Source organism: Pseudoalteromonas sp. ABE4_541, assembly GCF_056312285.1.
In genome coordinates this window covers 57672-114756 of the sequence record NZ_JBSVEM010000007.1, presented here as the reverse complement: position 1 = coordinate 114756, position 57085 = coordinate 57672, and the positions used below count along the sequence as shown (strand labels likewise).

The window sequence follows — 57085 nt, the reverse complement described above, 5'->3', positions numbered from 1 at the left end:
TCACACTGTTGTTAATAAATTCAGCTTTGATTTCTAATGCTTGTAACTGGGCGACTTGATCTTGCATCAGTGAAATAAGCGGCGAAATGACAATGGTTATGCCTGGCAGCGTAAGTGCAGGAATTTGATAGCATAACGACTTACCACCACCTGTAGGCAGCAAAACGAGCGCATCCTGACCATTCAGTGATGCTTCAATTACCGCTTGTTGACCATCACGAAATTCACTGTAGCCAAAAATATCTTTTAGCACAGTGTGAGCGGCTGTATGTTGAGAAGAGAGTGCAAGATTTTCCATCGCTGCGCATTTTAGAGCTTTTTTATCCGCTTGTCTGTAACTTTTAATGCTTGCTAAAAGGCGCGTTCCGGCTTAAATTTTACTGGTCAGATGAGCTTTGAGGCGGTTATGGATAGAACACGATTAATGGATCAGGTTGGGAATATATTTGTCGAAAAAATGCCGTTTAATCGATTTTTAGGGATTTCGATAGAATCCTTAGATAAAGAACATGCGCGCATTCAATTACCTTGGAAAGATGAACTAATAGGCAACCCAAGCCAAAAGATATTGCATGGTGGTGTGATCTCTGCGGTTTTAGATAACGTCGGTGGTTTGCTTGCTGCGGCGTCCATTATTGACAAGTTGGACGATGAGGAATTACACAGTGTACCGAACAAACTAGCCACGCTGGGCACAATTGATATTCGCACTGACTTTCTACGACCAGGTAGAGGCGAGTATTTTATCGCCAGTGCCACGTTGATCCGCTCGGGAAATAAAGTCTGTGTTTGTCGTATGGAGTTGCATAATGAGCAAGGTACTCAAATCGCATTTGGTACTGGCACCTATTTAGTAGGCTAATTATCAACAACAATTAATATAAAAATGGGTATAATGCCGCCTCTTTCAAAAATGAGGTGGTGTGGTGGACACAGCAAACGTAAAACAAGGCTATTTATTCGCAGCCTTTGCCTTCTTTATGTGGGGCTTGGCGCCCATTTATTTCAAATTAATTGATACCGTTCCTGCACTAGAGATTTTAGTACATCGCGTTATTTGGTCAGCATTATTTATTGCCCTCATTATTGCCATTCTAAAACAATGGCATAAGGTGCAGCATGTCATAAAAAAGCCTAAGTTAATGGCATTATTATGCCTAAGCTCTGCGCTATTGGGATTCAACTGGGGGTTATTCATTTGGGCGGTCAATAATAACCACATGCTTGATGCGAGTCTGGGTTATTATATCAACCCGTTGCTCAATGTATTACTGGGCATGGTCTTTCTTGCTGAAAGGCTAAGACGTTGGCAAAAAGTCGCCGTTCTATTGGCTTTTATTGGTGTGGCTATACAGGTAGTTAGCTTTGGTTCATTCCCCGTGATAGCTTTTTCATTGGCGAGTTCCTTTGCCGTATATGGACTTATCAGGAAGAAAATTCCGGTTGAGTCATTACCTGGTTTACTCCTCGAAGCGCTAATATTAACGCCTTTCGCGCTGATATATTGGTATTTATGCGCACCTAGCGCTTCGTCGGATTTAACGGCAAACAATGCAATGATTAATATCTTGCTGATAAGCGCTGGTGTAGTTACAACATTACCTTTGTTGTGTTTTACCGCAGCCGCAAAACGTATCCCTTACTCTACGCTTGGCTTGTTCCAGTACATAGGCCCTAGTTTAATGTTTATTCTGGCGGTGATGTTTTATGGTGAGACTTTCTCTGCTGAACGAATTGTGACCTTTGCTTGCATTTGGGGCGCGCTTGCAATGTTCACTTGGGACTCATTACGAGCTTCTAAACAACGCTCAAAAATGTGTGTAGAGCGTTAGTGCTCCACACAATTTCGACCATTATCTTTCGCTAGATATAGCTTGTCGTCTGCTAATTTAAGTAATGTGTCGATCTTTGGTTCACTTTGAGATACAAAACCGATGGAAATGGTAAAAGGAATTTCGTGTTTTGTAAAAGAGGGGCTATTACTTGCGATATAGTCCCTAAAACGTTCAAGTCCTTCGAGGTTTTGCTCAACAGCGTCATTATTAAAAAAGATCACAAATTCCTCTCCACCAAAGCGGGCTATGAGATCGTCCGAAAAAAACTTTGCAATTGCTTGTGCTAATGCGTGAATGACCTCATCGCCAGCGTCATGGCCATGGTTGTCGTTAATGCGTTTAAAATGGTCTATGTCGACCATGGCAACTTGGCTGGTTTGATGCTTTACTTGGCGAATCTTTTGCATGCGCTGTGCTTGTTCAAAAAAGTATCGACGATTGGGCAGTTTGGTTAAATAGTCGGTATTAGCTTGCAGTTTGATAGTGGCAATCTGATCAAGCATATCGACATTCAGGCTGAGCCGACAATGAAACTCTTCAGAATTAAAAGGCTTACGCAGGTAATCATTCGCACCGCTTTTTAAAAATCGTGCAGATAAGTGTGGCGCATTAGATCCTGAAATACCGATGATCACTTTATCTTCATTTGAGTAGCGTCGACGGATCTCGGTACATAACTCATCACCATTCATGCGCGGCATTTCGTTATCGGCAATGATGACAGAGATGTCGGGGTTGTTCATTAAGACGTCCAAACCTTCGACACCATCGGCTGCTTCTAGCGTTTGATATTTATGCCTGGTCAGTAGACTGTTGACATACATACGTGCATGGCGAGAATCATCGACTATCAGTACTTTTATATTCTCGTTTCGAGGGAGGCGTTGTAATTGTTTTTTTAGATACTGATAAGCTTGGCTATTTTCTTTAGTGATGTAATCAATAATTGGGTATTTTTCAACAGTTTCTCTAGTATGTTGGTCAAGATTTCCCGTCATTACAATCGTTGGAATGTCTGCTTCAACAGTATAGGGGATTGCCTCGCCTTGGGCCGCATCAGGCAAAATAAAGTCAACGATAGCACAAAAGTAAGTATTAGCTTGGATCAACGCTTTTGCTTTAGCGAGTGAGGGAGCGATATCAACCTCATAATCACACGATTCAGCGATGTGTTTTTGAACCTTGGCGGTGGCCGGTGTATCTTCAATGATTAAAATACGGCGAGTCAACGTGGTTTGCCTTAACAAAGTTGTATCTCTAAATAGTTGTAAACCGTTCTTGGTTAAAAAGCAATTTGAATAGGTAGATAAGTCACATTAATATTTATGAAATATATAGTTAGACCCCAGCAAACGTCGAAGAAAATAGGATAAGAGAGGTGCACAGAGGAATGCACCTTCAATATTTAAAGTTCGTCGTCAGCAGTATTGTATTGTTGCTGGGAAGCATCAGGGGCAATACGGGAACGCCCGAACAGTGTGTGAAATTTGCTTTTGCAAGTTGTCAGCTTTAGGTATTTGGTCCACGCACGCTCAATGATATTGCTCGGTGGGAGTTGTCCTTCCATGACATGGACAAATTGTACTTGAAAACTATTTTGTGGTTCGCAATCTTTATTGTATAAGCTTTTTAATAATACACCGTGTTGCTCAAGAGCTTGAGCTTCAGCGAGCGTAAAGTGACCGCTGCGGCTAAAGCCTCTTGGAAAGTTGGCATCATCATAAAAAGCGCGCGGGCTAGCAAAAGCATTGCGTAAGTTCGCTAGGTTCTGATCCATAACTCAATCCTCACTTTAATATTGGGTGGAGTATGGATCAGGATTTGGATTTTTTTAAACAAGTTTTTTTTATCGTAAGGAACAAAAGTGGATATAGATCTATTAAAAACTTTTGTCGAAGTAGTTAAGACCCGCCATTTTGGCCGAGCTGCTGAAAATTTGTATATAACTCAATCGGCTGTAAGCTTTAGGATCCGCCAGTTAGAACAAAGTTTGGGTGTGAATTTATTTATTCGTCAGCGCAATAATATTCAGCTAACCGCTCCGGGTGAGCGTTTGCTTCCACATGCGACGATGATTTTAACTGGGATGCAACGCGCTAAAGTTGATGTAGCCTTAGCAAATAATATGCATAAACAACTTTCCTTATCAGGTACACCCAATATTTGGGATGCATTTCTACAGTTTGGTATCAATAATATCGTCGGGGCTATGCCAGGGGTGTCGCTGGTTGCCGAAGTGAAAGCACAGCAAGAAAGTACTCGGCTCTTATTGGAGCGCACTCTTGATTTGGCTGTGTTGTTCGATCCGCCTAAAGTGGATGAATTGGTGGTACAGTCAATTCGAGATCTGCCTATTATTCCTGTAAGTACTTTTGAATGTGAAGATGCATTGGCATTTTTTAATAACCAATATGTTTATGTTGATTGGGGCACGGTATTTTCGCTTTGGCATGCAAAGCAATTCTCAGGCAGTACGTCACCTTATTTTAGAACCAGCACAGGACGTATTGCGCTTGATCTTATTATGCAATGTGGTGGCAGTGCATTTATTCCACAAGCTTTGGCAAATGATATGATAGAGCAAGGGAAGTTGTTTCATATCGATTGTGTCGATCAGGTTTCGCGAGAAATATTTATTGCTTATCACAAGGATAATGAGCAAAAAGAGCAAATAGAAACCATTACAAATTTACTGACATCTCTTGGTTAGTTTCATTTTTATGAACAAATTATGACGTGTTTTTGTTTTGGGTATTTACTTTAGGTGTTTGATTATGGGTTGTTTTTTCAATTGGCGTCAGATTTCTTTCAAAAATAAGTCAGTTTTTTTACTGTAATTGTATCTGTGTAATATTTCTGTCACTTATCACTGTCACACTGCGCGTGTTTTGAATACTACGTGTTGCGATATTGAGGAAATACACATGAAACTGACTAAATCTGCTCTTTTGTTATCAATATTGAGTGCATTATCACTAAACGCTTATGCTGACGTGTCAGTGTACGGCAAAGCAAATGTCTCACTTCAGTCAAGTGACGAAGGTGAAGGCTCTGCAACTGAAATCAAGAGCAATGCATCTCGATTTGGTTTTAAAGGCGGTGAAAAGCTAAATGACGGCTTGGAAGTGATTTATAAACTAGAGTTTCAAGTGGATTTATCGGATGCTGACTCTAAAGGTGATAAAGATAATATCACGGCACGTAACCAGTATGTTGGTTTGAAAGGCAGTTTTGGTGAGGTCGTTATTGGCCGCAATGATACTGCGTTCAAACAATCACAGGGTAAATTAGACCTATTCAATGACCTTGAAGGTGATATTAAAAATCTATTTAAAGGCGAAAACCGTCTTGGCGACTCAATTTCTTATAAGTCAGCAAGCTTTAATGGCTTTAAGTTCTTAGGGACTTTTATTGCTGAAGATAGCAAAGAAGGTGAAAACGGCTACTCAACTGCATTAACATATGGTGATAGCAAGCTGAAGAAAACAGCTCTATATGCCTCAGTTGCTATTGATAGTGAAGTAAAAGGCCGTGACGCAGTGCGTTTCGCAGTGCAAGGTAAAGTGGCTGACTTTAAACTAGGTGCAATGTATCAAACACAAGAAAAGGTTGATGGCTCAGAAGAAGCTGATGGTTATATGCTGAATGCAGCATACAGCTTTGGTGCAAACACTCTAAAAGCACAATACCAAGTACTTGACTTTGACCAAGGTGAAAAGCTTGACGGCGTTTCTGTTGGGATTGATCACAAGCTAAACAAAGCAACTAAGTTATACGCATTCTATTCAACGTTTGACGGTGATACCCAAGAAGAGCGTGACTATTTTGGTATTGGTATGGAATATAAGTTCTAATCAATACGTCCGAATATAAAAAAGGCTCAACGTCAGTTGAACCTTTTTACGTTTTATACTTGCCCTGTTAAACGTAAGTATTTTTCAGCTAAGGTATCTAAGTCTTCTTTGTGATTGGGATCTGGCTTGATGCAATCTATTGGACACACGCTGACACACGTCGGCGTATCATAATGGCCAACACACTCGGTGCATTTATCCGGGTCAATTTCGTAAATCTTCTCACCAAAATAAATAGCCTGATTTGGGCACTCCGGATCGCACATGTCACAGTTGATACACTTGCTGTTGATCATCAAAGCCATGGCTAAGCCTTTTTGAATGGATTACGCGTATCTTGATTATTATCTAAGTTACGCATTAATATCGCGTGGTCAAGATTGATATCTTCAGGCAGTGGAATTTTCACAATGTGGCCAGAGCCTTTTGCATCATCAATACGCTCACCTTTTTTGTTTTCCATATGTTCAAGGTTGAAGGCGATATTGCCTTGCGGTGTCATCAACTCCAAGCTGTGACCCGTGCAGAACTTGTTTTTAACATCAATTTCTACAAGGCCATTGTCATGACGCCCTAACACTTCACCAACAAACTGCTGCTTGTCTGACACTGAATGTCCGTACTCGTAGTTTTGATAGTCTTGGTGCGCGTGGCGTTTCAAGAAACCTTCGGTATAACCGCGATGTGCCAAATTTTCAAGAGTATGCATTAGGTTAGGATCGAATGGCTTGCCTGCTACCGCGTCATCAATCGCTTTACGGTATACTTGTGCTGTGCGTGCTACATAATAGAAAGACTTGGTACGACCTTCAATTTTTAGGCTATGTACGCCCATTTTAGTGAGTTGATCAACGTACTGTACCGCGCGCAAATCTTTAGAGTTCATGATATACGTGCCATGTTCGTCTTCAAACGCTGGCATATATTCCCCTGGGCGGCCTTGCTCTTCTAGCATAAATACATCAGAGGTTGGCTGACCTTCACCTAGCGTTGGGATCACCGATTTAGGATCGATTTTATGTACTACGTCGCCAGTTTCGGTTTCTTTGCCAGGTTTGACATCGTATTCCCAGCGGCAAGCGTTGGTGCAAGTGCCTTGGTTCGGATCTCGTTTATTGATATAGCCCGATAGCAAACAGCGGCCAGAATAAGCCATGCACAATGCGCCATGAACAAATACTTCTAACTCTGTTTGTGGGCAAAGTTCACGAATTTCAGCAATTTCTTCCAATGATAACTCACGAGATAAAATCACCCGTTCAATGCCCTGTTTTGCCCAGAACTGCACGCTGGCATAGTTCACCGCGTTCGCTTGAACCGATAAATGAATAGGCATGTCTGGCCATTTGTCACGTACCAGCATGATTAAACCAGGGTCTGACATGATCAGAGCATCCGGCTTCATGGCAATCACAGGCTCAATATCACGTAAGTAAGTTTTCACTTTGCTGTTGTGTGGTGCGATATTAGATACCACGTAAAGCTTCTTATTTTGCTGGTGAGCTTCATTGATACCGAGCGCTAAGTTATCTAAATCAAACTCGTTATTACGTACACGTAAGCTGTAGCGTGGTTGACCGGCATAAACAGCATCAGCGCCGTACGCAAAAGCGTAACGCATATTCTTTAGACTACCCGCAGGTGAAAGGAGTTCTGGCACAAACATGATAAAAACCTCATACATTGAACTGGGTGCAAGCCAGCTGTTGGGGTCAAAATTGACTCGAAATAAAAAAGTGGCGCAGTATAAATGGCCGCTGAGCTATCTGTTTTGATTTAGATCATGATTTGTTTTTCTAAGAATGATATTTACTCGCGTATAAACCGAGTCACATAACAGGTAAATGTAGTAGGTTTTTGCGTCTAAAACGCGTATAATTCGCGCCCGTTAATAATCACAACTATTTTGGAGCAAAAAAGATGGCTTTAGAGCGTACTTTTTCAATCATCAAGCCTGATGCGGTAGCTAAAAACCACATCGGTGCAATCTACAACCGTTTCGAATCAGCTGGTCTTAAGATCGTTGCTTCTAAAATGGTTCACCTTTCTCAAGAGAAAGCTGAAGGTTTCTACGCAGAGCACAAAGAGCGTCCTTTCTTTGGTGCACTAGTTTCTTTCATGACTTCTGGCCCAGTAATGGTTCAAGTTCTTGAAGGTGAAGATGCAGTTCGTAAGAACCGTGAAATTATGGGTGCTACTAACCCTGCTGAAGCACTAGCTGGTACTTTACGTGCTGACTACGCAGACAGCATCGACGAAAACGCGGTACATGGTTCAGACGCACCTGAGTCAGCTGCTCGCGAAATCGCTTACTTCTTCGCAGAAGAAGAACTTTGCCCACGTACTCGTTAATTTCGAGTTTCTGAGCAAATGAAAGAAGGGCTTTCGAGCCCTTTTTTCGTCCCAGTTGCTTTTATAACAAGGCAAGTGCTTTGCTAAATACTCATTGTTTTGAGCATTTAGCAAAGCAATTCGCTAAGATTGTTATTGTTGTGTGTTTTTTGTACAATGTGCGGCTGCTTCATTAATTTTATACCGTCACTTGAATTGAGGTTGTTTCATGGCCACTACTGAAAAAAAGATTAACTTACTTGATTTAAACCGCGAGGGCATGCGAGAGCTATTTGCATCTTTTGGTGAAAAGCCATTTCGTGCCGATCAAGTAATGAAATGGATCTACCATTTTGGTGTGGATGACTTTGAACAGATGAGCAACATCAATAAAAAGTTGAAGGCTAAACTGACGGCTGAGTGTGAGATCAGAGCGCCTGAAATTTCAGTTAAACAAGTCGCAAGTGACGGCACAATCAAATACGCCTTGTTGCTTGACGGTGGCCAAGAAGTAGAAACCGTTTGGATCCCAGAAAAAGACAGAGCTACATTGTGCGTGTCTTCTCAGGTTGGCTGTGCGCTAGAATGTACTTTCTGCTCAACGGCTCAGCAGGGTTTTAACCGTAATTTAAAAGTGTCAGAGATTATTGGTCAAGTTTGGCGTGTAGCAAAAGACATTGGTCTTCATGATGGTGATAGCACTAAGCGCCCGATCACGAATGTGGTAATGATGGGGATGGGTGAGCCATTGTTGAATATTAATAATGTGGTACCTGCTATGGAATTAATGATGGACGATTGGGCGTTTGGCTTGTCGAAGCGCCGCGTTACATTGAGTACATCTGGGGTTGTGCCTGCTCTTGATATTCTTAAAGAAAAGATTGATGTTGCTTTGGCTATTTCTTTGCATGCGCCAAATAACGAGTTGCGTGATGTGTTGGTGCCAATCAACAAAAAGTACCCAATTGAAGAGTTTTTAGCAGCATGTCGTCGTTATATCGATGGCTCTAAAGCTAACAAAGACGTCACCATTGAGTACGTGATGCTACAAGGTGTCAACGACAGTACAGATCATGCTCACGAGCTGGTGAAAGTACTAAAAGGCACACCGTCTAAAATTAACTTGATCCCTTTTAACCCGTTCCCGGGCAATGAATATGGTCGCTCAAGTAACAGTCGTATTGACCGTTTTTCTAAAGTGTTACAAGCCGCTGGCTTGACGTGTATCGTACGTCGTACGCGTGGTGATGATATTGACGCAGCATGTGGTCAATTAGTGGGTGACGTCGTGGATAGAACGAAGCGTTTAGCTAAAAAACAGCAGCGTGACGACAACGCGATTGCTGTTAATGTACAAGCAAGCTAACGCATCCGTTAAAAAACAGTCCTTACAATAAAAAAGAGATGAATTGTAAGGACTTTTAGGTAGTATAAGAGCTCAGCGTAATTACAGGATAGGTGGTGCATGCGTTCTTGGTTGAGTGTACTTTTGGGATTAAGCCTGCTTTCAGGTTGTGTGACGCAAACGAGTTCTGTCACTCGTAACAAGCCGAGTGTACGAAGCGAAGTCAATAATCAAGAAGCGGCAAAAACCCGAATTACGCTTGCTTTGCAGTACCTTAGAGCTGGCAATAATAGCCAAGCTAAGTTTAATCTTGAAAAAGCCTTACAACTTGCACCCGACCTACCGCAAGGGCACTATTCATTGGCTTATTATTATGAGCAAGTTGGAGAAACGCAACGGGCCGATAAAGCCTATCAAAAAGCGCTCGACTTAGAACCCAATGATCCGAATACACTCAATAACTACGGTGCGTTTTTATGTCGCATTGGTCAGTATGATTCTGCAAGCGAGCAGTTTTTCAAAGCGATTAATGTGCCAAGTTATCTGCGTGTTTCAAGTAGCTATGAAAACTTGGCGCTATGTGCCATTAAGCAAGATAACTTTAGCCAAGCGCAAGATTATCTTAATAGTGCAATTGCACACGATGGGCGCAGTCAATCAGCGCTGATTAGCTTGGCCGCATTGTTCTACGCCAAAAGTGATTTGCACCAAGCATTAAGAGTGCTGAAAAATTACGCAGATAAAGGTTTTATTTCATCGCGTAGTTTACTGTTAGAACATTTGCTGCATGCCAGTATGGGGCACCTACAAAAGTCACAAGAATTAGCTGATTTACTGATCCAAACATACCCAGATTCGTACCAAGCGCAAGTGCTGCTAGCAAATACGCTCGAAAAAAGTGAGTTTGTGCGTTTAAAAGAACAGTACCGAGTTGCCCAACTCAAAAGAATCACACAGAAGTCTCCTGCACGTATGAGCATGCAGCCGCAAATTAAAATCAAACGCAAAGTGCCGAGTGAGGAGACACAACCAAGCGGAATAGATAAACGTGATAGCAGCAAAAGTGTTTCTTTAAAGCCCCAAACTCAATTCACAGCGGATTCAGGTCAAGCGACTAATATAGTGCAGCAAAGAGTTACTACAGCATCACAGGATAAACCTGCTGAAATAGCTCTGAAATCTAAGCCATCCGGACAGGTCCGCTTTTATGAACCTGATCCTAGCGAAGTACGCTTTAAACCAAACTCAGGCATATTAGTTCAACAGCTGCAAGTACAGCGCAATGTATCATTACATTCTTTACCCCTTTTGAATGAGGATGTGCGTGCGCCAAAAGTGCCTTTTCATGTGCTTGAATTTGGTGAAAACTTATTTAGTTTGTCGGTAAAATACAGCATAAAACTCGTTAAATTGCTGCAATGGAATAATTTAAAGGAATCCGATAAAGTGGTTGCAGGACAAAAGATTTACTTGAATAATCCTGCCATCACCCATGCGATACAAGCTGGCGATACTTTACTCAAAATTGCGACTCAGCATGGACTGTTGATCGATGACTTAATGCGATGGAATAAGTTAACGCCCGACGTGGCCTTACGAGAAGGTCATGGCATATTGATAGTGGACCCTGATAGTTACGTCTTATGAAACCAGAAAATATAGAAATGGAAGAACAGGCTCTCAGCCTCGGACAATCATTACATGCTGCAAGAAGTGCGGCCGGACTGAGCATTGAGGATATTTCTGCGCGATTAAAATTAACAGAGTCTCAGATAGTTAAACTAGAACAAGATGATTATCTTGATCTTGGCCCCATAACATTTGTACGTGGCTATGTCAGAGCGTATAGTCAGCTATTGGATCTAGATGTTGAACAGACGCTGTCTTTGGTGTCGTCGCCAAGTTCGGCTGAGTCAACCAAGAAGATGCAAAGCTTTTCAAGGCGAACAGAAAAAGAAGCCAGTGATAATCGTCTTATGATCATCAGCTATTTGATTTTAGCTGTGGTAATAGGCTCATCCGGTTTGTGGTGGTGGCAGACAAGCACTGAGGCAGTGGTTCAACCACAATCGATACAACCCAAAACTGCTTTAAAGAGCAGTACAGCTCAACCTATAGAAAGTTTTGGTCAGATTGAGTCAAAAAATGCGAATGAGGCGCCAGCCGAACAAACATCAGAACCTGAACAGGCAGATGGTGCTGTTTCAGTAGACAGTGTCAGTGAGGCAGAATCTAGCGTGACAGTAGAGCAAACGCCAGAGACTCCAGCGCTTGAGATTCAGCAAGCCGAACCCGTTGTGTCACCTCAGACTATTGAGCAGTCAAATGAGTCAGTGGCGGCGTCTACAAGCCAGGAAAATAGTGACTTAAACACTGTGGTCATGCGTTTTAGTGATGATAGTTGGGTTGAAATTTTTGACGCGACTGAAGAGCGCATTGCCTTTGGCATAAAAAAAGCGGGTTATACAATGACCGTGCAAGGTCAGGCGCCTTTCTCAGTGGTGCTAGGCAAACATCAAGTGGTAGAGGTGGAGCTTGATGGCCAGTTGATAGATTTATCAGCACTACCTCGTAATCGTTTAGCAAAATTTAAATTACCGTTAGCAGAGTAACCGTCTATGTTTTCAGAATCACCCATTAAGCGCAGAAAATCAACACGCATATACGTGGGCAATGTGCCTATTGGTGATGGTGCGCCTATCGCTGTGCAGTCTATGACGAATACCAATACCATGGATGTGGATGCCACCGTTGCGCAGATAAGAGCCATTCAAGATGCTGGTGCTGACATTGTACGTGTATCAGTACCAACCATGGATGCCGCTGAAGCGTTCAAAAGCATCAAAGAGCAGGTGGATATTCCGCTTGTTACCGATATTCATTTTGATTACCGTATCGCGCTGAAAGTGGCTGAATACGGGGCCGATTGTTTACGCATCAATCCAGGTAATATTGGCTCTGAAGATCGTATTCGTGCGGTGGTTGATGCCGCGGCTGAGCGTAATATTCCAATTCGTATTGGTGTAAATGGCGGTTCTTTGGAGCGCGATCTGCAGGAAAAGTACGGTGAACCAACCCCAGAAGCCTTGTTAGAGTCTGCGATGCGCCATGTGGAAATATTGCAGCGCTTGAACTTCGACCAGTTCAAAGTGTCGGTAAAGGCGTCGGATGTATTCTTAGCGGTGGGGGCTTATCGCTTATTGGCCAAAGAAATTGACCAGCCTTTACATTTAGGGATAACTGAAGCCGGTGGTTTTCGAGCAGGTTCGGTTAAATCTGCAGTTGGCCTTGGTATGTTATTAGCAGAAGGGATCGGTGATACGTTACGTGTGTCATTAGCGGCTGATCCAGTTCAAGAAATTAAAGTTGGCTTTGATATTTTAAAGTCACTGAGAATACGTTCTCGTGGTATTAACTTTATCGCCTGTCCAAGTTGTTCTCGTCAAGAATTTGATGTGGTGAATACAATGAACCAGCTTGAAGAGCGTTTAGAAGATATAACGACGCCAATTTCTGTATCAGTGATTGGTTGCGTTGTTAACGGCCCAGGAGAAGCCTTGGTGAGCGATATCGGTTTAGCTGGGGCGAACCGTCGTTCAGGTCTTTATATTAATGGTGAACGCCAAAAATTGAGAATTGATAACGACAACATTGTTGAACAGTTAGAAGAACAGGTGCGTGACTTTGTGGCTAAAAAAGAGCAACAGGGTGAAATTGATATCAAGACAATAGAGTAATCCAAAACTTATATTTTTAGAACGTTGGTGCATATTGCCATGTTGGCCACTAGGTCGCATTTTTAGCCGGTTTGGGTATAATGAGCGATTAACTTTTAGGTTAGTCGGGCTCATTGCGGCGATTGCATTGATAATAAACAGATTTATTTAGGAATTTCAGTGGCAAAACAAATTCAAGCAGTTCGTGGTATGAACGACTGTCTGCCGGGTACAACACAAATTTGGCAGAAAGTAGAAGACATTTTAAGAAAAACGGTTGCATCTTACGGCTACCAAGAGATCCGCTTTCCTATCGTAGAGTCAACAGACTTATTCAAGCGCTCGATTGGCGAAGTGACCGATATCGTAGAAAAAGAAATGTATACCTTTGAGGATCGCAGTGGCGATAGCTTAACACTGCGTCCAGAAGGGACGGCGGTGTGTGTGCGCGCAGGTAATCAGGCCGGTTTGCTGTATAACCAAGAGCAACGCTTATGGTACATGGGCCCTATGTTTCGCCACGAGCGTCCTCAAAAAGGTCGCTATCGTCAATTCCATCAGTTTGGTGTTGAAACTTATGGTATGGCAAGTGCCGATATTGATGCCGAAGTGATACTCATGACAGCTCGCTTATGGAAAGAGTTTGGCATTAGCCAGTATGTGAAGTTAGAGCTGAACTCTTTAGGCTCAAATGAAGCTAGAGCCACTTACCGAGATGCGTTGATCGCATTTTTGGAGCAACATGTAGACCGTCTTGATGAAGACAGCAAGCGCCGCATGCACAGTAACCCGCTGCGTGTACTTGATAGTAAAAATGCTGAAGTGCAGGCATTATTAGTTGACGCGCCAAAGTTATCTGAATACTTAGATGAAGAGTCTCAGGCACATTTTAAAAATTTATGTGAACGTTTGGATGCAGCAGGCGTCGAATACCAAGTTAATGAAAAGCTGGTTCGCGGCTTGGATTACTACAATCGCACTGTATTTGAGTGGGTGACTGATAGCCTTGGCGCCCAAGGAACCGTGTGTGCAGGTGGTCGCTACGATGGACTCGTTGAGCAATTAGGTGGTAAAGCAACCCCTGCTGTGGGCTTTGCTATGGGCCTAGAGCGTTTAGTGCTTATGCTTCAGGAACTCGAGTGTGTTGGTGACATTCGTCGTAATGCGGATGTGTATGTTGCTGCAATGGGGGATAAAGCGAGTATTCAAGCACCTGTGATTGCAGAACAGCTACGCAATGATGTGATTGGGCTACGCGTGATGGTTCACGCCGGTGGCGGTAATTTTAAGAAACAACTAAAGCGTGCAGATAAAAGCGATGCCTTGGTGGCGTTGATCTTAGGTGAAGATGAGCTAGCCGAAGGCAAAGTAACCGTGAAATATCTGCGAGAACAAAAAGAACAGATTACAGTGTCGTTGGATGAGATTAAAACTCTATTACAAGCGCTGATAGCATAAGAGGTTAGAATGGAAATTTACTCAACAGAAGAACAACAAGCCGAAGCAATAAAACGATTTTTTCGTGAAAATGGCGTCTCTTTAGCGTTGGGCATCGTGATTGGTCTTGGTGGCCTATACGGCTGGAAAGCTTATAACCAGCATCAAATCGACACAGCAGAAGCTGCATCAGAGGCTTATAACAAGTTTGTTGAAAGTGATGATGTTGTTGCCGCGAGCGACAGCTTTGTAAAAGAAAATGCAGATTCTAACTATGCGGTCTTGGCTGCATTTGTTGCGGCGAAAGAAGCGGCTGATAAGCAACAGCTTGATGTTGCAGCACAAAAATTACAGTGGGCTGCAGATAACGTTAAAAGTGATGAGTTAAAAGCCACTGCTTTAATTCGCCTTGCTCGTGTTCAACTTGCTCAAGCGCAATTTGATGCGGCTGTTGCAACGCTAAACAAACCAATGCCAGAGAGTTTTAAAGCACAAGTTGCCGAAATCAAAGGTGACGTGTTCTTAGCGCAAGGTGATAAAGCACAAGCGAAAGCACAGTACCAAGCTGCTTTAGATGCGTCAAAAGATGCCGCTAACAACCTGCTAAAGATTAAGTTGGACGATTTAGCTACAGCGCAACCTGCTGCCTAGGAGTCGTCATGAGAAAGCTTAGTATGGCCACCTTGGCGCTATGTATGGCGTCGTTGTTGGGATGTTCATCGAGTGATGAAGAAGAGTTGGTATTACCTGAAGTTAATAACCAATTCGAAACTCAGGTTGTTTGGCAAGAGTCGGTCGGCAGTGGTGTTGAGCACTACTTTTCTCGTCTGAGTCCAACAGTATACAAAGATACCGTTTTTGTTGCAGAGCGATATGGTGCCGTTAAAGCGCTGAACTTGGAAACAGGTAAAACGCTTTGGGAGACAGATACACGTAAAGACCCTGCTTTTTGGCCTTGGGAAGATAACGACAGTGCTAAGCTTTCGGGCGGTATCTTACAGGCTTACGGTAATGTTTATATCGGTTCTGAACATGGCGAAGTAATTGCCTTAAATAGGGACTCGGGTGAAATAGTTTGGCGTAAAAATGTACCGGGTGAAGCGCTATCGTCACCAGCTGCTGGCGACGGTTTAGTGTATGTGAACTTAGGCTCTGGTAAACTGCTGGCATTGCACCCTGATACAGGTGAAGAGCGCTGGCGCCACGAGCAGGAAGTGCCAGCTCTGACTCTTCGCGGATTAAGTTCACCGACAGCCGGCAATGGCGGGGTGTTATTTGGTGAAGAAAGTGGCAAGCTTTCGGTATTAATTGCTGAAAATGGCTACACCGCTTGGAGTGCTGATGTATCAATCGCAGAGGGTGCTTCTGAGTTTGAGCGTTTGGTTGACGTTGATACTCAACCCGTTGTGAGCGGTTCACTCGCTTATGCAATCGGCTATAATGGTAATTTAGTTGCTGTTGATGTGCGTAGTGGTAATGTTGTTTGGAAACGCGAATACAGCAGCTACCGTGATTTAACCATTGAATTGAATGTTATCTATTTGGTCGATAGTGAAGGTGTGATTTATGCACTCGATAAAGACTCAGGTATTGAACGTTGGAGCCAACCTGCGCTTAGAGGGTGGTATTTAACGGCACCAGCAGTTGCAGGTAATTATCTGGCCGTTGGTGATCAAGAAGGTAACTTACATTGGTTGGATAAACAAACGGGTCAACTTGTAGCAAGAGAATCGTTTGATAGCTCAGGCTTTTTTGTTCAACCAATCACGGCTGACGACAAGCTGATTGTATACACCCGTGATGGTGAAGTAAGCGCAGTAAAAATTCCATAACACTTAATGTAAGTTAAGTATGTTAAGGCTTCGCATTGCGAAGCCTTTTGTTGTTTATTAAAGAGGTAGTCTATGCTTCCGGTGATCGCTCTTGTTGGGCGACCTAATGTGGGCAAATCCACACTGTTTAACCGCTTAACGCGTACTCGAGATGCGCTTGTGGCTGATTTTCCAGGTCTGACTCGTGACCGTAAATATGGGCAAGCCAACTATGATGGCTACGAGTTTATTGTGGTTGATACAGGCGGTATCGATGGCTCTGAAGAAGGCATTGAAACCGAAATGGCAGAACAATCGCTATTAGCGATTGAAGAAGCGGATATCGTCCTGTTTTTAGTCGATGCGAGAGCCGGTATGAATGCTGCTGACCAAGCGATTGCCCAGCACTTGCGTAAGCAGCAAAAAAAGTGTTTTGTCGTTGCCAATAAAACAGATGGTATAGACGCTGATTCCAATTGTGCTGAGTTTTATCAATTAGCACTGGGCGAGGTACATCAAATTGCAGCAGCACATGGCCGTGGTGTTACTCAGTTACTTGATTTAACGCTACAACCTGTGATTGCCGAGCTGGCAGAGCAAGATGATGATATTGAACACGATGATAGCGAGATAGCAGAGCTTTATCTTGAAGGTGAAGGCGCTGAAGACGGTAAAACGGGCTTTGAAGATAAGCCAATTAAGCTTGCCATCATTGGTCGCCCAAATGTAGGTAAATCTACACTTACTAACCGTATTTTAGGTGAAGAGCGTGTGATTGTGTACGATATGCCGGGTACCACACGTGATTCAATCTACATTCCAATGACTCGTAATGAGCGTGAGTATGTGCTCATTGATACAGCAGGTGTACGCAAGCGTAAAAAGGTTAGCGATGTCGTTGAAAAGTTTTCAGTGATCAAAACGCTTAAAGCGATTGAAGATGCCAACGTGGTATTATTGGTTGTAGACGCAAGAGAAGGCATTTCTGATCAAGATTTAAGCCTACTTGGCTTTGCCTTAAACTCTGGACGTTCGTTAGTGATAGCGGTGAATAAATGGGATGGGCTTGACGATTACGTAAAAGAGCGTATTAAGTCAGAACTTGACCGTCGTCTTGGCTTTATTGATTTCGCTCGTTTGCATTTTATTTCTGCACTTCACGGCACGGGTGTTGGTCACCTGTTTGAATCGGTTGACGAAGCTTATGAGTCGGCAACTAAGCGTATTAGTACGGCAATGCTGCGCAGAATTATGGATATGGCACAAGCGGATCACCAGCCACCATTGGTCCGAGGTCGCCGTGTTAAGCTTAAATATGCGCATGCGGGTGGTTACAACCCGCCTAGAATCGTTATTCATGGTAACCAAGTACATGATTTGCCAGACAGCTATAAGCGCTATTTGATGAATTATTATCGTAAAGCCCTGAACATCATGGGGACGCCTATCAAGATTGAATTCCGTGAAGGGGACAACCCTTATGCTGGGCGTAGCAATAAGATGACCTTATCACAAAAGCGTAAATTAAGAGCGTTTACTAAAGAAAATCGCAACAAATCGTAGCGATGAGCTTTTATGCAGATTGATAACAGCGGCACCTAATGGTGCCGTTTTTTATGCTGTTCTATCTAGTACATACCTTTTTACAAACTGTTTTACGGCTATTTTTGTAGCCTAGGTTGTATTTTGCTCACTTTTGACTTTATGCTTAGTAAGCAGCAAACATTGAAGTATGTTGCTTTTTCTTATCTGGGTGAGTTATGACACGGTTTGCAAAAACAATTATCTACGTTGATAACGTTGAAGAAGTCCTCGATTTTTATTATCAAGCATTTGGCTTGAGTGCGTTATCGGTAAATGAAAATGCCAGTTATGGCGAGCTAGATACAGGTGAAGTGATCTTAGCATTTGCCAATCATCCATTGGCTCAGGCGCAGTTCAAACAAAGTTATATTCGTGCCCAACCTAAACAGCCTGCATTGGGGTTTGAACTTACCTTATGTTGTCAAAATGTCAGTGAGAGTTACGATAAAGCAGTGATTGCGGGTGCAGAGCCATTAATGCCACCCAACGCAAAAGGTGAGCACGCACAAGCTTATGTGCGTGCAATAGAAGGTACTCTAGTGGCGTTAGTCAATGAGCGCACGAGCTAAGCCAACGGGCTCTATCTCCAAGCAAACGTTGTCATCATTCCAGTTTAAGCCGAATAAGGCTTGGTCTTCATTCAAATCTTCGACCCATTCATCCAAAAACTCATCCAAAGAAATCTCAATGGGCGTGTAGTCCTGCCATTCTTCTTTACATTGTGCCTTCGCTTTTTGTTCGCTGTCCCACACGAGCAGCACATCGGTCTCTTCAAATTGATTCGACTCAACAACTACCACGCCACCATCGTCCGCGCCAAGTGCCCAAATTTGTGCATTCAAACGAACTTGTTCTACGAAGGTGACTAATTCAGATTCTATTTCGATGTCGCTCATTGCGTTTACCTTAAAAAGTTGGGTATTTAATTCCTAGGATTGGAAGAAGAGCTACCTGCAAGGCTGTGATGCTCATTCAGGAACTTCACTAACTCGCTATGGTGACTAAAGTCGCTTAAACTTCTAAACTCAATCCAATCTAGCAAGCAGTATAAACTGATCTTAAGATAGTCGCAGTCTAAAAACGCGCTTTTTGTGCATTGTGTATTAAGTTCTGTTAGTACCGCATCGATACGTTCACGCTGTAAATTGAAAAATAAACTATCACTTTGTATGTCAAAGTCCGAGCGACTACATAGTAGCAATTCTATGAGCGAGTCATTACATGCGTTTATTTGTACTAACTGATTTTCTTGCCAATAGGATAATTTCTCTAAAGAAAACTTGTCACTCAGATAACGATGGATCAAGTTTGAATCGCAAATTTTATGCTCACCGTCAATTAGGAAAGGAATTTTTCTCGCTGGGTTGTTAGCGATTAATGTTGCCCTGTCTTGCTCGTTAAATATGTCTAAGTGCTGATAGCTAATGTTTAGATTGTGATGTGCGATCAGCATTCTAATGCGTCGAGCGTATGGAGATGTGTTGGAACCAAACAGTTGCATAAAAAATCCTTGTAATTATAAATATAAAAAAAGCCGCATGCAGCGGCTTCCCTGAATTAATGCTAAATCAATCTGAGCGGCTTGTCACTTCCAATAGGTGAAAACCAAATTGTGTTTGCACGGGGCCTTGTACTTCGTTAACGGGCGCTGAAAAAACGACTTTATCAAATTCTGGCACCATCATACCAGGGCCAAATTCTCCAAGTGCCCCACCATCTTGGCCTGATGGGCAACTTGAGTACTGTTTCGCTAGTTCCCCGAAGTCTTCGCCTGCAGCAATGCGTGCCTTCAAATCTAAGCATTCTGCTTCACTTTCGACCAAGATATGTCTTGCGCTTGCAACTGTCATACACTCTCCAATATTCGCCTGTTATTTTTATTGCGTATTTTTTATTCTAATACAAGAGTGTCAAAATCACACTATTTCGTGTTCAATGCTTTCTCAATTGCAGTCGTAAGTTCTTCCGATAATGGTTTAGTACGGCTATTAAACCGGCTTATCGTTTTACGGTCAGCCGACACAAGATATTTGTAAAAATTCCAGTTTGGTGAACTCGTTTGCTCGTTTAAGTGTTTAAAAATTGGGTTAGCATCACTGCCTCTTACTTCTGAGGTCGCCAGCATAGTAAAAGTAACGCCATAATTTACAAAGCACACTTTTGCCGTCTCTTTCTCGTCATTTTCTTCTTGAAAAAAGTCATCTGATGGAAAGCCCAAAATGACTAAACCTTGCTCTTTATATTTTTGATTGAGTGCTTCGAGATCTTTAAACTGGTCGGTAAAGCCACAGTTGCTCGCTGTGTTTACAATGAGTAAAGGTTTGTTCTTAAACTCGCATAGGTTGATCGTCTGTTCTGAACGAAGCTTGCGCAATTCGACATTAGTAAAATCGTTACATTCATTTGCAGATAAACTGCCACTAGAGATCAAAGCGCTTAATAACAACGACAGGCTTAATGATTTTTTAAACATCTGCTTTCCTTAAAATATTAACTTCACTTATCATACGCCATTATTCAGTGTGGCGATCAGGTTTTATGGTGATATGACAATTAGACGAGCCAAATTAAGCGATCTTAAGTGTATTGTTGAGATTTATAATGAAACGATTGCCAGTAGAATGGTCACTGCCGATACTGAACCCTCGAGCGTTGAAGATAAGTTGGCTTGGTTTGATACACACCACGATGAGCGCCCCTTGTTCGTTTTTGAACGCGAAGCGCAGGTACTTGCTTGGCTGAGTTTTAAATCATTTTATGGACGCCCTGCTTACGATGGCACCTGTGAAATCAGTATTTATATCACTCAAAGTGCAAGAGGTCAGGGGCTGGGGAGTAAATTGCTAGAGTTCGCAGAGTCCCATGCTCCGAGTATCCAGATTTCAAATATCCTCGGCTTTATTTTTAGTCACAATAAACCGAGTATTCGACTATTTGAGCGTCATAACTATGCTAAGTGGGGAGAATTACCAAATATCGCCTGCATGGACAACAATCATTTCAGCTTAACGATCATGGGAAAGTCTTTGCTAGAAAATTGTAAAGGCTCATAATTTGAAATCTCGTCTACACTAGGTAAAGGCAAGAATAACACCATGTAGGCTAATGACTAACAAAGTATTGATCATCGACAGCAACAGTGTTCTGGCTATGCGACTAAAGGTTTTATTTGAACTTTTAGGCGGAGATGTTGAGCACATTCATTATCGAATGCTCAGTCAACTAACTGATTTTGAACAATATGACGCAATCACCATTGCCAATGGGATACCCAATCGATATTTGGATTTGCTGTCAGAATTACGTCAACATGAAAAATTGATCCTACTTGCCCCCAAGCCTGATAACGCAGAGCAACTTGCGCTGTTTAGTCAATTCAATAGAGTACTGCCTAACGGGATTGTTGTTTACCCCTTTTTTTCGAACAAAGAAATCACCAATTTATTAGAGCGGGTTTTTGAAATTGGCGGCGAGCACGGCATAACGCTGCCATCGGTGCTTATTGCCGATGACTCTTTGGATCGACTTGGTCAACTGGCGACCAGTTTGTCGGGGGCTCAGTTGCAGGTGTATACCGCTAGTACATCTACAGAAGCTCTGGCGCAAGCACAAGAGCAAAGCATTGATGTACTCATTAGTGTGTTTCACTCCCATGACAAATCGGCAATTAGTCTGTTCAAAGAGCTCAAGTTACTCAACCCCAATTGTCGTTGTTTGTTGTTCACAGATAAAGCAGATCAGGTAGATATGCTACAGGCTATTCGCCAAGGCGTAGATGATGTTTTGATAAGTCCGTTCGACGATGGCGATATGCTGAAATCACTTCATAAGCTTTGGCAAACTGAGCTACTGAAAAGGCATAATCAAGAACTGGTTGGGCGCTTGCAAGACACGGTAGATGCGCTAATCGAACGAGACAGCTTATTAAGAGTGATATACAAACATACGCCAGATCCCATCATGTTATTTACGCGTGATGGCAATATTATTGAGGGGAATGATGCCTGTGTTGAGTTATTTCACTCATCGCAGGAGCAGATACAATCGAGCTCAATATTTGACATTTTTGACCGAGAGTCAGTTGCCAATTTAAAATCACAAATATTTGAATTAAAAGGAGGAAGAAGCTTCGATTGTGAGCTTTTACTTCCTTCGGATGAAATGCCGGTTCCTCTTATGGGTACATTTCATGAAATAGACCATCACGGTGAATTGGCATTTTCTGTCATCCTAAAAGACGTATCCTACCTTAAGAAAAAGCAGCAGGTATTAGAAGAAGCAAAAGAAGTGCTAGAGGCTGAGGTACAAGCTAGAACCGCACAGCTTCAAAAAGCAAAAGAAGCGGCGGAAGCAGCTAACATCAGCAAATCAGAATTCTTAGCTAATATGTCTCATGAGCTTCGCACTCCAATGCACTCAATTTTGAGTTTTGCACGATTTGGTATTGAAAAGCTTGAAGCTGGCGAAGTGCCCATAGACAAACTTGAGAAATATCTATCCCGAATAGAAACCAGCGGTGAGCGTTTATTAAGGTTGCTTAATAACTTGTTGGATTTATCCAAGTTAGATGCGGGCCGATTTCCGTTCACACCCGAGTTACATGACTTGGTTGGCATTATTAAAACCGGTATCGATGATGTATCAGGATCAGCATTGGCGAAACATGTAGAGTTTCAACTTGAATGTGCGGAAAGCTCACTAATAGCCTCGTGTGATAAAGAGCAAATCAATCAGGTGATCAGAAACCTATTGGGCAATGCCGTTAAATTTAGCCCTGAGTATGGACATATTGGCATCGAAATCACTCAATTAGAAGGCAAGGTTAAAATTGAGATATGGGATCAAGGGGTTGGTATTCCAGAAGATGAGTTAAGCCAAATATTTTCAAAGTTTGTGCAAAGTAGTAAGACGAATAGCGGTGCAGGTGGAACGGGTTTAGGGTTAGCTATTTGTAAGGAGTTTGTGCTGCTTCACAAAGGGTGCATTTGGGCAACAAACAATGAACCTACGGGGGCCATAATGCATATTGAACTCCCATTGAGTCAACATTAGTTGGTGATAACTCGCACAATGTACAAAGCAAGACTATAACTAATTCAGGTAACCATTTTTTTAGAAGGAGTTTGTGTATGGCACTGCAACGTGTTCTCGCCGTGGATGATGAGCCATTCAACCTCGAAATTATCGAAGAAATCCTTGAAGATTTAGACTTTGACTTAAAAACTGCCAGTAGTGGCCCCGAGTGCTTAGACATGCTTAAAGAGTTTGATCCTCAAGTGGTTTTACTCGATGTTAGCATGCCGAAAATGAACGGTTATGAGGTGTGTCGAGCTATCAAAGCTAACCCTGAAACCAACCATATAGTGGTGATGTTTGTATCTGCCAGAGGCTCTGTTGAGGAAAGGATGGAAGGCTATGCTGTGGGTGCTGAAGACTACATAGTTAAGCCATTTGGGCAAGGTGAGTTGACGACAAAGTTGATAAAGCTAGGTCAAATGTTGTTGGAAAAAGATATCTTAGAGCAACAAGTTGAAGATGCCACAACCACTGCCTTTAGTGCAATGGCCAACAGCAGTGAAATGGGGCAAATAGTAAACTATATTGAACATATTGGTTCAATTGATAATATCCCTAATCTAGCAAGTGCGCTCATAAACTGCTTATCACACTTTGGCTTGAGCTGTAACTTAGAAGTTCGAACAGAGGGTGAGCGGATGCATTATGCCACTTCTGGTATATGTTCACCCATTGTGTTGGAGCTTTTCGAAATACTTAAGTCGAAAGGACGTTTACACGAATTTACTAACCGAATTTTAGTTAACTACGAATATATCAGTGCATTGATATTGAACATGCCAGAAGACGACAATGAAAAACATGGTCGGATCAGGGACCATATTTGTTTTATTGTCAGTGTAACTGAGCAGCAGTTATTGGCCATTATGACACGCAATGAATTACGTGCGCAGCAAACAAACTTGAATGGTGCGATAGCTATGATCAATAGCAAATTCAAAAGTTTGTTACACCTATTGGAAAACAATCGCAAACAGAATGAGCAAGTTTTTAGAAAGTTACAAGAGCAATTTGAGCATCGTATCCCAACCATGGGTTTAGATGAGGATCAGGAGCTTTTCATCTATCGACACGTTGATGACGCAATTCAGAAGTCTGTGGCGAGAGAAGAGTCATTAATGCAAGTGAAGCTGGCATTTAGTGAAATAGAATCCGACTTATCGACATTAAGTAATAAAGTAGACGATACGTAAATACCTAGGCTATATTGACCTTTAAGCATCTCTAGGTAGGCCTTTTTCGATGATCCGTATTAAACGTTTGTGTTTTCGGCTTTGTGCATTTTGTTTTGCTGCTTGTTGATCAATGGCCCAGCGAATGTGTTCAGCGACAAGTTGTGAAGCTGAGTCGAGCTTAGCTTCGAGCGCCTGAACAATCCTAGGGCTAAATGGCGCGTTGCCTAATCCAACAGCTAGGTTTCGCAGCCACCTTTCATGGCCTATGCGTCGAATAGGACTCCCTTCTGTATTTTTTAAAAAGGTGTGTTCATCCCACGCAAATAGCTCGACCAATGCTCGGTCTTTCAAGGCAGTACGTGCCGAAAAGTCTTGCTCTTTAGTCAATTGGCCAAAGCGATTCCAAGGGCAAACGAGCTGGCAGTCATCACAACCGTATACTCTGTTTCCGATAAGAGAACGATATTGCTCGGGGATTGCACCTTGTAGTTCAATAGTAAGATAAGAAATACATTTACGTGCATCCACCACGTAGGGCTCGACAATAGCACCTGTAGGACAAAGTGTTATGCATGCATTGCATTGTCCGCATCCTTCGCTGGTTTGTGGTTCGTCAGTAGGTAGTGGTATATCCACAAACAACTCCCCTAAAAAAAACCAAGAGCCTGCTTTTTTTTGGATGAGTAAACTATTTTTACCACGCCATCCAAGCCCGGCTTTTTCTGCTAGCTGTCTTTCTAAAACAGGGGCAGAATCGACAAAGGGTCTAAATCCCAACTCAGAGACATCATCGGCAATTTTTTTGCCTAAATGTTTAAGGCGATTGCGAATCAGCTTGTGGTAGTCACGGCCTAATGCGTAACGACTAATATAGGCCGTTTCTTTATTTGCCAAGGTTTTGGCAAAACTTGCGTCAGGTGGCAAGTAGTGCATGGTTACGCTGATCACGCGTTGAGTGCCAGGCACTAGTTCAGCAGGGCGAGCACGTTTCATACCGTGCGCAGCCATATAGTCCATTTCTCCGTGATAGCCATTATCTAGCCAATGTTGCAGTTGGGCTTCATGTTTGGAAAGGTCTACATCAGTGATCGCAACATCTGCGAATCCCAGTTCTTTACCCCATTGCTTAATTTTTTTGGCCAGTTCAATATAATTAATACTATCAGTAGTCACGGAACGTTTATCTTGGAAGCTAAATACACTACTAATCTACCACAAGTCGCTTATAGCGCCCAGCAAGTGAAGCAATTTGAAGAAGAAGCGGCACTGCAAGCGGGATATAATTTGTCACAATTAATGCAGTTTGCGGGCGAGGCACTTTTCTCCTTATTTGATCACGAACTGGTGAGCGCTCAGCGTATCTTGCTTTTGGCAGGCAAAGGCAACAATGCAGGAGATGCTTACGTGTTGGCCAAACTACTTTATCAATCGGGTAGAGAGGTGCTTGTTTATAGTATTGAACCTCCTTCTTTGCTGACAGGTGATGCCAAAAGTGCTTATCAGAAGGCACACGAATTGGCGGTACCTATGACTGATAAGGCGCCTGAAATTGAGGATTACTGTGTCATAGTCGATGGTGTATTTGGTACGGGTTTTCGGGGGCAGCTTACCCCAGCACTAAAATCACTTTTTACAGCTTGTAAAAAGAGTAAGGCTACACGCTTGAGCATTGATATCCCAAGCGGTGTGAACGGCACCACAGCCCAAGTAGCAGAGGGGTCATTCGAGGCAAATATTACTATGACGTTTATTGGTCTTAAGCAAGGGTGTTTAACTGGCGCTGCAAAGGCACATAGTGGCACACTTTTATATGCGCCACTTGAAGTAGGTAACAAATTTGCTGAATTAGTTCAAAGCTCAATTTCGTCATTAGACCAAAAAAGTTTATTCGCATTGGCACCAAAAAGAGCACTCACCAGTTATAAAAATCAGTGTGGGCATGTACTTTTGGTTGGTGGTAACAAGGGAATGGCGGGCGCAATTCGTTTAGCAGCAGAAGCTTGCTTACGAAGTGGTGCAGGTTTGGTAAGTGTTGCTACTCACCCTGATAATGTTGCGATGGTTTTACAAGGGCGTTATGAATTAATGGTGCATGGTATTGATTCTGATAGCGATTTAGAACCGCTGATGGCAAAAGCTGATATTTTGGTAGTAGGCCCAGGGATGGGGCAAGATGAATGGGCTCATCGTCTTTTTAACTTTTGCCTAGCATTTCCTAAGCCAGTTGTCTGTGACGCGGATGGTCTCAATATGCTGGCAAAAAGTGAGCAGCGTTTTAACTCTGCGGTGCTTACGCCACATATGGGAGAGGCGAAGCGATTACTTGCAGATACAAGTGATTTTGACGAGCATGCGCGTTTTAATACCGTAACACAGTTGGTCGCGCAATACGCAGCAACGGTGGTATTAAAAGGACCGGGTTCGTTGATTGGAGATAGCCGTGGCATAAATATTAACCGTTCAGGCTGCGCAGCGATGGCAAGTGCTGGGATGGGCGATGTGTTGTCTGGTATAATCGGCGGATTATTAGCGCAGGGTATGCCGATATTTGCTGCAACTAGCTTAGCTGTGTATATTCATGGTTTAGCTGCACAAATTGCCGCCAAAGACGGTGAAAAAGGACTCCTTGCCAGCGATTTATTTATTTATATTCGACGTTTACTGGGGTAAATATGAACAATACTTTCAACCTTCACCTTGCTGACGAGGCGCAAACCGTTGCGATGGGCACGCGTCTAAGTCAATTGATTAAAGAAGGTGCGGTGTTGTTTTTACATGGCGACTTGGGAGCCGGTAAAACCACCCTGACGCGAGGTATTGTGCAAGGCCTTGGCCATACAGGCAAAGTAAAAAGCCCAACCTATACTTTAGTTGAACCCTATGAGTTAGATGATGTCTCAATATATCATTTCGATTTATATCGTTTAGGTGATCCCGAAGAACTAGAATATATGGGTATACGAGACTATTTTAGCCAACAAGCTGTTTGCGTCATTGAGTGGCCAGAGAAAGGTTTTGGATTTATTCCAACACCTGATTTGAATGTGACAATGTCATATCAGGGTGAGCAGCGAGAAATAACAATAAGCGCTGAGACACGGCGAGGACAGAAAGTCATAGATAATTTAGGACATGATGCGTAGTTTCCAAAACATAAAAAATTGGATTTGGTATGCCTTGCTGCTCAGTGTGAGCCACTTAGCATACGCACAGAACAAGATGGAAGGCGTGCGCGTTTGGCCATCTCCTGATAGCACTCGGGTGGTATTTGATTTATCACAAAAGCCCGATTACAGCTACTTTATGCTCAAAAACCCTTTGCGCCTTGTAGTGGATCTAAACGATACCAAAAAAGTCGATTCATTGCCCGAGATCCCAGTGGAACATCGCATCATTAAAAAGCTCCGATATAGCAAAGCAAAGAATTCACACAGTACGCGAGTGGTGTTCGATTTGAGCAGAAGTGCTAAACCTGTTGTTTTAGCGCTTGCGCCTGCTGGGCCATATAAAAATAGGCTGGTCGTTGATTTATATGCACAGCAAACAAGTTTGTATAGCAATGATAAAAACCAGTCGAAAAAGCGCGAACGTTTGACAGATAGAGATATTATTATTGCTATTGATGCAGGGCATGGGGGGGAGGATCCGGGGTCGATAGGCCCATCGGGTATCTATGAGAAAAATGTCACTTTGCCTATCGCAAAGCGTTTAGCTCGCTTGATCGATAAGCAGCCTGGTATGAAGGCGAGGCTGACGCGCACGGGAGACTACTTTTTAAAGCTCAATACGCGTACGGTGAAAGCGCGAGAAAAGCGTGCTGATTTCTTTGTTTCAATTCATGCCGATGCATTTTCCAGTCCTGGACCCAGTGGTTCGTCTGTGTGGGTATTATCGTTGCGTAGAGCAAACTCTGAAGTAGGTAAGTGGCTAGAAGATAAAGAAAAGCATTCTCAGCTATTGGGTGGTGCCGCTGAATTGATAAAAGACACCGAAAATGAAAAGTATTTGGCAAAAGCACTGTTAGATATGTCGATGGACCACTCTATGAAAACGGCGGTCCAAGTGGCACAAGAAGTAGTGGGAGAGTTAAAAAAGGTCACAAAGCTACACAAGAAAAAGCCCCAGTCAGCTAATTTTGGTGTACTTAAATCACCTGATATACCTTCTATATTGGTAGAAACTGGATTTATTTCTAATCCACGAGAGGAACGTTTGTTAACATCCTCAACGCATCAAGAGAAACTGGCTCGCGCTATTTTTAAATCGATTAAAAACTATTACAAACGCTATCCACCTGACGACTCTTTGTTTGCGCGATTAAAAGCGCCTGAACAGCACATTGTAAAAAGTGGCGAGTCGTTAAGTGTATTAGCAAGTCGCTATGGGGTGTCAGTGGCGGCACTAAAGCGGGCTAACCAGCTGAAAAATAATATACTCTATGTAGGCCAAGTGCTTACTATCCCCAAGGCGTAATTCCTATGACAATTGAAGTATTACCCGCTCGCCTTGCTAACCAAATAGCGGCTGGTGAAGTAGTAGAGCGTCCTGCCTCAGTGGTTAAGGAACTGGTTGAAAACAGTATCGATGCTGGGGCGACTAAAATACATATAGATATTGAGCGCGGTGGTCACAAGTTGATCCGAATTCGTGACAACGGCCATGGTATTGCCAAAGATGAATTGACATTGGCATTGTCACGTCATGCAACAAGTAAATTGAAAAGCTTAGATGATTTAGAGTGCATCGCATCGTTAGGATTTAGAGGCGAAGCACTGGCATCGATCAGCTCGGTATCACGTTTGACGTTAAGTTCTAAGCCTGCGGAGCAGGAAACTGCATGGCAAGCTTTTGCCGAAGGGCGAGATATGGCAGTGCAAGTGCAACCCACAGCACATCCAAATGGCACAACGATCGAAGTAAAAGATCTGTTTTTCAATACGCCAGCAAGGCGCAAGTTTTTACGTACAGAAAAAACCGAGTTTAGTCATATTGATGAGCTAGTGAAACGCATTGCATTGAGCCGCTTTGATGTAGCGATCACCTTAACTCATAACCAAAAAGTGGTGCGTCAGTATCGTGCACGGGCTCTTGGAGAAGGCGTAAAACGCGTCGCTCAAGTTTCGGGAAAAGCTTTTGAACAGCAAGCCACTTATATTGAGTCTGGCTCTGAAGGGCTAATGCTTTATGCATGGGTATTACCCGTTGGTAGCAGTAATAGTACCCAGTATACTTATGTGAACGGACGGATGATGCGTGATAAGCTTATTCTTCATGCTATTCGTCAAGCATTTGAGGAAGTGATTGGTGAACAAGAGCTTCCTGGCTTTGTGGTCTATTTAGAAATTGATCCCAGACAAGTCGATGTTAACGTGCATCCAGCAAAACATGAAGTGCGTTTTCATCAAGCGCGATTAGTGCACGACTTTATTGTGCAAGCTATCAAGCAAGCTGTCATACCCGCAGCACAGAGTTTTCAAGATCTAACGGCTACTTCTCACGTAGCTGAGGCTGATCATAGTAGCTACCGTAGTAGTTTACAGCCAAGTCTGGAAAAACATGTCGTATCTGAGACAGAAAATACATCGTCTAACTGGTCTGCAACATTTGATAGAGAAGCCAATCCGGCGAAAACGAATTCAGTGGGTGGGGCTAGCAGAACGGCGAAAAACACGCAAAGTACACACCAGTATAATGTGAACCAACTCTATCAAGGGCTGAGTTATCATCAAGCCAGCGAATTTGATCAACCTGTCGAGAACGATAATACCGCTGCGCTTGCTACACGAGTGACATCACTTTTGCCGATTGAAGAGGGTGGGGTTTTGTTGTCCAAACATGCCCAACTTTACGTTTCACACTGTAAGTATGCTTTGGAACCATATTGGTTGGAACAATTAGAGCAAGATGCGAGTTTACTTAGCAAAGCGTTACTTCTACCTGTACGTGTAAACCTCGACTCTTCAGAAATCGCTTTACTGACAGAGCAGCAGTCTTGGTTAACATTACTAGGCTTTGATATGCAGCTTTTTGACGGTTATGTGATGGTTAAAAAGCTGCCTGTAAGCTTGTATAATGTTGACGTTGGAGTGTTTATTTCAAAGGTGTTAGACGCTTGCTCTTGTCGCCATGATAGCATTGAAAGCTGGTTAAATTGGCTTGCGATTAATACACCAGAAAAGTACTTCTCTTCTGAGCAATTTACCAAAGTTCAGCAATATATGGAAAAAAGTGCTAAATGTTTGGCGCGCATTCAGGAAAAAGCAGTTAAAATAGATCATAAGATGTTTTTACAATTATTACCGCAAGAGTTTTAGAGTTGAGTAAGTTACCTGTTATAACCCTGATGGGACCAACCGCTGCTGGTAAGACAGCGTTAGCAATCGAGTTGTGTCAAAGGTTAAACACCGAAGTCATCAGTGTTGATTCAGCCTTGGTATACAAAGGAATGGATATAGGTACAGCTAAACCAGATGCAGATGAACTTGCGCTTGCACCGCATCACTTAATTGATATTCTCGATCCAAGTGAAAGTTATTCAGTGGCAGATTTTCGCAAAGATGCGTGTCGTCAAATAGATAAGCTGCACCAACAAGGCAAAGTCCCTATTCTAGTCGGCGGGACGATGATGTATTACAAAGGGTTGATAGAAGGCCTTTCACCATTGCCAGAAGCTGACCCGCAAGTGCGCTCTATACTTGAGCAAGAAGCAAACGCGCTTGGTTGGCCTGCATTACATGAACAACTAACACAGATAGACCCTGAAGCGGCAGAAAAAATCAGTGAGAATGATTCTCAGCGCATTAATAGAGCCCTAGAGGTGTATCGTATTACTGGTAAAACGATGACTGAATTGCAACAGCAAAAACAGCCTCCTTTACCTTATGAGTTTTACCAGTTTGCGATCGCGCCAAGTGATCGTAAAGTTCTGCATGAGCGTATCGAAAAAAGATTCCAAATAATGTTGGAGCAAGGGTTTAAAAAAGAAGTTTTGGCCTTATATCAACGAGGTGATTTACATTCTGATCTGCCATCGATTCGCTGTGTCGGATATCGTCAAATGTGGGAGCACTTAGCTGGAGAGTGTAACTACGAAGAAATGGTTTTCAAAGGCGTTGCAGCCACAAGGCAATTAGCAAAAAGGCAACTCACTTGGTTGAGAGGATGGTCTGATGTAACTTGGTTAGAAACCGATGACCAACAAAACTTGCAACGTGTACTAACTTCGCTAAGCTAATATGTAGTTGTTAAATCAAACTACTTAGATTTATTAACGGCGAAACTAATAATAACACCTAGAACGAAGGAAAAGAAAATGGCAAAAGGCCAATCGTTACAAGACCCGTTTTTGAATGTCTTACGTCGTGAGCGCATTCCTGTTTCAATTTTTTTAGTTAACGGCATAAAATTGCAAGGTAAAATTCAATCATTTGATCAGTTTGTTATTTTATTAGAAAACACAGTAAATCAAATGGTGTATAAGCACGCTATCTCAACTGTGGTGCCAGCACGCGCAGTTAATTTCCAAAGTGCAACTGGCACTGATGGTAGTGAGCACAACGAAGATGGTAATTTTTAATATTTTTTAGGAGCGTAATGCTTGTTTGACCGTTATGAAGCCGGCGAACAGGCAGTCTTAGTGCATATCGACTTTCAAAATGAAGGAGATCGAGAAGATCTTCGAGAATTGGAAATGTTGGTATCTTCTGCAGGTGTTAGCAGTTTGGCGGTTGTGCAAGGCAGCCGCCAAGCACCACATGCCAAGCTTTTCGTCGGAACAGGTAAAGCAGAAGAAATCGCTGAGATTGTCAAAACCCACAATGCAGATGTCGTAATTTTCAATCACCAACTGAGTCCTTCTCAAGAAAGAAACCTAGAGCGAGTATGTCAATGCCGAGTCCTCGATAGGACGACTTTGATATTGGATATTTTTGCCCAGCGTGCCCGTACCCATGAAGGTAAGTTGCAAGTTGAACTTGCCCAGTTGCGTCACATTTCTACACGGTTGATCCGTGGCTGGACGCACTTAGAAAGGCAAAAAGGCGGGATTGGTCTGCGGGGCCCAGGTGAAACTCAGCTTGAAACCGATAGACGACTACTTCGAGAACGAATTAAAAGTATTCGTAAACGGCTAGAAAAAGTGGCAACCGTGCGTGAGCAAGGGCGTCGAGCACGTGCCCGTAATGAAGTACCTACGGTATCATTGGTCGGATATACCAATGCTGGTAAGTCAACTTTATTTAATTTAGTGACGAATTCAGATGTGTATGCGGCGGATCAGCTGTTTGCAACACTTGATCCAACTTTGCGTAAGCTCCATATAGATGACATTGGGCCGGTTATTTTTGCCGATACGGTGGGGTTTATTCGTCATTTACCCCATGACCTTGTAGCTGCGTTTAAAGCGACACTGACAGAAACTCGAGAAGCGGATTTACAGCTACACGTGATAGATGTGGCTGATAATCGACGTAAAGAGAATATTGAAGAAGTCCAGTCCGTGCTAAAAGAAATTGAAGCTGACGAAATTCCACAGCTTTTGGTTTATAACAAAATTGATTTGCTCGACGATGTAAAGCCACGGATTGACTACAATGATGAAGGTCAACCAATTCGTGTTTGGTTATCGGCACATAGTGGAGAAGGAACCGAGCTGTTATCAGAGGCAATATCATTATTGCTGGCTAAAAAGATTTTCAACCATACCTTGCGTATCCCGCCAGCTTTTGGGCGTTTAAGAGGTGCGTTATTTAATTTAAATGCAGTCCAGCAGGAGAGGTATGATGAGTCGGGTAACTGGTTAGTGTCTGTGCGCTTGCCTGCTGTGGACTGGGAACGACTCAAAAAAGAGCAAGGTATGGAAATAGAGAAATTTATAGAAATATAGTTTTTATCCAGAAAAATGTAGATTTGTACGCATTTGGGTATGAGAAACGCGACAGATTTGTTAGATTTATCCTAATTAACTTTAATAACAATGGAGTATAGCTATGGCCTGGAATGAACCGGGTAATAATGGCAATGATAACGACCCGTGGAAAAACCGCGGGGGTCGGGATCAAGGCCCACCTGATCTAGACGAGGTATTCCGTAAATTCAGCAACAAGTTTGGTGGTCTATTTGGCGGTAAGTCGGGTGGTAATGGTGGTGGCCTAGGTGGCGCCGGTGTTACTTTTATTTTTCTTATTGCGTTAGTTGTCTGGGCTTTAAGCGGTATTTACACCGTCAAAGAAGCTGAGCGTGGAATTGTTCTTCAATTTGGTCAATTCGACCGTATCGCTGAACCTGGTTTACGCTGGAAGATGACTTTTATAGAGCGAGTTATTCCAATTGATATTGAAGCAGTTCGTTCTTTATCTGCATCGGGTTTTATGCTGACTGAAGATGAAAACGTGGTAAGTGTTGAGTTTGAAGTTCAGTATCGTGTTATGGACCCAAGACTGTACAAATTTAGTGTGACTGATGCTGATCATAGCCTTCAGCAGTCACTAGATAGTGCACTGCGTTATGTTGTTGGCCATTCTCGTATGGACCAAGTGTTAACGACTGGTCGTGAATTAGTGCGTCAAAGAACTTGGGACGAATTAAATAAAATCATTGAGCCTTACAACCTAGGTATTTTAGTTACCGACGTGAACTTTAAAGACTCTCGTCCACCTTCAGAAGTGAAAGATGCGTTTGATGATGCTATTGCTGCGCAAGAAGATGAAGAACGTTTCATTCGTGAAGCAGAAGCTTATGCGAGAGAAATTGAACCAAGAGCACGTGGTCAAGTTACGCGTATGACGCAAGAAGCGGAAGCATATCGCGAGCGTGTAACGCTAGAAGCACGCGGTGAAGTAGAGCGTTTCGAAAAGCTGTTGCCAGAGTACCAAGCGGCAAAAGAGGTAACTAGGCAACGCCTATATATTGATGCTATGGAAGACGTGTTAGGTCGAAGCACCAAAGTACTTGTTGATGTAAAAGGTGGTAACAACATGATGTATTTACCACTGGATAAAATTATGGGACAAAGTGGCTCAGGTAATCAGATCACACTTCCTAGTAAAAATGACATCAATCAATTACGTCAGAGCTTAGGTCAATCGCGCAATAGCTCTGTGAATAGCGGTAACGATCGCTTTTCGCAAGACAGATTTAACAACGGGAGATAAGCGCAATGAAGAATTTTAGTATTGTGGTTTTACTCGCTGCTGTGCTGATGTCGTTTTCATCGGTATTCGTTGTTACTGAAGGTCAGCGTGCGATTGTCTTACTATTTAGTAAGGTACAAAAAGATGCGGATGATAACGCGGTTGTTTATGCTCCTGGTTTGCACTTTAAAGTACCTTTTTTCAGTCAGGTACGTAAGTTAGATGCGCGTATTCAAACGCTGGATGGTGCACCTGACCGTTTTGTGACAAGCGAGAAAAAAGACTTAATTGTTGACTCATTTGTAAAATGGCGTGTTAATGATTTCAGTTCTTTTTATCTGCGTGCCCGTGGTGATAAGCAGTATGCAGAAACACTATTGAAGCAAAAGGTAAACAACGGTCTAAGAACAAACTTTGGTTCTCGCACAATTAAAGAAATTGTTTCTGGTGAGCGTAGTGAGCTTATGGAAGAAGCGTTAGTACAAGCGTCTGAAAGTGCTAAAGAGTTAGGTATTGAAGTACTAGACGTACGTGTTAAGCAAATCAATCTGCCCAACGAAGTCAGTAGCTCAATCTTCCAACGTATGCGTGCTGAGCGTACGGCGGTGGCGAAAGAGCATCGCTCTGAAGGTCAAGAGAAAGCTGAAACTATTCGAGCTGAAGTTGACCGCCGAGTAACGGTAATGTTGGCTGACGCAGAACGAAATGCACGCGCAGTAAAAGGTCAAGGTGATGCTACAGCTGCGAAAATTTACGCTGATGCTTATAACAAAGACCCTGAGTTCTTCAGCTTTGTTCGTTCTTTGGAAGCGTATAAGCAGACCTTTAAAGACAAAGGCGATGTGATGGTGCTTTCACCAGATAGCGAGTTCTTTGACTACATGAAAGGTGCAAAGGGCAAATAGCAGCCGATTTGTGACTGAATATTAAAAAGCTCTGAAATTATTCAGAGCTTTTTTTGTTTTATATCAGTTATTTTGAACACTATTTTCGTGAATGAAGAAAAAACAACCAAAACGGGATGATCTCCCCCCCGCTTTTCTGGTAAAATCTGCGCCTAATTTTTTCTAAGTGAATTTGCAATGGGTAAAAACGTCGTTGTATTAGGCACCCAATGGGGTGACGAAGGTAAAGGTAAGGTTGTAGACTTACTAACAGATAAAGCTTCTTTAGTTGTTCGTTATCAAGGTGGTCATAACGCTGGTCATACGTTGGTAATTAACGGTGAAAAAACGGTATTGCACCTAATTCCATCTGGTGTTTTGCGTGATAACGTAAAATGTGTGATTGGTAATGGTGTGGTATTAGCACCGGACGCATTAATGAAAGAAATTGGTATGCTTGAAGAGCGTGGTGTACCAGTTCGTGAGCGTTTGTTGATCAGCGAAGCATGTCCTCTAATTTTGCCTTACCATGTTGCACTTGACCAAGCACGTGAGCTTGCTCGCGGTGAAAAAGCAATTGGTACAACGGGTCGTGGTATCGGTCCTGCTTACGAAGATAAAGTCGCTCGTCGTGGTCTTCGTGTTGGTGATCTATTCAACCCAGAGCAATTCGCTGCTAAGTTAAAAGAAGTACTTGAGTATCATAACTTTACATTAGTAAATTACTACAAAGTTGATGCTGTAGATTTCCAAAAGACATTTGATGATGCAATGGCCGTTGCTGAAATCTTGAAGTCAATGGTTGTTGATGTAACCGAGTTGCTTGACCAAACACGTGTTGCAGGTGACAACATCTTGTTTGAAGGTGCACAAGGTACTCTACTAGACATTGACCACGGTACTTACCCGTATGTAACTTCATCTAACACGACTGCTGGTGGTGTTGCGACTGGTGCAGGTTTTGGTCCACTGAATCTAGACTACGTGCTAGGTATTGTTAAGGCTTACACAACACGTGTTGGTTCAGGCCCTTTCCCTACAGAACTTTACGATGGTCTTGATAAACAAGATCCTGTCGGTAAGCACCTTGGTGAAAAAGGTCATGAGTTTGGCGCAACAACAGGTCGTTTACGTCGTACTGGTTGGTTTGATGCGGTTGCAATGCGTCGTGCAGTACAGATCAACAGTATTTCAGGCTTCTGCTTAACTAAATTAGATGTTTTAGATGGTGTTGAAACAATTAAGATCTGTACTGGATACCAATTAGAAGATGGTACAGTGACTAATGTAACGCCTTTAGCAGCAGAGGGTTATGAAAAAGTAACACCTGTATACGAAGAGATGCCAGGCTGGAGCGAAAATACGTTTGGTGCAACTTCGATTGAGCAGCTTCCACAAGCAGCAATCAACTACATTAGGCGCTTAGAAGAAATTACAGGTGTACCAGTTGATATTATTTCAACAGGTCCAGACCGTATTGAAACGATGATTGTACGTAACCCATTTGGTGCGTAATCATCACAGAATGAAAAAAGCTGCTCAATGCAGCTTTTTTTGTGCCTATAATTACGGTAATGCTTGAAAGTATCTCTGCAAAAAGCATAGTAGGTATGTTTCTTGTATAAAATTTGAGAGCATGTCAAATAACTGGGTTTGTTATGATTAAAAAGTGGTGCTGTTTAGCGTTATTAATGAGTACAACGGTTGTTGCGCAGGAGCAAATTACTGCAGTACCTTTGTATACGCAAGCAGAATTAATAGAATTAATTAAGAATAACCAGCACTTACAGCGTGTTAAAGACGACGAATGTCAGTTAGTCAAAGATATTGAAGCGCGTGCTGAGACCATGGCATTGCCATCTTATCAGTTTTTATATGGTGACATGCTTGCTTACGCTGTGTGTGTTGAGCGTAATGTAGAGCTTGGTTTGTACTATATGCGTCAAGCTGCCGAACAAGGCTTATCATCTGCACTTGAGCAACTCGGACGCTATTATGATATCGGTCAACTAGTACAGGCTGATAAAGCCATGGCGGTGGTTTATTTACGTGAGGCAGCCGCACAGGGTAATTTAAAAGCGCAATTGCGCTTAGTTAATTTATTTAATGCGGGTCATGGTAGTCCACGAGATTATGAAGATGCATATCGCTGGTTGTTCCATTCGGCCGTGGCAGATAAAAAGTTACACAAGCAAATTGAACAAGCACTTGCTTTGTTAGCGCAAAAAATGCCACAAAGTGCGATTCGCAGAGCGCGCCTTCCAATGTAAAACCCTGAAGTGTCAATAACACTTCAGGGTTTGGAAATAACATACCTTTATTTTTTAAGCTAGGGGCCTAGTTCAGTGGCTCATCTTCTCACTTAAAGGTGAATTTAAATCTTTGCTTTGCGTTGGTTCTTTTAGCACTGACATTTTTGGGGGCTGTAGTGCAACAATACGCTCGCCCTGAGCTGGCGGCTTTTTGTTGTTAACTACAAACGGGCGGATCTGTTGAGTGTCCTCGTTACCTATCTCTGTGATGATGAATAACGGGATAGCCTCTTTGTTGACTTCTTGATATTGTTCCCAGTCAAACTCTTCAGAAAGGCGAGTCGCACTCACTTTACCTCCTTTCGCTATCAAACTGCTAAGGCGCGCGTAGTAGCCTTGCTCTCCAAACAATATTTGTCTTGATAGGAAGGTCGCACTATCTTTATTTGCTTTAGCATGGTTAGTAGAGGAGCGCAGAGAAAAGACACTCTGTTCATTTAATAAGTGTGAAAAGTACTGAACCCCTAACGCATTGTGGTGCCTATTTGGCGAAAGTGCTATTACAGAGTTTATTGATGTAAGCGGCAAATAACGCTCTGCATGCTCAGATTGCGGGTTACCATAGTAACAAGGAAGTCCATCCATTCTTGCCATTTTACAGTTTTCCCAAGCCGGATCTGATAGATAGACGTCAACATTTTGTTCTTTCAAGCCCTTAGCGATTGCACGTGCGACATGGTTTGCACCAATTATCAACATGGTATTTGGACTAGGCTGACGAACGCCGAGTAACTTTGCCAGTGGCGTTGCCGTTAAGCTTTGCAAAACCACAGTCACAATGATCACCGTAAAGATTAACGGCACGAGCTTATTAGCATCGGCAATTTGTGATTCCATCATGCTCAGCGCAAATACAGAACCAACGGCTGCGGCAACAATACCTCGTGGTGCTATCCAAGAGAGCAATATTCGTGATTTGAGTGGTAAGTCGGAGTTATACGTTGATATAGCGATACAGATAGGTCGCGCGACAAACAGTACAATGGCTAAAAAGATAAATGTCTCTACACCTAAAAGCATTAAATCACTGAGCTGCAAGCGTGCGGCAAGCAAAATAAAGAGGCTAGAGATGAGTATCATAGAAAGATCTTCTTTAAATTCCAACACAGAATCTATCTCTAAATCATCTTGGTTTGCGAGCCAAATACCAAATATGGTCACGGCCAGCAATCCTGACTCATGGGCTAGGTGGTTAGAAGCGGTAAAGCTAAACAAGACGAGCGCCAAAATACCAAACTTATGTAGCTCATAGGGTAGCCACTCTCGGCGGAGTAGTGTGCTGGTTATCCAGCCTGCAACAATTCCCACACTTAAACCTACACCAAGCGTAGAAAACAGTGCAATCAGTGTGTGGCTTAAGACTTCTCCTTGACCAACAAAGCTCACAGCCTCAAAAACGAGTACGGCAAATAATGCGCCAATCGGATCGATCACGATACCCTCCCAACGCAGCACTCGGTCAATATCTTGTGTTGGACGCATAGCGTTGAGCATGGGGGCAATAACTGTAGGCCCGGTTACAACTAATACTGCGCCTAGTACAGCTGCAACTCGCCAATCTAGATTCAGAACAAAGTAACCGCTTAATGCAACGATCACGAATGTGGCGAACATACCAATAGAGCACAGGTTACGAACAATGCGACCAATACCTTTCAGTTCTCTAAAATGAAGCGTGAGTGCGCCTTCAAACAAGATTATGGCGACAGACAAGGAAACGACGGGTAACAGTAAATCCCCTAACAAGTCGTCAGGGCTCAATTGGCTGGTAAGCGGGCCTAAAATTAAACCGATCAATAACAAAAACAAAATGGCGGGTACTTTTAACGCCCATGCTAGCCACTGTGCAAGTACCGAAAAAATTGCTATTCCAGCAATATAGATAGCTGACATATATTCTCCAGTTAACTATCAAGTTAACAAAGTTGATATGGTATTCAATGGGTTATATCACAGTTATGTTTCAGCTACGACTGTGCCCAGACAGAAAAACCAAATATAGTTAAATAACCATAGCTCTTATAGGGAAAAATGGATCATATCGACTAAGTTCAGTGTACCGATAAAGGTTTATTTATTCTATTTATGGTGACTATAAATGTTAATTTCGCATCTTGCTTGAAAGGGCTTCGCGATTTGCGTTAAGCTATAAAGCGTTTGGTGCAAGTCACCTAGATTCTTTTTGGTTTTGCTATAGCAACTATAGTGAGCTAGCTTTTAGTACTAAGTAGTAATTGATGAAAATCAATTTTGCAGTGTACTGTTCAAACATTTAACAATTCCTTGCGCAATCATTCATTGCGGCTTAGGTCTTTTCAGCCTCATCAAACCATGATGTACCTGCTGAAAACGGCTCGACATTTGCTCTAAAAGAGCAAGGTCACAATCCAATTTTTAGTAAAGCGACAGCCAGTGTTGGGCACATTTGTGCGAACGCGTAAGCTGTATATATGTATTGTTCAACCCTGGTTGTTTTTACTCACTCATGCTGATCTTTGCTCGGCGTGGTGAATTAATTTTAAGTAAAGGTAACGACAGGAAACAATATGAACATTTCTAATTCTCGGCGCATAGTGATAAAAATTGGCAGCGCTTTAATTGCACCAGACCGAGATGGTTGCCGAGCGCGTTATTTACTGACCATTGCCCAGTTTATTGTGCGTTGTCGCGCTATGGGTAAAGAAGTTGTTTTGGTTTCCTCTGGTTCAGTCGCTGCCGGCTCTCATTTGTTTCCTGGTGAAGCAACAAACTCCTCAGTGGTGTTGAAAAAAGCCATGGCCGCAGCAGGGCAAACTGAAATGATGGCAACATGGGATAGGTTTTTTGATTTTCCATCTGCGCAAATTTTACTGACTCACGGCGACTTACGAGATTTGGAGCGCTATAACAGTATCCGTGAAACGATATTCACTTTACTTGAACACGGCATTCTACCTATTCTCAATGAGAATGATGCGGTGACCACCGATGAGTTAAAAGTGGGCGACAACGACAACCTCTCTGCGATGGTGGCAGCAGCAGCTGATGCCGATGTATTGCTGATGTGTTCCGATGTCGACGGACTTTATGATAAAAATCCAAACTTGTATGAAGATGCTCAACTTATTCCTCAAGTGTCTGAGATTTCGGATGATATTTATACTATGGCTGGTTGCGCGACAAGCCAAGTGGGCACAGGAGGTATGAAAACGAAAATTGAAGCCGCTGAAAAAGCCACATCACACGGTATAAGCACATACATAGTGAATGGTTTTAAAGAACAAACCTTTGAGAAGTTGCTCAATGGAGACAACCCAGGAACAGTATTTTTACCTTACGATGTGCCTATGCTCGCACAGCAGCACTGGATGACACATACTGCGTCAGAGCAAGGGGAGATCATCGTTGAACATGAATACGCTGAAGAGCTTAAAGATCACGCAGAGCCACTTGCAGCAGAAAATATCTCTCAGGTAAACGGAGAGTTTTCAGTTGGAGATACCGTGCTTGTGCGCACAGAAAAAGGTGAACGCTTAGCGAAAGCGACAACCAACTACAGTAGTTGCTTGCTGAACTTTTTAGCGGAGCATGAGCAAACAGTGGATAACGGGCATTTGCAACAAAGTATTGGCCCCGTTATTTCAGAACAAGATATCGCAATTTTGGAGAAGTCGTAACTCATGAGTTTAATTACAGATTTATCACAACAGGCAGCAAAAGCTGCAAAGCAGTTAGCGTTATTGAGTACGGAACAAAAAAATGCCGTGCTGAGCGATATGGCCAACGCTTTGGTTGCAAGCAGTGACACAATTTTAGCTGCGAATGAAGATGACCTTTCACACGCTCGTGATAATCAATTGGCTCCCGCCATGATTGACCGTTTGACACTTACCCCAGAGCGTATTCAAGATATGGCCGACGGCATTAAGACCATTGTTGAATTAGGCGATCCCGTTGGTTTAACTCGAGATATGGGCGAGAGGCCCAATGGAATTAAAATTAGCAAAATGCGCGTGCCTTTGGGTGTGGTATGTATGATTTACGAGGCGCGACCAAACGTGACAGCGGACGCAGGGGCATTATGTTTTAAATCGGGTAACGGAGTAATTTTACGTGGTGGTAAAGAAGCGTTACATAGCTCTCAAGCGATTGCAAAAGTGATGCATTCAGTGCTTGAACAGCATCATTTACCGAGTGCGCTTATTACGGTTGTACCCGATCCAGACCGTGCACTGTTAATGGAGTTAATGCAGCAAAAAGCGTATATCGATCTCATTATTCCGCGTGGTGGTGAAGGCCTAATTAATTTTGTAACTGAAAACAGCACCATCCCAGTTATCCAGCACTTTAAAGGAGTGTGTCATCTTTATGTTGATGATGAAGCCGATTTAGATATTGCGCTTAAATTAGCACTTAATGGCAAAACGCAACGCACAGGTGTATGTAATGCACTTGAAGGAATTGTCGTGCACAAATCGGTAGCGGCTACTTTTCTACCCCGCCTACAGAAGGTGTTTTCACATAAACAAGTTGTGATCAATGCAGATAGAAAAGCGGCAGAGTATCTTGAAGGCGCGAATGTGATAGATGAAACACAATTCGGTGAAGAATACTTGAGCCTTGAAGTGGCGATTCGCGTTGTTGATGACTTTAATGCCGCACTGGAACATATCGATCGCTTTGGCAGCCATCATACCGAGGTGATCTGCACAGAGAATAAGCAAAGAGGTGAATTATTTCAGCGTAGCGTAGACGCTTCGGTGGTGATGGTCAATGCGTCATCGCGCTTTTCGGATGGCTCACAGCTTGGGTTAGGTGCGGAAATTGGGATCGCTACGACTAAGCTTCATGCTTATGGCCCAATGGGATTAGAATCATTAACGACAGAAAAATTCTTAGTTAATGGTGAAGGGCAAGTACGCGACTAATACCAAAGCATACTATTCAGAGCGGGCGATTAGGTCCGCTTTTTTGTGCCAAAAATTGACAGAAAAATAGAAATTATTTTAACAACAAGGATTAAATAAGCTTTATTAAGACGTGTGTAAGGGGGAAGGTGGTGGAGCTAAGCAGGATCGAACTGCTGACCTCCTGCGTGCAAGGCAGGCGCTCTCCCAGCTGAGCTATAGCCCCACATTCCGTTTTGAACGAAGCGAAATTTAAATGTTTTTGTAAATGCCGTCAAGACTTCTTGGGCAAAAAATTTTCACATTTTTAAATGCACCTTTGATAGACTGGACGAAATTCTTATTTCGTATTGCTGCCAATGTATTTGAACAAACTCAGATTTTTAATTTTAAGTATCGCTCTTGGTGCCGTATCAGGATGTATTTCAGCGCCAGATCAGCCAGAATTTCAAATTGTTGAACAAAAGCTCCATACCAAAACGGAAAACTCAGGCGCGCAGTTGTTCGTTTATATAGTGACGGTGGAAGCAACCCCTCATGTGAAAGTGAATGCTAATAAACCCATGTCGCGTTCAGAGCTTAGAAAGTTTGCCGAATTTCAGCGAGTGGAAGATTCACCTGAGTTGAAACTTCAGTTGGAAGAGCGAGCGGTCGCGCTCTTAAAAGATGAACTGGCAGCAAAAAGCTATTGCCAAAGTGGTTACGAGATCGAGCAGGTTTATTGGCGCCAACGTAGTGTGCAGTTGAGAGGTACTTGCTTGTAATGACAAACGCACAGCAACACCTAGCATTCACGTTGCAACAGTTAAGTATTGAACCCATCAAATATGAACATGCGCCTTTACCAACTTGTGAGGATGCAGATAAATTAAACCTTCAACGAGAAGGTACGTGTATAAAAAATCTGTTTTTAAGAGATAATTACGGGCGTCGACATATTTTATTGTTACTACGTGCGCATTTAAAAGTGGATTTAAAAGCGTTGTCAAAACAACAACAGGTATCGCGTCTTGGCTTTGCATCAGCAGAGCGCTTGGCGCAATATCTACACATTAAACCGGGTTGTGTCTCCGCACTGGCCTTAAATAATGATACACAAAACCAAGTGGAACTTTGGGTTGATCAAGGCTTGTGGAATGAAGCGCTATGGCAATGTCACCCGTTAGATAATGATAAAACTTGGGTGTTGAGCAAAGCGCAACTACAACAATTTTGGCAGCATACGGGTCATGCACCAGTTTTGATAGATGTACCTTGCGTGTAGGTCAGATAGCTAAGAGCAAACCCAATGGCGCAGATGCACAACAACATCATCAAGAAAATGTGGTATCCCATATATTCCAAAACCAAACCGGGTAAAAAAGAGCCAAGTGCGCCACCACTGTAATAAAACGATACATAAGCGCCATTGGTGACTGTTGCGGGCGCATGACTGAGCTTGTTGGCCAGTGGCGCGGCGCTGGAGTGGATCATAAACATGCAAGTACAAAACACCGTAAAAGCACCTAAAAATACACTCAACGCATTTAGGTGCATGACCACAAGCGTTAAGCAGTAAATGCCAAATAAGCCACTTAAAAATAACCATCGGCTCGAAAAATATCGACTCAAATAGGGCGAGCTCATTGACAAAACAGCGCCAATTAAATAGCCGGTATACACCCAGCCGACTTGCTTGGGGTCGGTAATATTAAACTCAGTTTGCAAAATAAACGGTAAGTAATTGAGTAGCGCCGCAAAACAAAAAAACATACAAAATACACAAAAAAATAGTCGCACCAGTGCTGCTTGTTTCAATGGCGCCAAGTAAGCGCGGGGTGATGCTGCTTGATGAACGGGATTATGCGCGTTATTTAAACGAATACCTAATGCCAAAATAAGCAAACAGATTGCTAGCACATAGTAAAAGCTTTGCCACGAAAACCAGCTTGCAAAGTTGGCGGCTAACATTCGGCCTAGATACCCACCTAAAATTGAGCTGCCAATATAGCGTGTCATATTTTGTTGTAGTTGTGCGCCTTGATACTGCTGACCGATGTAGCCTGTCATAGCGGTAAGTGCTGCGGGTAGAGTCAAGCCTTGAATAAAACGAATGCTGAGTAGCAGTTCAAAAGACGGTGCAAAAGCAAAGAGTAAACTGCTAAAAGCCAACATCAGCATCGCAACTTTTAAGATTGCTAAGGGGTTTTTTCTTGCAAATACAAGCCCATAGCAAATGGGGGCAATAGCAAGAGGTAGCATAGTGATTGACATTAACCCACCACTGGCAGCCATAGATACATCAAAGCTCTGAGCAAAGGTTGCGAGCAATGGCTGTGGCGCATACAACACGAAAAAAATAAATACCGATGAGAGAAGCAGTTGAATAAGGGGCATACGTCCATTTCTAATGATGCACAACTGGATGAATATTATGCAGTTAAATTCATTATTTGGATAGTTTTATATCAATTACTTAGCCACTCTTTGCGCTAAATCATGATCTTGTGTGTGGCGCTTTGTTAAGTTACATCAAAAGAGAAAAAAATGCGCTCAACTACTGACATTGCATATGGTCAAAAAAAACCACTGCGTTAAAATATGACAAAACGTATTTCATGGAGCATGCACAATGGGTTCTTTACAAGAGCAGCTACTCAAAGCAGGGTTAACGACCGAGCATAAGGCCAAGGTTGCCAAGTCGGAAAAGCGCAAAGCACAAAAGAAGAAAAAGAAAAAGGGCGCGACCAGTGATCCAAGCGATCTACAAAAACATATTGAACAAACAAAGCTAGAGCAACAGAAAAAAGCGGAAGAGCTTAATAAAGCCAAACAAGCAGAGCTTAAAGAAAAAGAGCAAGTGGCGCGCGTTAAGCAGATTTTAGAGCATCATAACCAAGATGAAATTCGTGGCGATGTGACTTTTAACTTCACATACAAAAACAAAGTTAAAGAACTTGATGTGAACGAAAAAACCAAGCAAGCCCTCTCTAAAGGGCGATTGGCAATTTGTGTGTTAGAAGAGCAGTTTTACGTGCTGCAAGACGAGCCTGCAAGAAAAATTGCGGAAGTGGATGAAAAGTACATTGTTTTTCATGTTGAAGATGAAAGCAATGGTCCAGATGATGATCCATATGCGGGCTATGAAGTGCCAGACGACCTCGTTTGGTAACATAGTTTTGCCAAAAGCCGTTCTCTTGATACGCACGTAAGCGACATGGGTGTAGTTTAATAAATGGTCTACACTGTAAGGGATTTATCCATTAATTAATAAAAAGAGTAATGTTATGAGCAAGATAAAAACAATAGTCTGTGGTTTAGGGTTATCAATTGCCGCGTTAGGAGCAGTGTCAGCACAGGCTGCCGACGGCAAAGCATTGTATACAGCAAAAATGTGTCAAACTTGTCATGGCGCAGAAGGTAAAGCACCGATTATGGGTATGTATCCTAAACTTAACGGTCAGAACAAAGAGTACCTAGCGGCACAGATGAAAGACATTAAGTCAGGTGCGCGCAGCAATGGTATGTCAGCGGCAATGAAAGCGATGGTTGCCAATGTGTCTGATGCTGAAATTGATGCTATTGCGGAATATTTATCTCAAGTTAAGTAACGCTTAACTTCGCAGTAAAAAACCACCGCATGTCGGTGGTTTTTATTTTGTTGAACTATCGCCTCGACTAATTTAGACTTCTACACATCTATTTGAAGGCGTTGCTTTAAGGACCCTCTATGTTTGAACTCCCAAGACTCAATTTAAAAGGCAAAGTGTCAGAGCAAGAATGGCAACTACGGGTTGACCTTGCTGCTTGCTACCGTTTAGTTGAGCATATGCGCTGGGGTGATTTAATTTACACGCACATGTCAGCCCGCTTACCGGGTACAAATCAATACTTGGTGAATGCATTTGGGTTGAGTTTTGATGAAGTAACCGCTTCAAACTTGGTGAAGGTTGATTTACAGGGCAATATCCTAGACGACACGCCATTTGAAATTAATCCTGCGGGCTTTACTATTCACAGCGCTATTCATGAAGCTAGAGAAGACGCCCACTGCGTTATTCACCTGCACACCAAAGAAACCGTGGCGGTCGCAAGCCTTGAGTGTGGTTTGTTACCATTGAGCCAGCATTCGATGTTTTCATTACCTTCGCTTTCATATCATGACTATGAAGGGCTTGCGGTGAATGCAGATGAGAAAAAGCGGCTACAAGATGATTTAGGCACAACCAATCATATGTTATTGGTGAATCATGGCGGTTTAACCGTTGGTCCAACGGTGGGTGATGCGTTTATGCGTTTCTACGATTTACAGCGCGCCTGTGAAATTCAAGTGGCCATTCAGGCTACGGGCCAAAAGGCGGTGCCTGTGCCTCAGCCCATTATTGATAATATCTACAATCAAGCAAATGTTGTCCACAGTGGCAGTACCGGAGGTCAATTAGCATGGCCTGCGATGCTTAGAAAAGCCTACCGTTTGGACCCCAGTTTTGCCCAATAGGAATCTATATGAAAGTTAATCGCGTCGAAGTTTTTGATATACATTGCCCTGACAGACCTGCGTGGACCCCTGTATTTGTACGTATTCATACCGATGAAGGCATCAGTGGTGTGGGTGAGGCTGGTCTTGCTTATGACTTAGGGCACAGTGCTGCGGCTAGCATGATCAAAGAAATGGCCGAGGCTTTTTTAATTGGCCATGACCCTTTCCAAACCGAGTTACTGTGGTCACGCATGTTACGTGAAAGCTTTTGGGGTTTAGGTGGTGGACCAGTAGTTTACGCGGCAATGAGCGCGATTGATACCGCGCTTTGGGATATCAAAGGTAAAGCGCTTAACTTACCTGTTTATCAATTGTTAGGCGGCAAGGTAAACCCTGAGCTGAGAACGTATGCTTCACAACTACAGTTTGACTGGGATAGTGAGTTTAAAGCCCTAGTTGAGCCACAGGAATACGCAGAAGCGGCATTGAAGGCCATTGCTGAGGGTTACGATGCGGTGAAGGTTGACCCCATTCAATATGACAAGCACGGTAATACGTATTACGACCGCACCAAAATCATCTCGCGCGCTGAGATGAAATTATATCGTGCGCGTATGCAAGCTATCCGAGAAGCGGTAGGTGATGAAGTGGATATTATTTTTGAGTGCCACAGCTTACCGGGTGCTACCTCAGCTATTCAAATTGGTGAAATTGCAGAAGAGTTTGATTGCATGTATTACGAAGAGCCGGTCAATTATCTAAACCACTCATTGCATGCCAAAGTGGCAGATAAAGTGGCGGTGCCCATTGCTGGTGGCGAGCGTTTGTATAATCGTTGGGGTGTGCGCCCTTACTTGGAAGATCAAAGTATTGACGTATTACAACCGGATATTGGTTTGTGTGGTGGCTTTACTGAAACTAAAAAGGTATGCGACTACGCCGATATTTTTGACGTGCGTATTCAAGCTCATGTATGTGGTGGCCCAGTGGCAACAGCGGCCTCATTACATTTAGAAACCGCCATTCCTAACTTTTTAATTCACGAGCACCATACTTATGCCATTAAAAAGTGGAACCGGGAGCTATGTATTCAAGATCCACAGCCTAAAAATGGTGTGTTTAAAGTCTCGGAAGCGCCAGGTATTGGCATTGAGTTAAACGATGAAGTGGTGATGCGATCACAACGGGTGGAAATAAAATAGTCACTCAAGGCAAAAGTGGTGAGCAAAAATTGACCGGGTAAGTGTTGTTTTATCCGGTTTTTTAACCCTCAAATTTTCTTTTTTGGAATTATAACCTTCTAATTTAACTTGTTTTTTCGTGATAGATAATCGTAACTATTGCGCATATCGACATGTATATTTTCATATACTGACCAATAATTTATTTGTTGAACGTACACTGAACAAGTAACATAACCATGACTGCGGACTTTGTAGGCAAAAGCAAACGCGGTCCTATTATAAATAAATTCATACACGCCAACCTCTTGCGCAAAAGTGCATAATAAACTTGTTGTTGTTGTTGTTTTGTATACTAATGGTTAACATTGCAGCGCAGAGGTGTGTATGACGGTTAATAAGGACTTGGATTATGAAAACCTCAATTAAATTAAATTTAAAAGCAAAGAAATTAAAGACATTGTCGAAAGAGCAAGTACAGAAAGTTGGTGGTGCAGGAGGAAATGGTACTTTGCCCCAGCAAATGGGTATGGTGTATCTACCGAAATTATATAGTGTTGAGTGCTAGTAAAAAGATGAAAGGATTGAAGCATGAATGATATTTTATACTTTGTGGGATGGATTTTTATTTTCGTAGAGTTTTTAATTGTAATCTTTTGGTTAAATAAGTTTTCTCAAATGCGTTGGAAATTGTTCTTCGGAGTTAAAAAAGACCTTCCTTCAATTCAACATCATGAACTCCATTCATGCTTTTTGGCAGCATTTTGCTTTTTTATCTTTCACTTAATTGGTTCAGAAACTGAGCAATACTTATTAGCATTAGAGATGAGTAAGGCGGAAAAAATTGAACTATTTTATACCAGTATGATTATTGTTCAATTTGCTTTTGTATTAACGCTGTTCAGCTTGCACTTGGTGAGGGGGTGCACATTTTCTCCTACGGCTCGTATATGTACGTATTCGATGATAATGTATATGTTGCTATTGTTTATGGATTTAGTTGCAAGAAGTTATTTTGACTTTCATAAGTTGAGCATAATATATGTTTCTGGTGTTTGGGTGTGTAATATAATCGCTATAAGTGCTTTAGCAACTTACCCACTAAGGTCATTAAAAGCTTATTTTAAAGAAAGGCAACAAGCTTAAATAGGATGATTCTTCCGTAATTTATCGTTCTATTCTAATGTTTTTAAGGCAACAAAGTTATGCAAAAGGATAATGCATAAATGAATCAATTAGTGTACCAATTAGGCTGGATCGTCAAGGGCTTTGAATTATTAGCGGTGCTATGGCTTTTGCTAAAGTATTGGAAGGAACATCGCTGGGCACTGTTATTTACTCGCCGTCAGGCGTTAATATCCATGCAGTTACATGAAATGCATTCCTGTTTTATGACAGCGTTAGTCATTTTCTTGTTTCATATTTTTAGCAGTGAAGTGGAGCAATATCTCGTCTCGCTGAATTTTGAGCAAGTGCATCGCATAAAGGTTTTTTACACGGGTCTGATGGTGCAGAAGTTTACTTTGCTGGTGACGTTATATACGGTCCATCGAATAAAAGGCTGCCTATTTTCTCAAACTGCACGGGTCAGTATGTATATGACTGTACTGTTTATGTCATTACTCATGATGCAGTTAATCTCGAGAGGATATTGTGATTATCATGACTTAAACATGGTATACACGTTAGGTGGATGGGGAGCGAACCTTGCCATTATGGTGTCTTTATATATTTATCCTATCCGTGAAACATTTAAGTATTTTACTGAGCGCCGTGAACATGCCGAAACGTAGGTTGGAAAAGCCGAAGGCGCCCCCTAAAAAAGGGAATCAAAGGAATAGAGAGCTGACGGAATAGGTCATATGAACGACTTTTTACATGAATTGGGCTGGATAGCCAAAAAATATGAACTGCTTGTGATATTTTGGTTTTTGGTCACGCAATTACCAAAACATGGATGGTCATTCTTTTTTGCTCGCCATAGTTCCCTTAATACTCTAGAGCTCCATGAATTACATTCTTGCTTTATGGTGGCACTTGTATTTTTTTTATTTCATGTGTTTAGTTCAGAAGTGGAGCGTTACTTACTCTCATTGAGCTTTGAAAGGGATGCGCTCATTAAGGTTTTTTACACTGGAATTATGGCGCAAAAGTTTTTATTTTTGGTCGCTTTATATGTTGCTCACCGTTTACGAGGTTGTTTGTTTTCAAAAACGGCGCGTGTGTGTATGTATATGGCATTAATGTATATGTCTTTACTATTTATGGAGCTAGTTGCAAGAGGCTACTTCGATTATCATAAATTAGGCATGATTTATCGTGCAGGGTGTTGGCTTACAACTTTGGTGACTATATCAGCTCTCTCTATTTACCCAATCCGGCAAACACTGAAATACTTCACCGAGCGTCGTGAGCAAGCTGCAAACTGAGTAGGTTGGAAAAGCCGAAGGCGCCTTCCAACAGGGAAGTGCGCCATCAATTTGATACAACAATTACTAGCAGCTAAATTTCGCTATTTCCGTTTCTAGCTTCACGGTGAGCTCTTTAATACTATCGGTTGCATGGTGTGCTTTTTCAGATACTGCGGCGGTTTGTGCCGCAGTATCTGAAATGGTAACAACACGACGAGCGGTATCTTCACCTGCTTCTAGCTGCTCTTTAGCTGCATGGGCAATTTGGTGGCTCATTTGCGATATTTCCCCCAGTGAACGTGCTACGCGACGCAGCTCTTCACCTGCTTCTTTTGACATAGTCACGGTTTTTTCACTGGTACTGATACTGACCGAGACAGATGACTTGGCTTCTTGCGTTGCCGATTGCAGTTTGCCAATCATGGTATGAATTTCTTCGGTGCTACCTTGTGTACGCTGGGCGAGTTGTCTTACTTCATCGGCAACCACGGCAAAGCCTCGACCTTGTTCGCCCGCACGGGCAGCTTCAATCGCGGCATTCAGTGCCAGTAAGTTGGTTTGCTCTGCAATGCTTTGAATGACACTCAGCACGTTAGCAATATTGGTGACTTCTTCATCCAAGGTTTGAATGTTATTACCAGCGCTGTCAATTTGCTGCTCCAATAAGGCGATGGTTTTTGCAGCCTCCGTGGTCAGCTTGTCTGCATTTTGCCCTTGGTGTTCAGCTTCTTGTACTGAATTGGCTGTTTGCTCTGCATGTTCAACCACAGTTTGCGCTGATGTGGTGAGCTCGGTGATGGCTGAGGCCACCATTTGTGTTTCATCATTGAGGCTACGCGTTAAGTGTTCAAGCTCGTTGGAGCGTTTTTCTCCATCGTTACTTTGTGCTTTCAATGTGTCACTCACAGAAGCTATGCCACCCACAACCCCTTGCAAGCCTTTTTGCATGTAACTCATTGCGGCAATGATACTGTTTTCTTTAGCATTTGATGTATTGATAGGAGAGCTTAAATTACCGCGTGAAACTTGTTTTACGATAGTGAGTACATCATCCAATTCACCACCTAACTTATTGGAGATCCCCAAACCAAATTTTGCCAGTGCAAATGTAAGTGCTACGGCAATGACCAATGACAGTGTTAATAGCCAGCGTGCAGTACTCCAGTAGCGTTCATCCACCTCTTTCGCGCTAATGCCTGTGCCGACATACCAACCGAATACAGGGGTTTTTTGCACTACGGAGGTTAAATCTACGACCTCGCCTTCACGTCTTGAGTCCCATTCATAGGTAATGATTTGGTTGGTTTTATTACCTACTAAACGCTTTACCATTTGGCCAATGCTATTGCCCCTCGAGTCTTTAAAATCATTAAAGCTGGTGCCGTGTAATTCTGGATCATGTGGTGTGGCAACAAAGTTAAGGTCATCGTTTACCACGTATACATACTCAGAGTCATGATATTTATTTTCTCTGAGCATTTGTGTTGCTAACGTTTTAGCTTGGGCTTCACTCAAAGTACCAGACTCAACATATTGCTCAAATTGTTCAACAATATTGGCGGTGCTTTTCATGAGTTGGTTGATGCGCGCTATGTTGTCTGTTTCGCTGGCATGGCGTAATGCCTGTAACCCTAAAATAGCGACTAGCAAAAGTGAGAGGAAAATAGCCGCAGCGAAAAGTATTATTTTAGTTCTTAGTGTTAAACCTGATAGCACAATACGCCCCTTTCAGATAATAGTTATTATTATCTACCATGTTTAAATGGATCATGTAAGTAACGTATAGTGGAATTTGCCTTAAATAGAGATGATATTTCCTCATATTGATGAGGAAACAGGCTTATTTTGCATTGATTATGTCAATCTCTTGGCGAGTTAATGGCCGATATTCGCCACTTTGTAAATGCGCATCTAGTGAAATTTCTGCAATTTTTTCTCTATGTAATTCAACGACTTTATTACCAACTGCTGCCAGCATTCTTTTAACCTGGTGGTATTTACCTTCACAGATAGACAATCGTAAACTGTAGCTTGCTAAACGTTCGGCTTGGGCTGGCAACGTGAGTTCTTTTTCATTGTGTAACTGCACGCCTGTACGTAGTTGTTCAAGGGCTTCATCGCTAATAGGCTCTTGAGTTTCAACCAGGTAGGTTTTGAACTTTTGCTTTTTAGGCGAGGTGATTTGATGCGACCAATCACCATCATTGGTGATCAACACTAAACCAGTTGTATCTATATCCAGGCGACCGGCAACATGAAAATCTTTTAAGTTTGGCTCATCAATTAGCTCAAAAACGGTGGCGTGCATTTCATCACTATTGGCGCACACATACCCGATCGGTTTGTGCAGCATGAAATAGCGTTTACCCAAATATTTCAATGGCTCACCTTGCCAAGTTACCTCATCGTCCTGAGTAATTGAATAATCAAATTTGGTGATCACCTCACCATTAACGGTCACATAACGTTTTTTAATACCAGCTTTGACCTTGGTACGAGGTAGCTCACACAGGTGGCTCAAAAATTTATCCAAGCGACACGGAAATTTCATAGTGTTTTATCTGTAATTTAAACTAGAGTGCATTATACGCAATTGCCGTATTTTAATCAGTTCTTTCTGTAAACCTGCGGGAGTAGGTCGTAAGGGTGAACACTTAACAACCAGTTGTCATTAAACTCTTCTTGTAGTGCGTACAGTAGGGTATGGCTTAGTAGCTGTTTTTGTAATTCACTGCGACCATGCATGATGTGAGCTTGAATGTGCACAAAACCTTCTTTGCCAGCTTGTATTTGATAATGATCAAAACTTTGCGCGCGCGTTTTAATGGTAGTGGCATCGAATAATGCGGTGCTTTGTGTTGTTTCATGAACCAGTGATACAAGCTCCTGCACGTCTATGGGTAGGTTATTAGAATGTTCAATGATGATGTGTGGCATGATGACTTATGGCCTCATTTATGCGTAAATGGGCGTTATAGTATTTGATTTATTTGGAAACACCAGATGTATAACAAGAAAGTTTGGCTAAGCGCTCTGGCGTGTTTTGCTTTAGCTGGCTGTAGCGATGACGCCGCTAAAGTCAGTTTAGGCCTGTTTACCACTAAAGACGTAGTGGTTTCGGCACAGCAAGATCCGGTCGTTACAGGTGTGACATGCCATATCAGCCACGTAGAAGCAAATTTGGATTTTTCAGACCCTTCGGATATGTCGATAGCGTGTCGTCAAACGGGAGAGATCACAGCTGAGCAAATGCAGCAGATTGATCTATCAAAAGACGGCGAAGTGGTTTTCAAAACCTCAAAAAGTATTTTGTTTAAATCATTAAAAGTGCGTCGTATTTATGACGCTAAAACGCGTACGTTATTGTATTTGTCATATTCAACCAAAGAAACCAGTGGTAGCCATCATCATGCGTTGTCAACAGTGCCACTATACAATACTAAAGCCTGGGACTGGGCGACAAGAGTAGAGAAATAAATGTTAGGGATATTTAAATCAAAGCCTTTGCTGAGCGAGCCTGAGGTTGCATGGTTAATCGATACCTTTGTTTGGGCATGTGAGAATTTTGATGGGCAATACTTTTTGTCTAAGACGCAAATTATTGAACCTACGGGCAAGTATTTCCCTGATCAGGTTTCTAGTGTTGAGCAAATGGCTAGCACCGTATTTACTCGTGTGCGTGAATACGCAGGTATGCAAGCTTGGCCGTTGCAGCTGGTTAGTCCTATGCAATTACCTGCACAGCAAACTATGCCTGTTTTTCACTTTGATGGCGTGCAGCGTGGTGAGGGGGCAAGTTTAGCCGTTCAACCTGCTCATTCACTGATGCTTTCTTATAATCCTAATCAAATCAATCAGCCACAGGATTTGGTCGCGAGTTTCGCGGGTAGCTTAGCGACCATGATGATTTACCAAAAAGGCAATTTACCGCCTGGCGGCGAAGAGCAAATTGCAGCGGCCAGTGATGCGCTAGCCTGTTTTATGGGTTTTGGGGTGATGATGAGTAATACTGTCTATCAATTTAAAGGGGGTTGTGGCTCTTGTTACAACCCATACGCGAATCGCCAAGCATCATTAACTGAAGCGCAAACCGTATTTATGCATGCTTTGGTTTGTCATTTTAAACCTGATGTAGATGGCAAAAAGCATCTTAAACCCCATTTAAAAAGTGTATATAAGCAGGCGCAAAAACAAATTAAGGGCTATTTGCAAGACACGCCAAACCCTGCGTTATTGATGTTAAAGGAACAAGTGAGTGCTTGAGTATTTAGATGAATTTTTGTTGATTGCGGTTGCTCACTTTTTTGCGGTAGCAAGCCCAGGACCTGATTTTGCCATAGTGCTTAAACAAAGTATTCAGCGAGGTCGTGCCAATGCACTGTGGACCAGTGGTGGTGTAGCGTTGGGTATTCTCGTACATGTCACTTACTGTTTGTTGGGCGTGGCCATTGTGCTGTCTCAATCACCAACCTTGTTCAATGTTTTGAAATATGTAGCTGGTGCTTATTTAGCTTATATGGGTGTGCAAGCGCTGCGAGCGAAGCCCGCAACAGAGCAACTAACTGAGCAAACTGCCCATAAAGAAAACGAGTCTGCTTGGCATGCGCTACGCCGTGGATTTTTAGTTAATGCATTAAATCCAAAAGCCACTTTGTTCTTTTTATCGTTGTTCACCTTAGTGATCGCCCCCACAACGCCGAGTTCAGTACAAGCGTTTTATGGTTTATATATGGCATTGGCTACTTGGGTGTGGTTTTCATTTTTATCTATTATTTTAAGCAAAGAGGCGGTGCGGGCGTTTTTTCAGCGGGCCGGTCATTGGTTTGATAGAGGCATTGGTGTGGTGTTAATCGCACTCGCTGTGCGTGTTGTTGTTTAGAGTGTTTATCGTTGTATGAGTAATAAATCCCATATTAATTTTGCATTTGGCTCTAACTTATCGACTAAGCGATTGTTGGCGCGTTTGCCCAACGCGCACTGTTTGGGTGTTGCTAAGTTAAGTGCATATCAATTGACATTTAATATGCTGAGCACCGATGGTTCAGCTAAATGCACCATAGAGCATACGAATGATGACTCGGATTATGTGCTCGGTGTAATGTATGCACTGAATGAATTAGAGCTTGCTAAACTTGACGCTATAGAAGGTGCGCGCTACAACCGTGTGTCGCTCAACGTTGAAACCTTGCAAGGCGAAGCTTTGCAAGCACATTGTTACATTGCCAATACGTTTGTAGATACGCAGCTGCCGTTTGATTGGTATGTTCAGCACGTATTACAAGGTGCAATAGAGCATGGTTTTCCAAAACAGTACATCGATTTTATTAAATCACATAGTCATGTTAGCGATGCACAGCATGAGCGAGCGATACGAGAGTGGCAACTACACGGCTTAAAACCCAGTAGGGTAAAACGTTAAAGGCAAAGTGCTGGCAACTTACACCAAAGTCGCACAGCTTCCATCACTTGGCCTTGTTACACTGAGAAAAAAGACAAAGAGATAGTGATGCGCACCGCCGTTATAAGTCATCCCAATTGCAGAAAGCATAAAGTACATCGCGAGCATCCAGAATGCCCAGAGCGCGTTGATGCTATTGCCGACAGGCTGTTAGCATCAGGTCTGGATATTGCCGTCACGCAATTACAAGCGCCTAAAGCCGATATGTCTAAAGTTGCTTTGGTACATGAGCAAGCGCACATTGAGCAAGTGTTAGGCTGTATGCCAGCAGAGGGATTGCGCGAACTCGATGCTGATACTTGGCTGTGTCCAGATTCACTTAAAGCCATTGAGCGAGCTGTGGGGGCCGGTATTTTAGCAGTAGATGAAGTGCTTGCTGGTAACTTGGATGCAGCGTTTTGTAATGTCCGTCCACCTGGACACCATGCTAACCAATCCAGTTCCTCAGGATTTTGTGTGTTCAACAACTTGGCGATAGCAGTTGAGCACGCCAAATCACTAGGGGTTGAACGTATTGCCATATTAGATATTGATGTACACCATGGTAATGGCACGCAAGATATTTATAGAGCGCGTCCTGATGTGTTATTTTGTTCCTTGTTTCAGTACCCGTTTTATCCCAATTCTGACGTTGAAAATACCGATCATATTGTGAATTCACCGCTTGCGCTCGGCAGTGGTGGCGACGATCTTAAAGCGCTTTTTATCCAGCAATGGTTACCTAAATTACTAGATTTTAAAGCTCAGTTGATTTTTATCAGTGCTGGGTTTGACGCTCACCTTGAAGATGATATGGGGGGCTTAAAATTTGTTGAGGCGGACTACCAGTGGTTGACTGAGCAGGTGGTAGAACTTGCCAAAAACACACAAGCACAAGGGATTATTTCCTTTTTAGAAGGAGGATATGATCTGTCTGCATTGGGTCGAAGTGCGGTCACGCATATTAAGGCGCTGGTGGATGCTAACTGGCAAACTTAGAAGTTATTGCGTTTGCTTAAGCAATGCAAAGGCCTGTGGAATTGTTTGTATTACGACTTTATCAACACAGCACTCACCTTCTAAAATCAGAGCGTTACGGACTTTGTTAGTAAGTAGTTGCATACTAGGCATGTTAACTAAATGGCCTTGTAAGTTGTTGCACTGGCCATTTTCAAACAAACAAATTGCGCTGTGTATTTGCTCTGTAGGTAAATTGTGTAA

The 57085-nt window shown here is 42.6% G+C and carries 61 protein-coding genes and 1 tRNA gene (2 of these 62 only partly in view); 45 read left to right on the top strand and 17 right to left on the bottom strand.

Annotated elements, in window-relative coordinates; genetic code table 11:
* A protein-coding gene (gene recQ, locus ACW689_RS09005; RefSeq protein WP_476290497.1) for a DNA helicase RecQ crosses the window boundary here: on the bottom strand, nucleotides 1-298 show its 5' end (the start). 1520 nt of this gene lie to the left of the window's left edge; only the first 298 of its 1818 coding nucleotides appear in the window; it begins with the start codon at nucleotides 296-298; its stop codon lies beyond the left edge, outside the window.
* A 108-nt stretch (nucleotides 299-406) separates the two neighbouring features.
* Between recQ and ACW689_RS09000 the strand changes: the two genes are divergently transcribed.
* Both ACW689_RS09000 and rarD read left to right on the top strand, forming a co-directional pair.
* Entirely contained in the window at nucleotides 407-862 is a 456-nt protein-coding gene (locus ACW689_RS09000; protein WP_476290495.1) for a thioesterase family protein, read from the top strand.
* 64 nt (nucleotides 863-926) lie between these two features.
* On the top strand, nucleotides 927-1832 hold the full coding sequence (gene rarD, locus ACW689_RS08995; protein WP_476290493.1) for an EamA family transporter RarD: 906 nt from the start codon (nucleotides 927-929) through the stop codon (nucleotides 1830-1832).
* On the opposite strand, the gene ACW689_RS08990 is transcribed toward rarD, so the two are convergent.
* Nucleotides 1829-3064 (bottom strand): GGDEF domain-containing response regulator, encoded by a 1236-nt coding sequence (locus ACW689_RS08990; protein ID WP_476290491.1) that lies wholly within the window; start codon nucleotides 3062-3064, stop codon nucleotides 1829-1831. The two genes, rarD and ACW689_RS08990, sit on opposite strands and share 4 nt — an antisense overlap.
* Before the next feature lie 176 nt (nucleotides 3065-3240).
* Nucleotides 3241-3612, bottom strand: coding sequence for a MaoP family protein (locus ACW689_RS08985; protein WP_476290489.1), 372 nt, complete (start codon nucleotides 3610-3612; stop codon nucleotides 3241-3243).
* Nucleotides 3613-3699: 87 nt separating this feature from the next.
* Between ACW689_RS08985 and ACW689_RS08980 the strand changes: the two genes are divergently transcribed.
* Together ACW689_RS08980 and ACW689_RS08975 are read left to right on the top strand one after the other, a co-directional pair.
* A complete protein-coding gene (locus tag ACW689_RS08980; protein ID WP_476290487.1) occupies nucleotides 3700-4545 on the top strand; it encodes a LysR family transcriptional regulator in 846 nt (281 codons plus the stop codon).
* Nucleotides 4546-4759: 214 nt separating this feature from the next.
* Nucleotides 4760-5689, top strand: coding sequence for a porin (locus ACW689_RS08975; RefSeq protein ID WP_476290485.1), 930 nt, complete (start codon nucleotides 4760-4762; stop codon nucleotides 5687-5689).
* A gap of 53 nt (nucleotides 5690-5742) precedes the next feature.
* Here ACW689_RS08975 and ACW689_RS08970 read toward each other — a convergent pair whose 3' ends face one another.
* Together ACW689_RS08970 and trhP are read right to left on the bottom strand one after the other, a co-directional pair.
* On the bottom strand, nucleotides 5743-5994 hold the full coding sequence (locus ACW689_RS08970; RefSeq protein WP_476290483.1) for a YfhL family 4Fe-4S dicluster ferredoxin: 252 nt from the start codon (nucleotides 5992-5994) through the stop codon (nucleotides 5743-5745).
* Between the two features lie 2 nt (nucleotides 5995-5996).
* Nucleotides 5997-7355 carry a prephenate-dependent tRNA uridine(34) hydroxylase TrhP gene (trhP, locus tag ACW689_RS08965; RefSeq protein WP_476290481.1) on the bottom strand — a complete coding sequence of 453 codons (1359 nt, stop codon included), beginning with the start codon at nucleotides 7353-7355 and terminating at the stop codon, nucleotides 5997-5999.
* A gap of 254 nt (nucleotides 7356-7609) precedes the next feature.
* On the opposite strand from trhP, the gene ndk reads away from it, so the two are divergent.
* The 10 genes from ndk (at nucleotide 7610) to ACW689_RS08915 (ending at nucleotide 18482) form a co-directional block, all read left to right on the top strand.
* On the top strand, nucleotides 7610-8041 hold the full coding sequence (ndk, locus tag ACW689_RS08960; RefSeq protein WP_476290479.1) for a nucleoside-diphosphate kinase: 432 nt from the start codon (nucleotides 7610-7612) through the stop codon (nucleotides 8039-8041).
* A gap of 208 nt (nucleotides 8042-8249) precedes the next feature.
* Complete coding sequence (rlmN, locus tag ACW689_RS08955) at nucleotides 8250-9386, top strand: dual-specificity RNA methyltransferase RlmN (RefSeq protein ID WP_476290477.1); 1137 nt, start codon at nucleotides 8250-8252, stop codon at nucleotides 9384-9386.
* A gap of 99 nt (nucleotides 9387-9485) precedes the next feature.
* Entirely contained in the window at nucleotides 9486-11012 is a 1527-nt protein-coding gene (gene pilW / locus ACW689_RS08950) for a type IV pilus biogenesis/stability protein PilW (RefSeq protein WP_476290475.1), read from the top strand.
* Entirely contained in the window at nucleotides 11009-11977 is a 969-nt protein-coding gene (locus ACW689_RS08945) for a RodZ domain-containing protein (RefSeq protein ID WP_476290473.1), read from the top strand. Before pilW ends, ACW689_RS08945 begins: the two co-directional genes overlap by 4 nt.
* A gap of 6 nt (nucleotides 11978-11983) precedes the next feature.
* Entirely contained in the window at nucleotides 11984-13102 is a 1119-nt protein-coding gene (gene ispG, locus ACW689_RS08940; protein ID WP_476290471.1) for a flavodoxin-dependent (E)-4-hydroxy-3-methylbut-2-enyl-diphosphate synthase, read from the top strand.
* 159 nt (nucleotides 13103-13261) lie between these two features.
* Nucleotides 13262-14539, top strand: a complete 1278-nt coding sequence (gene hisS / locus ACW689_RS08935; RefSeq protein WP_476290469.1) for a histidine--tRNA ligase — start codon at nucleotides 13262-13264, stop codon at nucleotides 14537-14539.
* Nucleotides 14540-14548: 9 nt separating this feature from the next.
* On the top strand, nucleotides 14549-15169 hold the full coding sequence (locus ACW689_RS08930) for a YfgM family protein (RefSeq protein WP_476290467.1): 621 nt from the start codon (nucleotides 14549-14551) through the stop codon (nucleotides 15167-15169).
* Between the two features lie 8 nt (nucleotides 15170-15177).
* The gene (gene bamB, locus ACW689_RS08925; RefSeq protein ID WP_476290465.1) at nucleotides 15178-16350 is read left to right on the top strand and encodes an outer membrane protein assembly factor BamB; all 1173 of its coding nucleotides are present in this window, start codon (nucleotides 15178-15180) and stop codon (nucleotides 16348-16350) included.
* Nucleotides 16351-16422: 72 nt separating this feature from the next.
* Entirely contained in the window at nucleotides 16423-17892 is a 1470-nt protein-coding gene (gene der / locus ACW689_RS08920; RefSeq protein WP_476290463.1) for a ribosome biogenesis GTPase Der, read from the top strand.
* Nucleotides 17893-18089: 197 nt separating this feature from the next.
* Nucleotides 18090-18482 (top strand): VOC family protein, encoded by a 393-nt coding sequence (locus ACW689_RS08915; RefSeq protein WP_476290461.1) that lies wholly within the window; start codon nucleotides 18090-18092, stop codon nucleotides 18480-18482.
* Here ACW689_RS08915 and ACW689_RS08910 read toward each other — a convergent pair.
* The 4 genes from ACW689_RS08910 to ACW689_RS08895 all read right to left on the bottom strand — a co-directional run bounded on the left by ACW689_RS08910 (nucleotide 18459) and on the right by ACW689_RS08895 (nucleotide 20386).
* Complete coding sequence (locus ACW689_RS08910) at nucleotides 18459-18809, bottom strand: DUF2750 domain-containing protein (RefSeq protein ID WP_476290459.1); 351 nt, start codon at nucleotides 18807-18809, stop codon at nucleotides 18459-18461. The two genes, ACW689_RS08915 and ACW689_RS08910, sit on opposite strands and share 24 nt — an antisense overlap.
* 26 nt (nucleotides 18810-18835) lie before the next feature.
* On the bottom strand, nucleotides 18836-19414 hold the full coding sequence (locus ACW689_RS08905; protein ID WP_476290457.1) for a glutathione S-transferase family protein: 579 nt from the start codon (nucleotides 19412-19414) through the stop codon (nucleotides 18836-18838).
* Between the two features lie 67 nt (nucleotides 19415-19481).
* Nucleotides 19482-19763: a peptidylprolyl isomerase gene (locus tag ACW689_RS08900; protein WP_476290455.1), complete on the bottom strand. Its 282-nt coding sequence runs from the start codon at nucleotides 19761-19763 to the stop codon at nucleotides 19482-19484.
* A 71-nt stretch (nucleotides 19764-19834) separates the two neighbouring features.
* Nucleotides 19835-20386: a glutathione peroxidase gene (locus ACW689_RS08895; protein ID WP_476290453.1), complete on the bottom strand. Its 552-nt coding sequence runs from the start codon at nucleotides 20384-20386 to the stop codon at nucleotides 19835-19837.
* A 73-nt stretch (nucleotides 20387-20459) separates the two neighbouring features.
* Between ACW689_RS08895 and ACW689_RS08890 the strand changes: the two genes are divergently transcribed.
* From ACW689_RS08890 to ACW689_RS08880, 3 genes are all read left to right on the top strand, one after another.
* On the top strand, nucleotides 20460-20966 hold the full coding sequence (locus ACW689_RS08890; RefSeq protein ID WP_476290451.1) for an N-acetyltransferase family protein: 507 nt from the start codon (nucleotides 20460-20462) through the stop codon (nucleotides 20964-20966).
* Between the two features lie 52 nt (nucleotides 20967-21018).
* Complete coding sequence (locus ACW689_RS08885) at nucleotides 21019-22965, top strand: PAS domain-containing sensor histidine kinase (RefSeq protein WP_476290449.1); 1947 nt, start codon at nucleotides 21019-21021, stop codon at nucleotides 22963-22965.
* Nucleotides 22966-23042: 77 nt separating this feature from the next.
* Nucleotides 23043-24182, top strand: coding sequence for a response regulator (locus tag ACW689_RS08880; protein WP_476290447.1), 1140 nt, complete (start codon nucleotides 23043-23045; stop codon nucleotides 24180-24182).
* A 21-nt stretch (nucleotides 24183-24203) separates the two neighbouring features.
* Here ACW689_RS08880 and queG read toward each other — a convergent pair whose 3' ends face one another.
* Complete coding sequence (queG, locus tag ACW689_RS08875; RefSeq protein ID WP_476290445.1) at nucleotides 24204-25337, bottom strand: tRNA epoxyqueuosine(34) reductase QueG; 1134 nt, start codon at nucleotides 25335-25337, stop codon at nucleotides 24204-24206.
* A 12-nt stretch (nucleotides 25338-25349) separates the two neighbouring features.
* Here queG and ACW689_RS08870 point away from each other — a divergent pair, with 12 nt between their 5' ends.
* The 11 genes from ACW689_RS08870 to ACW689_RS08820 all read left to right on the top strand — a co-directional run bounded on the left by ACW689_RS08870 (nucleotide 25350) and on the right by ACW689_RS08820 (nucleotide 37448).
* The gene (locus ACW689_RS08870; protein WP_476290443.1) at nucleotides 25350-26834 is read left to right on the top strand and encodes an NAD(P)H-hydrate dehydratase; all 1485 of its coding nucleotides are present in this window, start codon (nucleotides 25350-25352) and stop codon (nucleotides 26832-26834) included.
* Between the two features lie 2 nt (nucleotides 26835-26836).
* Entirely contained in the window at nucleotides 26837-27307 is a 471-nt protein-coding gene (gene tsaE / locus ACW689_RS08865; RefSeq protein WP_476290441.1) for a tRNA (adenosine(37)-N6)-threonylcarbamoyltransferase complex ATPase subunit type 1 TsaE, read from the top strand.
* Nucleotides 27300-28637 carry an N-acetylmuramoyl-L-alanine amidase gene (locus ACW689_RS08860; protein ID WP_476290439.1) on the top strand — a complete coding sequence of 446 codons (1338 nt, stop codon included), beginning with the start codon at nucleotides 27300-27302 and terminating at the stop codon, nucleotides 28635-28637. Before tsaE ends, ACW689_RS08860 begins: the two co-directional genes overlap by 8 nt.
* A gap of 5 nt (nucleotides 28638-28642) precedes the next feature.
* Nucleotides 28643-30478 carry a DNA mismatch repair endonuclease MutL gene (gene mutL, locus ACW689_RS08855; RefSeq protein ID WP_476290437.1) on the top strand — a complete coding sequence of 612 codons (1836 nt, stop codon included), beginning with the start codon at nucleotides 28643-28645 and terminating at the stop codon, nucleotides 30476-30478.
* A 29-nt stretch (nucleotides 30479-30507) separates the two neighbouring features.
* Nucleotides 30508-31398 (top strand): tRNA (adenosine(37)-N6)-dimethylallyltransferase MiaA, encoded by an 891-nt coding sequence (gene miaA, locus ACW689_RS08850; RefSeq protein ID WP_476290689.1) that lies wholly within the window; start codon nucleotides 30508-30510, stop codon nucleotides 31396-31398.
* 78 nt (nucleotides 31399-31476) lie between these two features.
* Nucleotides 31477-31740: an RNA chaperone Hfq gene (gene hfq / locus ACW689_RS08845; protein ID WP_476290435.1), complete on the top strand. Its 264-nt coding sequence runs from the start codon at nucleotides 31477-31479 to the stop codon at nucleotides 31738-31740.
* Nucleotides 31741-31761: 21 nt separating this feature from the next.
* Nucleotides 31762-33048: a ribosome rescue GTPase HflX gene (gene hflX, locus ACW689_RS08840; RefSeq protein ID WP_476290433.1), complete on the top strand. Its 1287-nt coding sequence runs from the start codon at nucleotides 31762-31764 to the stop codon at nucleotides 33046-33048.
* A gap of 103 nt (nucleotides 33049-33151) precedes the next feature.
* A complete protein-coding gene (gene hflK, locus ACW689_RS08835; RefSeq protein ID WP_476290431.1) occupies nucleotides 33152-34315 on the top strand; it encodes an FtsH protease activity modulator HflK in 1164 nt (387 codons plus the stop codon).
* Nucleotides 34316-34320: 5 nt separating this feature from the next.
* Nucleotides 34321-35199, top strand: coding sequence for a protease modulator HflC (gene hflC, locus ACW689_RS08830; protein ID WP_476290429.1), 879 nt, complete (start codon nucleotides 34321-34323; stop codon nucleotides 35197-35199).
* A 177-nt stretch (nucleotides 35200-35376) separates the two neighbouring features.
* Nucleotides 35377-36693: an adenylosuccinate synthase gene (locus tag ACW689_RS08825; protein WP_476290427.1), complete on the top strand. Its 1317-nt coding sequence runs from the start codon at nucleotides 35377-35379 to the stop codon at nucleotides 36691-36693.
* 143 nt (nucleotides 36694-36836) lie between these two features.
* Nucleotides 36837-37448: a tetratricopeptide repeat protein gene (locus tag ACW689_RS08820; RefSeq protein WP_476290425.1), complete on the top strand. Its 612-nt coding sequence runs from the start codon at nucleotides 36837-36839 to the stop codon at nucleotides 37446-37448.
* A 72-nt stretch (nucleotides 37449-37520) separates the two neighbouring features.
* On the opposite strand, the gene ACW689_RS08815 is transcribed toward ACW689_RS08820, so the two are convergent.
* Nucleotides 37521-39383 (bottom strand): cation:proton antiporter, encoded by a 1863-nt coding sequence (locus ACW689_RS08815; protein WP_476290423.1) that lies wholly within the window; start codon nucleotides 39381-39383, stop codon nucleotides 37521-37523.
* A gap of 653 nt (nucleotides 39384-40036) precedes the next feature.
* Here ACW689_RS08815 and proB point away from each other — a divergent pair.
* Both proB and ACW689_RS08805 read left to right on the top strand, forming a co-directional pair.
* The gene (gene proB, locus ACW689_RS08810; RefSeq protein WP_476290421.1) at nucleotides 40037-41146 is read left to right on the top strand and encodes a glutamate 5-kinase; all 1110 of its coding nucleotides are present in this window, start codon (nucleotides 40037-40039) and stop codon (nucleotides 41144-41146) included.
* Nucleotides 41147-41149: 3 nt separating this feature from the next.
* On the top strand, nucleotides 41150-42397 hold the full coding sequence (locus tag ACW689_RS08805) for a glutamate-5-semialdehyde dehydrogenase (protein ID WP_476290419.1): 1248 nt from the start codon (nucleotides 41150-41152) through the stop codon (nucleotides 42395-42397).
* Between the two features lie 129 nt (nucleotides 42398-42526).
* Here the strand turns inward: ACW689_RS08805 and ACW689_RS08800 are convergent.
* A tRNA-Ala gene (locus ACW689_RS08800) sits at nucleotides 42527-42602 on the bottom strand.
* 139 nt (nucleotides 42603-42741) lie between these two features.
* Here ACW689_RS08800 and ACW689_RS08795 point away from each other — a divergent pair.
* Complete coding sequence (locus tag ACW689_RS08795) at nucleotides 42742-43140, top strand: hypothetical protein (RefSeq protein WP_476290417.1); 399 nt, start codon at nucleotides 42742-42744, stop codon at nucleotides 43138-43140.
* Nucleotides 43140-43640, top strand: coding sequence for a prolyl-tRNA synthetase associated domain-containing protein (locus tag ACW689_RS08790; RefSeq protein ID WP_476290415.1), 501 nt, complete (start codon nucleotides 43140-43142; stop codon nucleotides 43638-43640). The genes ACW689_RS08795 and ACW689_RS08790 overlap by 1 nt, the downstream gene beginning before the upstream one ends.
* Here ACW689_RS08790 and ACW689_RS08785 read toward each other — a convergent pair.
* A complete protein-coding gene (locus ACW689_RS08785; RefSeq protein WP_476290413.1) occupies nucleotides 43604-44752 on the bottom strand; it encodes an MFS transporter in 1149 nt (382 codons plus the stop codon). The genes ACW689_RS08790 and ACW689_RS08785 overlap by 37 nt on opposite strands.
* A 235-nt stretch (nucleotides 44753-44987) precedes the next feature.
* On the opposite strand from ACW689_RS08785, the gene ACW689_RS08780 reads away from it, so the two are divergent.
* From ACW689_RS08780 to ACW689_RS08745, 8 genes are all read left to right on the top strand, one after another.
* Nucleotides 44988-45527: a DUF2058 domain-containing protein gene (locus tag ACW689_RS08780; protein ID WP_476290411.1), complete on the top strand. Its 540-nt coding sequence runs from the start codon at nucleotides 44988-44990 to the stop codon at nucleotides 45525-45527.
* 115 nt (nucleotides 45528-45642) lie between these two features.
* On the top strand, nucleotides 45643-45966 hold the full coding sequence (locus tag ACW689_RS08775; protein ID WP_476290409.1) for a c-type cytochrome: 324 nt from the start codon (nucleotides 45643-45645) through the stop codon (nucleotides 45964-45966).
* Between the two features lie 119 nt (nucleotides 45967-46085).
* The gene (locus ACW689_RS08770; RefSeq protein ID WP_476290407.1) at nucleotides 46086-46853 is read left to right on the top strand and encodes a class II aldolase/adducin family protein; all 768 of its coding nucleotides are present in this window, start codon (nucleotides 46086-46088) and stop codon (nucleotides 46851-46853) included.
* An 8-nt stretch (nucleotides 46854-46861) separates the two neighbouring features.
* Nucleotides 46862-48037, top strand: coding sequence for a mandelate racemase/muconate lactonizing enzyme family protein (locus tag ACW689_RS08765; protein WP_476290405.1), 1176 nt, complete (start codon nucleotides 46862-46864; stop codon nucleotides 48035-48037).
* 391 nt (nucleotides 48038-48428) lie between these two features.
* Nucleotides 48429-48584, top strand: a complete 156-nt coding sequence (locus ACW689_RS08760) for a hypothetical protein (RefSeq protein WP_476290404.1) — start codon at nucleotides 48429-48431, stop codon at nucleotides 48582-48584.
* A 23-nt stretch (nucleotides 48585-48607) separates the two neighbouring features.
* Nucleotides 48608-49162 carry a hypothetical protein gene (locus tag ACW689_RS08755; RefSeq protein ID WP_476290402.1) on the top strand — a complete coding sequence of 185 codons (555 nt, stop codon included), beginning with the start codon at nucleotides 48608-48610 and terminating at the stop codon, nucleotides 49160-49162.
* Between the two features lie 80 nt (nucleotides 49163-49242).
* On the top strand, nucleotides 49243-49809 hold the full coding sequence (locus tag ACW689_RS08750) for a hypothetical protein (protein WP_476290400.1): 567 nt from the start codon (nucleotides 49243-49245) through the stop codon (nucleotides 49807-49809).
* 69 nt (nucleotides 49810-49878) lie between these two features.
* The gene (locus ACW689_RS08745) at nucleotides 49879-50445 is read left to right on the top strand and encodes a hypothetical protein (RefSeq protein ID WP_476290398.1); all 567 of its coding nucleotides are present in this window, start codon (nucleotides 49879-49881) and stop codon (nucleotides 50443-50445) included.
* Nucleotides 50446-50511: 66 nt separating this feature from the next.
* On the opposite strand, the gene ACW689_RS08740 is transcribed toward ACW689_RS08745, so the two are convergent.
* The 3 genes from ACW689_RS08740 to ACW689_RS08730 all read right to left on the bottom strand — a co-directional run bounded on the left by ACW689_RS08740 (nucleotide 50512) and on the right by ACW689_RS08730 (nucleotide 53364).
* Nucleotides 50512-52143: a methyl-accepting chemotaxis protein gene (locus ACW689_RS08740; RefSeq protein ID WP_476290396.1), complete on the bottom strand. Its 1632-nt coding sequence runs from the start codon at nucleotides 52141-52143 to the stop codon at nucleotides 50512-50514.
* 124 nt (nucleotides 52144-52267) lie between these two features.
* Nucleotides 52268-52978: a 16S rRNA pseudouridine(516) synthase RsuA gene (gene rsuA, locus ACW689_RS08735; protein WP_476290394.1), complete on the bottom strand. Its 711-nt coding sequence runs from the start codon at nucleotides 52976-52978 to the stop codon at nucleotides 52268-52270.
* A gap of 56 nt (nucleotides 52979-53034) precedes the next feature.
* Complete coding sequence (locus tag ACW689_RS08730) at nucleotides 53035-53364, bottom strand: 5-carboxymethyl-2-hydroxymuconate Delta-isomerase (protein WP_476290392.1); 330 nt, start codon at nucleotides 53362-53364, stop codon at nucleotides 53035-53037.
* A 66-nt stretch (nucleotides 53365-53430) separates the two neighbouring features.
* On the opposite strand from ACW689_RS08730, the gene ACW689_RS08725 reads away from it, so the two are divergent.
* The 5 genes from ACW689_RS08725 (at nucleotide 53431) to ACW689_RS08705 (ending at nucleotide 56863) form a co-directional block, all read left to right on the top strand.
* Nucleotides 53431-53904: a CreA family protein gene (locus tag ACW689_RS08725; protein WP_476290390.1), complete on the top strand. Its 474-nt coding sequence runs from the start codon at nucleotides 53431-53433 to the stop codon at nucleotides 53902-53904.
* The gene (locus tag ACW689_RS08720; RefSeq protein WP_476290388.1) at nucleotides 53905-54690 is read left to right on the top strand and encodes a hypothetical protein; all 786 of its coding nucleotides are present in this window, start codon (nucleotides 53905-53907) and stop codon (nucleotides 54688-54690) included.
* Nucleotides 54683-55306 carry a LysE family transporter gene (locus ACW689_RS08715; protein ID WP_476290386.1) on the top strand — a complete coding sequence of 208 codons (624 nt, stop codon included), beginning with the start codon at nucleotides 54683-54685 and terminating at the stop codon, nucleotides 55304-55306. Before ACW689_RS08720 ends, ACW689_RS08715 begins: the two co-directional genes overlap by 8 nt.
* 15 nt (nucleotides 55307-55321) lie before the next feature.
* Complete coding sequence (locus tag ACW689_RS08710) at nucleotides 55322-55846, top strand: gamma-glutamylcyclotransferase family protein (protein ID WP_476290384.1); 525 nt, start codon at nucleotides 55322-55324, stop codon at nucleotides 55844-55846.
* Nucleotides 55847-55933: 87 nt separating this feature from the next.
* The gene (locus tag ACW689_RS08705) at nucleotides 55934-56863 is read left to right on the top strand and encodes a histone deacetylase family protein (RefSeq protein ID WP_476290382.1); all 930 of its coding nucleotides are present in this window, start codon (nucleotides 55934-55936) and stop codon (nucleotides 56861-56863) included.
* Between the two features lie 3 nt (nucleotides 56864-56866).
* On the opposite strand, the gene ACW689_RS08700 is transcribed toward ACW689_RS08705, so the two are convergent.
* Nucleotides 56867-57085 carry the 3' portion of a DUF4144 family protein gene (locus tag ACW689_RS08700; RefSeq protein WP_476290380.1) on the bottom strand. Its footprint extends 84 nt past the window's final position, so 219 of the gene's 303 nt are visible here — the last part of the coding sequence; its start codon lies off the right edge, out of view; the stop codon is at nucleotides 56867-56869.

Bases quoted from the DNA above. Each gene is read 5' to 3' on its own strand.
- mutL (WP_476290437.1), top strand. From the start codon at position 28,643: ATGACAATTGAAGTATTACCCGCTCGCCTTGCTAACCAAATAGCGGCT.
- rsuA (WP_476290394.1), bottom strand. From the start codon at position 52,978: ATGAAATTTCCGTGTCGCTTGGATAAATTTTTGAGCCACCTGTGTGAG.
- ACW689_RS08770 (WP_476290407.1), top strand. From the start codon at position 46,086: ATGTTTGAACTCCCAAGACTCAATTTAAAAGGCAAAGTGTCAGAGCAA.
- ACW689_RS08705 (WP_476290382.1), top strand. From the start codon at position 55,934: ATGCGCACCGCCGTTATAAGTCATCCCAATTGCAGAAAGCATAAAGTA.
- ACW689_RS08825 (WP_476290427.1), top strand. From the start codon at position 35,377: ATGGGTAAAAACGTCGTTGTATTAGGCACCCAATGGGGTGACGAAGGT.
- ACW689_RS08790 (WP_476290415.1), top strand. From the start codon at position 43,140: ATGACAAACGCACAGCAACACCTAGCATTCACGTTGCAACAGTTAAGT.
- ACW689_RS08930 (WP_476290467.1), top strand. From the start codon at position 14,549: ATGGAAATTTACTCAACAGAAGAACAACAAGCCGAAGCAATAAAACGA.
- pilW (WP_476290475.1), top strand. From the start codon at position 9,486: ATGCGTTCTTGGTTGAGTGTACTTTTGGGATTAAGCCTGCTTTCAGGT.
- ACW689_RS08765 (WP_476290405.1), top strand. From the start codon at position 46,862: ATGAAAGTTAATCGCGTCGAAGTTTTTGATATACATTGCCCTGACAGA.
- ACW689_RS08730 (WP_476290392.1), bottom strand. From the start codon at position 53,364: ATGCCACACATCATCATTGAACATTCTAATAACCTACCCATAGACGTG.
- ACW689_RS08900 (WP_476290455.1), bottom strand. From the start codon at position 19,763: ATGACAGTTGCAAGCGCAAGACATATCTTGGTCGAAAGTGAAGCAGAA.
- ACW689_RS08755 (WP_476290402.1), top strand. From the start codon at position 48,608: ATGAATGATATTTTATACTTTGTGGGATGGATTTTTATTTTCGTAGAG.
- ACW689_RS08780 (WP_476290411.1), top strand. From the start codon at position 44,988: ATGGGTTCTTTACAAGAGCAGCTACTCAAAGCAGGGTTAACGACCGAG.
- bamB (WP_476290465.1), top strand. From the start codon at position 15,178: ATGAGAAAGCTTAGTATGGCCACCTTGGCGCTATGTATGGCGTCGTTG.
- ACW689_RS08815 (WP_476290423.1), bottom strand. From the start codon at position 39,383: ATGTCAGCTATCTATATTGCTGGAATAGCAATTTTTTCGGTACTTGCA.
- proB (WP_476290421.1), top strand. From the start codon at position 40,037: ATGAACATTTCTAATTCTCGGCGCATAGTGATAAAAATTGGCAGCGCT.
- hfq (WP_476290435.1), top strand. From the start codon at position 31,477: ATGGCAAAAGGCCAATCGTTACAAGACCCGTTTTTGAATGTCTTACGT.
- ACW689_RS08880 (WP_476290447.1), top strand. From the start codon at position 23,043: ATGGCACTGCAACGTGTTCTCGCCGTGGATGATGAGCCATTCAACCTC.
- ACW689_RS09000 (WP_476290495.1), top strand. From the start codon at position 407: ATGGATAGAACACGATTAATGGATCAGGTTGGGAATATATTTGTCGAA.
- ACW689_RS08720 (WP_476290388.1), top strand. From the start codon at position 53,905: ATGTTAGGGATATTTAAATCAAAGCCTTTGCTGAGCGAGCCTGAGGTT.
- ispG (WP_476290471.1), top strand. From the start codon at position 11,984: ATGTTTTCAGAATCACCCATTAAGCGCAGAAAATCAACACGCATATAC.
- ACW689_RS08820 (WP_476290425.1), top strand. From the start codon at position 36,837: ATGATTAAAAAGTGGTGCTGTTTAGCGTTATTAATGAGTACAACGGTT.
- ACW689_RS08785 (WP_476290413.1), bottom strand. From the start codon at position 44,752: ATGCCCCTTATTCAACTGCTTCTCTCATCGGTATTTATTTTTTTCGTG.
- ACW689_RS08725 (WP_476290390.1), top strand. From the start codon at position 53,431: ATGTATAACAAGAAAGTTTGGCTAAGCGCTCTGGCGTGTTTTGCTTTA.
- ACW689_RS08805 (WP_476290419.1), top strand. From the start codon at position 41,150: ATGAGTTTAATTACAGATTTATCACAACAGGCAGCAAAAGCTGCAAAG.
- ACW689_RS08915 (WP_476290461.1), top strand. From the start codon at position 18,090: ATGACACGGTTTGCAAAAACAATTATCTACGTTGATAACGTTGAAGAA.
- trhP (WP_476290481.1), bottom strand. From the start codon at position 7,355: ATGTTTGTGCCAGAACTCCTTTCACCTGCGGGTAGTCTAAAGAATATG.
- ACW689_RS08890 (WP_476290451.1), top strand. From the start codon at position 20,460: ATGACAATTAGACGAGCCAAATTAAGCGATCTTAAGTGTATTGTTGAG.
- ACW689_RS08745 (WP_476290398.1), top strand. From the start codon at position 49,879: ATGAACGACTTTTTACATGAATTGGGCTGGATAGCCAAAAAATATGAA.
- hflC (WP_476290429.1), top strand. From the start codon at position 34,321: ATGAAGAATTTTAGTATTGTGGTTTTACTCGCTGCTGTGCTGATGTCG.
- ACW689_RS08760 (WP_476290404.1), top strand. From the start codon at position 48,429: ATGAAAACCTCAATTAAATTAAATTTAAAAGCAAAGAAATTAAAGACA.
- ACW689_RS08905 (WP_476290457.1), bottom strand. From the start codon at position 19,414: ATGCAACTGTTTGGTTCCAACACATCTCCATACGCTCGACGCATTAGA.
- hflK (WP_476290431.1), top strand. From the start codon at position 33,152: ATGGCCTGGAATGAACCGGGTAATAATGGCAATGATAACGACCCGTGG.
- ACW689_RS08710 (WP_476290384.1), top strand. From the start codon at position 55,322: ATGAGTAATAAATCCCATATTAATTTTGCATTTGGCTCTAACTTATCG.
- ACW689_RS08860 (WP_476290439.1), top strand. From the start codon at position 27,300: ATGCGTAGTTTCCAAAACATAAAAAATTGGATTTGGTATGCCTTGCTG.
- ndk (WP_476290479.1), top strand. From the start codon at position 7,610: ATGGCTTTAGAGCGTACTTTTTCAATCATCAAGCCTGATGCGGTAGCT.
- ACW689_RS08945 (WP_476290473.1), top strand. From the start codon at position 11,009: ATGAAACCAGAAAATATAGAAATGGAAGAACAGGCTCTCAGCCTCGGA.
- miaA (WP_476290689.1), top strand. From the start codon at position 30,508: ATGGGACCAACCGCTGCTGGTAAGACAGCGTTAGCAATCGAGTTGTGT.
- ACW689_RS08775 (WP_476290409.1), top strand. From the start codon at position 45,643: ATGAGCAAGATAAAAACAATAGTCTGTGGTTTAGGGTTATCAATTGCC.
- ACW689_RS08970 (WP_476290483.1), bottom strand. From the start codon at position 5,994: ATGGCTTTGATGATCAACAGCAAGTGTATCAACTGTGACATGTGCGAT.
- ACW689_RS08975 (WP_476290485.1), top strand. From the start codon at position 4,760: ATGAAACTGACTAAATCTGCTCTTTTGTTATCAATATTGAGTGCATTA.
- der (WP_476290463.1), top strand. From the start codon at position 16,423: ATGCTTCCGGTGATCGCTCTTGTTGGGCGACCTAATGTGGGCAAATCC.
- rlmN (WP_476290477.1), top strand. From the start codon at position 8,250: ATGGCCACTACTGAAAAAAAGATTAACTTACTTGATTTAAACCGCGAG.
- ACW689_RS08885 (WP_476290449.1), top strand. From the start codon at position 21,019: ATGACTAACAAAGTATTGATCATCGACAGCAACAGTGTTCTGGCTATG.
- ACW689_RS08910 (WP_476290459.1), bottom strand. From the start codon at position 18,809: ATGAGCGACATCGAAATAGAATCTGAATTAGTCACCTTCGTAGAACAA.
- ACW689_RS08750 (WP_476290400.1), top strand. From the start codon at position 49,243: ATGAATCAATTAGTGTACCAATTAGGCTGGATCGTCAAGGGCTTTGAA.
- tsaE (WP_476290441.1), top strand. From the start codon at position 26,837: ATGAACAATACTTTCAACCTTCACCTTGCTGACGAGGCGCAAACCGTT.
- ACW689_RS08895 (WP_476290453.1), bottom strand. From the start codon at position 20,386: ATGTTTAAAAAATCATTAAGCCTGTCGTTGTTATTAAGCGCTTTGATC.
- ACW689_RS08985 (WP_476290489.1), bottom strand. From the start codon at position 3,612: ATGGATCAGAACCTAGCGAACTTACGCAATGCTTTTGCTAGCCCGCGC.